General features: G+C 70.0%; 52 protein-coding genes, 3 pseudogenes and 1 riboswitch (2 of these 56 only partly in view). Of the genes and pseudogenes, 27 read left to right on the forward strand and 28 right to left on the reverse strand.

Annotation, left to right across the window (positions count from 1 at the left end; genetic code table 11):
* The 10 genes from glnT to ACIRRY_RS24305 form a co-directional block, all read left to right on the forward strand.
* Window positions 1-1,321, forward strand: the 3' portion of a protein-coding gene (gene glnT / locus ACIRRY_RS24260; protein WP_403976253.1) for a type III glutamate--ammonia ligase. 62 nt of this gene lie to the left of the window's left edge; the window shows 1,321 of its 1,383 coding nt (coding positions 63-1,383); the start codon falls outside the window, past its left edge; its stop codon occupies window positions 1,319-1,321.
* Window positions 1,322-1,354: 33 nt separating this feature from the next.
* Complete coding sequence (locus ACIRRY_RS24265) at window positions 1,355-2,230, forward strand: glutamine amidotransferase (RefSeq protein WP_403976256.1); 876 nt, start codon at window positions 1,355-1,357, stop codon at window positions 2,228-2,230.
* On the forward strand, window positions 2,218-2,910 hold the full coding sequence (locus ACIRRY_RS24270; RefSeq protein WP_403976259.1) for a glutamate synthase: 693 nt from the start codon (window positions 2,218-2,220) through the stop codon (window positions 2,908-2,910). Before ACIRRY_RS24265 ends, ACIRRY_RS24270 begins: the two co-directional genes overlap by 13 nt.
* Before the next feature lie 21 nt (window positions 2,911-2,931).
* Window positions 2,932-4,251 (forward strand): FMN-binding glutamate synthase family protein, encoded by a 1,320-nt coding sequence (locus tag ACIRRY_RS24275; protein WP_403976262.1) that lies wholly within the window; start codon window positions 2,932-2,934, stop codon window positions 4,249-4,251.
* Window positions 4,248-5,342 carry an FAD-dependent oxidoreductase gene (locus ACIRRY_RS24280; RefSeq protein ID WP_403976265.1) on the forward strand — a complete coding sequence of 365 codons (1,095 nt, stop codon included), beginning with the start codon at window positions 4,248-4,250 and terminating at the stop codon, window positions 5,340-5,342. Before ACIRRY_RS24275 ends, ACIRRY_RS24280 begins: the two co-directional genes overlap by 4 nt.
* Before the next feature lie 53 nt (window positions 5,343-5,395).
* Window positions 5,396-6,043 (forward strand): helix-turn-helix domain-containing protein, encoded by a 648-nt coding sequence (locus tag ACIRRY_RS24285; RefSeq protein ID WP_403976268.1) that lies wholly within the window; start codon window positions 5,396-5,398, stop codon window positions 6,041-6,043.
* Between the two features lie 91 nt (window positions 6,044-6,134).
* Window positions 6,135-6,527 (forward strand): hypothetical protein, encoded by a 393-nt coding sequence (locus ACIRRY_RS24290; RefSeq protein WP_403976271.1) that lies wholly within the window; start codon window positions 6,135-6,137, stop codon window positions 6,525-6,527.
* A complete protein-coding gene (locus ACIRRY_RS24295) occupies window positions 6,511-9,231 on the forward strand; it encodes an MGH1-like glycoside hydrolase domain-containing protein (protein ID WP_403976274.1) in 2,721 nt (906 codons plus the stop codon). The genes ACIRRY_RS24290 and ACIRRY_RS24295 overlap by 17 nt, the downstream gene beginning before the upstream one ends.
* Window positions 9,228-10,706 (forward strand): alpha-amylase, encoded by a 1,479-nt coding sequence (locus tag ACIRRY_RS24300; protein WP_403976277.1) that lies wholly within the window; start codon window positions 9,228-9,230, stop codon window positions 10,704-10,706. The genes ACIRRY_RS24295 and ACIRRY_RS24300 overlap by 4 nt, the downstream gene beginning before the upstream one ends.
* Window positions 10,707-10,903: 197 nt before the next feature.
* On the forward strand, window positions 10,904-11,821 hold the full coding sequence (locus tag ACIRRY_RS24305) for a hypothetical protein (protein ID WP_403976280.1): 918 nt from the start codon (window positions 10,904-10,906) through the stop codon (window positions 11,819-11,821).
* Window positions 11,822-11,880: 59 nt separating this feature from the next.
* Here the strand turns inward: ACIRRY_RS24305 and ACIRRY_RS24310 are convergent, their stop codons facing one another.
* Window positions 11,881-12,336, reverse strand: coding sequence for a MarR family winged helix-turn-helix transcriptional regulator (locus tag ACIRRY_RS24310; RefSeq protein WP_403976282.1), 456 nt, complete (start codon window positions 12,334-12,336; stop codon window positions 11,881-11,883).
* Between the two features lie 177 nt (window positions 12,337-12,513).
* On the opposite strand from ACIRRY_RS24310, the gene ACIRRY_RS24315 reads away from it, so the two are divergent.
* Window positions 12,514-13,971, forward strand: a complete 1,458-nt coding sequence (locus ACIRRY_RS24315) for an MFS transporter (protein WP_403976285.1) — start codon at window positions 12,514-12,516, stop codon at window positions 13,969-13,971.
* A 178-nt stretch (window positions 13,972-14,149) separates the two neighbouring features.
* A complete protein-coding gene (locus ACIRRY_RS24320; RefSeq protein WP_403976287.1) occupies window positions 14,150-14,971 on the forward strand; it encodes a class I SAM-dependent methyltransferase in 822 nt (273 codons plus the stop codon).
* Between the two features lie 5 nt (window positions 14,972-14,976).
* Here the strand turns inward: ACIRRY_RS24320 and ACIRRY_RS24325 are convergent.
* A pseudogene (locus ACIRRY_RS24325) lies at window positions 14,977-15,138 on the reverse strand (TetR/AcrR family transcriptional regulator); the annotation flags it as partial.
* Here ACIRRY_RS24325 and ACIRRY_RS24330 point away from each other — a divergent pair.
* A complete protein-coding gene (locus ACIRRY_RS24330) occupies window positions 15,128-16,129 on the forward strand; it encodes a cytochrome P450 (protein ID WP_403976289.1) in 1,002 nt (333 codons plus the stop codon). The pseudogene ACIRRY_RS24325 and the gene ACIRRY_RS24330 overlap by 11 nt on opposite strands.
* Here the strand turns inward: ACIRRY_RS24330 and ACIRRY_RS24335 are convergent.
* Together ACIRRY_RS24335 and ACIRRY_RS24340 are read right to left on the reverse strand one after the other, a co-directional pair.
* Window positions 16,126-16,785, reverse strand: coding sequence for a DUF402 domain-containing protein (locus ACIRRY_RS24335; RefSeq protein WP_403976292.1), 660 nt, complete (start codon window positions 16,783-16,785; stop codon window positions 16,126-16,128). The two genes, ACIRRY_RS24330 and ACIRRY_RS24335, sit on opposite strands and share 4 nt — an antisense overlap.
* Before the next feature lie 25 nt (window positions 16,786-16,810).
* The gene (locus ACIRRY_RS24340; RefSeq protein WP_403976295.1) at window positions 16,811-17,248 is read right to left on the reverse strand and encodes a helix-turn-helix domain-containing protein; all 438 of its coding nucleotides are present in this window, start codon (window positions 17,246-17,248) and stop codon (window positions 16,811-16,813) included.
* 58 nt (window positions 17,249-17,306) lie between these two features.
* On the opposite strand from ACIRRY_RS24340, the gene ACIRRY_RS24345 reads away from it, so the two are divergent.
* Window positions 17,307-17,471, forward strand: coding sequence for a non-oxidative hydroxyarylic acid decarboxylases subunit D (locus ACIRRY_RS24345; RefSeq protein WP_403976407.1), 165 nt, complete (start codon window positions 17,307-17,309; stop codon window positions 17,469-17,471).
* On the opposite strand, the gene ACIRRY_RS24350 is transcribed toward ACIRRY_RS24345, so the two are convergent.
* The 5 genes from ACIRRY_RS24350 to ACIRRY_RS24370 form a co-directional block, all read right to left on the reverse strand.
* The gene (locus ACIRRY_RS24350; protein ID WP_403976298.1) at window positions 17,426-18,016 is read right to left on the reverse strand and encodes a TetR/AcrR family transcriptional regulator; all 591 of its coding nucleotides are present in this window, start codon (window positions 18,014-18,016) and stop codon (window positions 17,426-17,428) included. The two genes, ACIRRY_RS24345 and ACIRRY_RS24350, sit on opposite strands and share 46 nt — an antisense overlap.
* Window positions 18,017-18,070: 54 nt before the next feature.
* Window positions 18,071-18,559 carry a hypothetical protein gene (locus tag ACIRRY_RS24355; RefSeq protein WP_403976300.1) on the reverse strand — a complete coding sequence of 163 codons (489 nt, stop codon included), beginning with the start codon at window positions 18,557-18,559 and terminating at the stop codon, window positions 18,071-18,073.
* On the reverse strand, window positions 18,549-19,964 hold the full coding sequence (locus ACIRRY_RS24360; protein ID WP_403976302.1) for an APC family permease: 1,416 nt from the start codon (window positions 19,962-19,964) through the stop codon (window positions 18,549-18,551). The genes ACIRRY_RS24355 and ACIRRY_RS24360 overlap by 11 nt, the downstream gene beginning before the upstream one ends.
* A complete protein-coding gene (locus ACIRRY_RS24365) occupies window positions 19,957-21,864 on the reverse strand; it encodes a primary-amine oxidase (RefSeq protein WP_403976303.1) in 1,908 nt (635 codons plus the stop codon). The genes ACIRRY_RS24360 and ACIRRY_RS24365 overlap by 8 nt, the downstream gene beginning before the upstream one ends.
* Window positions 21,865-21,977: 113 nt before the next feature.
* Entirely contained in the window at window positions 21,978-22,397 is a 420-nt protein-coding gene (locus tag ACIRRY_RS24370; RefSeq protein ID WP_403976304.1) for an ATP-binding protein, read from the reverse strand.
* Window positions 22,398-22,693: 296 nt separating this feature from the next.
* On the opposite strand from ACIRRY_RS24370, the gene ACIRRY_RS24375 reads away from it, so the two are divergent.
* From ACIRRY_RS24375 to ACIRRY_RS24390, 4 genes are all read left to right on the forward strand, one after another.
* Complete coding sequence (locus tag ACIRRY_RS24375) at window positions 22,694-23,791, forward strand: PP2C family protein-serine/threonine phosphatase (protein ID WP_403976305.1); 1,098 nt, start codon at window positions 22,694-22,696, stop codon at window positions 23,789-23,791.
* Window positions 23,792-23,861: 70 nt separating this feature from the next.
* Window positions 23,862-24,317: a MarR family winged helix-turn-helix transcriptional regulator gene (locus ACIRRY_RS24380; RefSeq protein ID WP_403976307.1), complete on the forward strand. Its 456-nt coding sequence runs from the start codon at window positions 23,862-23,864 to the stop codon at window positions 24,315-24,317.
* Between the two features lie 28 nt (window positions 24,318-24,345).
* Window positions 24,346-25,398, forward strand: coding sequence for an Atu2307/SP_0267 family LLM class monooxygenase (locus ACIRRY_RS24385; protein ID WP_403976309.1), 1,053 nt, complete (start codon window positions 24,346-24,348; stop codon window positions 25,396-25,398).
* Window positions 25,399-25,457: 59 nt separating this feature from the next.
* Window positions 25,458-26,420 carry a GNAT family N-acetyltransferase gene (locus ACIRRY_RS24390; protein ID WP_403976312.1) on the forward strand — a complete coding sequence of 321 codons (963 nt, stop codon included), beginning with the start codon at window positions 25,458-25,460 and terminating at the stop codon, window positions 26,418-26,420.
* 6 nt (window positions 26,421-26,426) lie between these two features.
* Here the strand turns inward: ACIRRY_RS24390 and ACIRRY_RS24395 are convergent, their stop codons facing one another.
* The 3 genes from ACIRRY_RS24395 to ACIRRY_RS24405 all read right to left on the reverse strand — a co-directional run bounded on the left by ACIRRY_RS24395 (window position 26,427) and on the right by ACIRRY_RS24405 (window position 29,391).
* Window positions 26,427-27,359 (reverse strand): chitinase, encoded by a 933-nt coding sequence (locus tag ACIRRY_RS24395; RefSeq protein ID WP_403976314.1) that lies wholly within the window; start codon window positions 27,357-27,359, stop codon window positions 26,427-26,429.
* A gap of 261 nt (window positions 27,360-27,620) precedes the next feature.
* On the reverse strand, window positions 27,621-28,790 hold the full coding sequence (locus ACIRRY_RS24400) for a permease (RefSeq protein WP_403976316.1): 1,170 nt from the start codon (window positions 28,788-28,790) through the stop codon (window positions 27,621-27,623).
* Between the two features lie 211 nt (window positions 28,791-29,001).
* On the reverse strand, window positions 29,002-29,391 hold the full coding sequence (locus ACIRRY_RS24405; RefSeq protein ID WP_403976318.1) for a DUF2218 domain-containing protein: 390 nt from the start codon (window positions 29,389-29,391) through the stop codon (window positions 29,002-29,004).
* Window positions 29,392-29,504: 113 nt separating this feature from the next.
* Here ACIRRY_RS24405 and ACIRRY_RS24410 point away from each other — a divergent pair, with 113 nt between their 5' ends.
* The 4 genes from ACIRRY_RS24410 to ACIRRY_RS24425 all read left to right on the forward strand — a co-directional run bounded on the left by ACIRRY_RS24410 (window position 29,505) and on the right by ACIRRY_RS24425 (window position 33,330).
* A complete protein-coding gene (locus ACIRRY_RS24410) occupies window positions 29,505-30,083 on the forward strand; it encodes a TetR/AcrR family transcriptional regulator (RefSeq protein WP_403976320.1) in 579 nt (192 codons plus the stop codon).
* 202 nt (window positions 30,084-30,285) lie between these two features.
* Window positions 30,286-31,353 (forward strand): ABC transporter substrate-binding protein, encoded by a 1,068-nt coding sequence (locus ACIRRY_RS24415; protein ID WP_403976322.1) that lies wholly within the window; start codon window positions 30,286-30,288, stop codon window positions 31,351-31,353.
* Between the two features lie 85 nt (window positions 31,354-31,438).
* Window positions 31,439-32,686 (forward strand): sensor histidine kinase, encoded by a 1,248-nt coding sequence (locus ACIRRY_RS24420; protein WP_403976324.1) that lies wholly within the window; start codon window positions 31,439-31,441, stop codon window positions 32,684-32,686.
* Window positions 32,683-33,330, forward strand: coding sequence for a response regulator (locus ACIRRY_RS24425; RefSeq protein ID WP_403976326.1), 648 nt, complete (start codon window positions 32,683-32,685; stop codon window positions 33,328-33,330). Before ACIRRY_RS24420 ends, ACIRRY_RS24425 begins: the two co-directional genes overlap by 4 nt.
* Here ACIRRY_RS24425 and ACIRRY_RS24430 read toward each other — a convergent pair.
* From ACIRRY_RS24430 to ACIRRY_RS24445, 4 genes are all read right to left on the reverse strand, one after another.
* Window positions 33,323-35,377 (reverse strand): beta-galactosidase, encoded by a 2,055-nt coding sequence (locus ACIRRY_RS24430; RefSeq protein WP_403976328.1) that lies wholly within the window; start codon window positions 35,375-35,377, stop codon window positions 33,323-33,325. The genes ACIRRY_RS24425 and ACIRRY_RS24430 overlap by 8 nt on opposite strands.
* A gap of 170 nt (window positions 35,378-35,547) precedes the next feature.
* On the reverse strand, window positions 35,548-36,888 hold the full coding sequence (locus ACIRRY_RS24435) for an ABC transporter substrate-binding protein (RefSeq protein WP_403976330.1): 1,341 nt from the start codon (window positions 36,886-36,888) through the stop codon (window positions 35,548-35,550).
* A gap of 46 nt (window positions 36,889-36,934) precedes the next feature.
* Window positions 36,935-37,885 carry a carbohydrate ABC transporter permease gene (locus tag ACIRRY_RS24440; protein WP_403976332.1) on the reverse strand — a complete coding sequence of 317 codons (951 nt, stop codon included), beginning with the start codon at window positions 37,883-37,885 and terminating at the stop codon, window positions 36,935-36,937.
* A 3-nt stretch (window positions 37,886-37,888) separates the two neighbouring features.
* Window positions 37,889-38,815, reverse strand: a complete 927-nt coding sequence (locus ACIRRY_RS24445) for a carbohydrate ABC transporter permease (RefSeq protein ID WP_403976334.1) — start codon at window positions 38,813-38,815, stop codon at window positions 37,889-37,891.
* A gap of 287 nt (window positions 38,816-39,102) precedes the next feature.
* Here ACIRRY_RS24445 and ACIRRY_RS24450 point away from each other — a divergent pair, with 287 nt between their 5' ends.
* A complete protein-coding gene (locus ACIRRY_RS24450; protein ID WP_403976336.1) occupies window positions 39,103-40,110 on the forward strand; it encodes a LacI family DNA-binding transcriptional regulator in 1,008 nt (335 codons plus the stop codon).
* Between the two features lie 32 nt (window positions 40,111-40,142).
* Here ACIRRY_RS24450 and gndA read toward each other — a convergent pair whose 3' ends face one another.
* The 3 genes from gndA to ACIRRY_RS24465 all read right to left on the reverse strand — a co-directional run bounded on the left by gndA (window position 40,143) and on the right by ACIRRY_RS24465 (window position 42,974).
* Window positions 40,143-41,612, reverse strand: a complete 1,470-nt coding sequence (gene gndA / locus ACIRRY_RS24455) for an NADP-dependent phosphogluconate dehydrogenase (protein ID WP_403976338.1) — start codon at window positions 41,610-41,612, stop codon at window positions 40,143-40,145.
* A gap of 144 nt (window positions 41,613-41,756) precedes the next feature.
* Window positions 41,757-42,134, reverse strand: a complete 378-nt coding sequence (locus ACIRRY_RS24460) for a hypothetical protein (RefSeq protein ID WP_403976340.1) — start codon at window positions 42,132-42,134, stop codon at window positions 41,757-41,759.
* A gap of 255 nt (window positions 42,135-42,389) precedes the next feature.
* Window positions 42,390-42,974 (reverse strand): GtrA family protein, encoded by a 585-nt coding sequence (locus ACIRRY_RS24465; RefSeq protein WP_403976342.1) that lies wholly within the window; start codon window positions 42,972-42,974, stop codon window positions 42,390-42,392.
* A gap of 167 nt (window positions 42,975-43,141) precedes the next feature.
* On the opposite strand from ACIRRY_RS24465, the gene ACIRRY_RS24470 reads away from it, so the two are divergent.
* Window positions 43,142-44,002, forward strand: a complete 861-nt coding sequence (locus ACIRRY_RS24470; protein ID WP_403976344.1) for an endonuclease/exonuclease/phosphatase family protein — start codon at window positions 43,142-43,144, stop codon at window positions 44,000-44,002.
* A gap of 1 nt (window position 44,003) precedes the next feature.
* On the opposite strand, the gene ACIRRY_RS24475 is transcribed toward ACIRRY_RS24470, so the two are convergent.
* Entirely contained in the window at window positions 44,004-44,462 is a 459-nt protein-coding gene (locus ACIRRY_RS24475) for a hypothetical protein (RefSeq protein ID WP_403976346.1), read from the reverse strand.
* 202 nt (window positions 44,463-44,664) lie between these two features.
* On the reverse strand, window positions 44,665-46,326 hold the full coding sequence (locus ACIRRY_RS24480) for an NlpC/P60 family protein (RefSeq protein ID WP_403976348.1): 1,662 nt from the start codon (window positions 46,324-46,326) through the stop codon (window positions 44,665-44,667).
* Window positions 46,327-46,334: 8 nt separating this feature from the next.
* A riboswitch (cyclic di-AMP (ydaO/yuaA leader) is annotated at window positions 46,335-46,507 on the reverse strand.
* Between the two features lie 346 nt (window positions 46,508-46,853).
* Between ACIRRY_RS24480 and ACIRRY_RS24485 the strand changes: the two genes are divergently transcribed.
* On the forward strand, window positions 46,854-48,953 hold the full coding sequence (locus tag ACIRRY_RS24485; RefSeq protein ID WP_403976409.1) for a DUF1996 domain-containing protein: 2,100 nt from the start codon (window positions 46,854-46,856) through the stop codon (window positions 48,951-48,953).
* Window positions 48,954-49,034: 81 nt separating this feature from the next.
* Here the strand turns inward: ACIRRY_RS24485 and ACIRRY_RS24490 are convergent, their stop codons facing one another.
* From ACIRRY_RS24490 to ACIRRY_RS24505, 4 genes are all read right to left on the reverse strand, one after another.
* Entirely contained in the window at window positions 49,035-50,489 is a 1,455-nt protein-coding gene (locus ACIRRY_RS24490) for a glyceraldehyde-3-phosphate dehydrogenase (RefSeq protein ID WP_403976350.1), read from the reverse strand.
* 171 nt (window positions 50,490-50,660) lie between these two features.
* Window positions 50,661-50,975 (reverse strand): SCO5918 family protein, encoded by a 315-nt coding sequence (locus ACIRRY_RS24495; RefSeq protein ID WP_403976352.1) that lies wholly within the window; start codon window positions 50,973-50,975, stop codon window positions 50,661-50,663.
* A 64-nt stretch (window positions 50,976-51,039) separates the two neighbouring features.
* On the reverse strand, window positions 51,040-52,608 hold the full coding sequence (locus ACIRRY_RS24500) for a DEAD/DEAH box helicase (protein WP_403976354.1): 1,569 nt from the start codon (window positions 52,606-52,608) through the stop codon (window positions 51,040-51,042).
* 180 nt (window positions 52,609-52,788) lie between these two features.
* Entirely contained in the window at window positions 52,789-52,992 is a 204-nt protein-coding gene (locus ACIRRY_RS24505) for a cold-shock protein (protein WP_019056860.1), read from the reverse strand.
* 323 nt (window positions 52,993-53,315) lie between these two features.
* On the opposite strand from ACIRRY_RS24505, the gene ACIRRY_RS24510 reads away from it, so the two are divergent.
* A complete protein-coding gene (locus tag ACIRRY_RS24510) occupies window positions 53,316-54,245 on the forward strand; it encodes an oxygenase MpaB family protein (protein ID WP_403976356.1) in 930 nt (309 codons plus the stop codon).
* Window positions 54,246-54,258: 13 nt separating this feature from the next.
* Here the strand turns inward: ACIRRY_RS24510 and ACIRRY_RS24515 are convergent, their stop codons facing one another.
* Window positions 54,259-54,627, reverse strand: a complete 369-nt coding sequence (locus ACIRRY_RS24515; RefSeq protein WP_403976358.1) for a class II aldolase/adducin family protein — start codon at window positions 54,625-54,627, stop codon at window positions 54,259-54,261.
* 176 nt (window positions 54,628-54,803) lie between these two features.
* Window positions 54,804-55,613, reverse strand: a pseudogene (locus tag ACIRRY_RS24520) (SDR family NAD(P)-dependent oxidoreductase); the annotation flags it as partial.
* A gap of 138 nt (window positions 55,614-55,751) precedes the next feature.
* Here ACIRRY_RS24520 and ACIRRY_RS24525 point away from each other — a divergent pair.
* Window positions 55,752-56,030 (forward strand): annotated as a pseudogene (locus ACIRRY_RS24525) (nuclear transport factor 2 family protein); the annotation flags it as partial.
* 167 nt (window positions 56,031-56,197) lie between these two features.
* Here the strand turns inward: ACIRRY_RS24525 and ACIRRY_RS24530 are convergent.
* Window positions 56,198-56,201 carry the 3' end of a glycoside hydrolase family 5 protein gene (locus ACIRRY_RS24530; protein WP_403976360.1) on the reverse strand. It continues 1,040 nt past the right edge of the window, so the window shows 4 of its 1,044 coding nt (coding positions 1,041-1,044); the start codon falls outside the window, past its right edge; the stop codon is at window positions 56,198-56,200.

A 56,201-nucleotide genomic window follows, 5' to 3' on the forward strand; every position in this document is an offset into this window, starting at 1 on the left:
CGACCCCGCTCCGGACCTCGCCGCGCAAGTCCGCGCGGACGGCGTCGAGTTCGTCCTGGCCGTCTTCGTCGACCTCGCGGGCAAGCCCTGCGCCAAACTCGTCCCCGTCGAGGCGGTCGAGGAACTCCAGTCCGACGGCGTCGGATTCGCGGGCTACGCCGCCGGCGCGCTCGGCCAGCAGCCCAGCGACCCGGACGTCATCGCGCTCCCCGACGCGGCTTCCTACACCCCGCTGTCCTTCGTGCGCCCCGGACTCGCCCTCGTGCACTGCGACCCGCACGTCGAGGGCAAACCCTGGCCGTTCGCGCCCCGCGTCATTCTGCGCGCCGTACTGGCCCGCGCCGCCGAACTCGGACTGTCCCTCGCGGTCGGCGCCGAGATCGAGTACTTCCTCGTGAACCGCGACGAACACGGCACACTCTCCGTCGCGGACAGCCGCGACACCGCCGCCCAACCCTGTTACGACGCCCGGGGGTTGACCCGGATGTACGACCACCTCACCGCCGTCTCCAAGGCGATGAACTCCCTCGGCTGGGGCAACTACGCCAACGACCACGAGGACGGCAACGGCCAGTTCGAGCAGAACTTCGCCTACGCCGACGCCCTCACCACCGCCGACCGGGTCATCACCATGCGGTACCTGGTGTCGGTGCTGGCCGAACAGCGGGGCATGACCGCCACGTTCATGCCGAAGCCGTTCACCGACCGCACCGGTTCCGGGATGCACATGCACCTGTCGCTGTGGCGGGGGAGCGAACCCGCCTTCCCCGACGCCTCCGACACCCGGGGCCTGGGCCTGTCCCCGCTCGCCTACTCCTTCGTCGGCGGCATCCTCGACCACGCCCGCGCCCTCCAGGCCGTCATCGCGCCCACCGTCAACTCGTACAAGCGCACCGGCGCGGTCTCGACCCGCTCGGGCGCCACCTGGTCACCCCGCAGGGCGGGTTACGGCGGCAACGACCGCACCCACTTCGTCCGCGTCCCCGACGGCGACCGCGTCGAACTGCGCGGCGGCGACGGCTCCGCCAACCCCTACCTCGCGGCGGCCGCGGCGCTGGCCGCCGGACTCGACGGCATCGAGCGCGCCCTCGACCCCGGCGAACCGGGAGACGCGGCGGCGACCGCGGCCCGCCCCGAACTGCCCCCGACCCTGCTGCACGCGGTGGAGGCACTGGCCGCCGACCCGGTGATCGGCGGCGCCCTCGACGCGGCCGGGCCCGGCGTCAGCGAGTACTTCGGCGGGGTCAAGCGCCAGGAGTTCTTCGACTGGCACGGCACGGTCGGCGCCTGGGAGTTGGACCGCTACCTCACCGCCTTCTGACCCGTCCCCCGCCCCTCACGAGAGGAGAGCCGCATGTGCGGAATCGTCGGGCTCCATCTGCGGGAGCCCGCCCTCGAACCCCGGCTCGGTGAACTGCTCACCGCCATGCTGGGCCAGGTCGTGGAACGCGGCCCGGACTCGGCGGGCGTCGCGGTCTACGGCGACCCGCGCCTGTCGCCACCCGGGCGCGCCGTCGTCTCCCTGCTGGGCGTCACCCCGCAGGAGGCGTCAACCGCGTTGCCGGACGCGGTGGTTGTCCCGGCCGACGCCACGACGGTGGTCCACGCGGACACGTCCGTCCCCGAGTTGCTGGCCGCCGTCGCGACCGCGCTGCCGCAGGCCACCGTCATCGGCTCGGGGGAGCGGTTCGCCGTCCTCAAGGGCACCGGAAATCCGGTCGCGTTGGCGGAGTCGTTCGGGCTCGCCGGAGTGACCGGCCACCAGGGCGTCGGCCACACCCGGATGGCGACGGAGTCGGCCATCACCCCCGAAGGCGCGCACCCCTTCTCCGTCGGCCCCGGTCAATGCCTGGTCCACAACGGATCGTTCGCCAACCACGCCACCATCCGGCGCGAACTCCGAGCCCAGGGAGTCGAGTTCGACAGCGAGAACGACTCCGAGGTCGGCGCCCGCTTCGTCGCCCACCACCTCGCCCGCGGCACCGACCTGGAGAAGGCGTTGCGGCTGCTGTGCGAGCGCTTCGACGGTTTTTACACGCTGCTGGTCTCCACGGCCGACTCCTTCGCGGTGGTCCGCGACGCCATCGCCTGCAAGCCCGCGCTGGTCGCCGAGACCGACGCCTGGGTGGCGATGGCCTCCGAGTACCGCGCCCTGGACGTCCTGCCGGGCATCGAGCACGCCCGTATCTTCGAACCCGAGCCGGAAGAGGTGTACGTATGGCGGCGCTGACCGAGGCGGCACTGGTGGACCTCGCGGATTCCACCGTGCGCGATCTCAACCGGGCGCTTCACGCTCCGCAACCGGCCGCTTCCTGGCGGGTGTTGAACCCCAGAGGCGCGCACAGCGTCGCCTGCGGTCTCAAGGACGAGGTGACCGTCGACATCGAGGGCCACGTCGGCTACTACTGCGCCGGCATGAACCAGCACGCCACGGTCACCGTGCACGGCAACGCCGGAGTCGGGGTCGCCGAGAACATGATGTCCGGCACGATCCGGGTGCGCGGCGACGCCTCCCAGTCCGCCGGGGCCACCGCACACGGCGGACTGCTGGTGATCGAAGGCAACGCGGCGGCCCGGTGCGGGATCTCGATGAAGGGCGTGGACCTCGTCGTCGGCGGGAACGTCGGCCACATGAGCGCGTTCATGGGACAGGCGGGACGGCTGGTGGTCTGCGGCGACGCGGGTGACGCCCTCGGCGACTCCCTCTACGAGGCCCGGATCTACGTCAAGGGCACGGTCAAGTCTCTCGGCGCGGACTGCGTGGAGAAGGAGATGCGGGACGAACACCGCGCGGAACTGGCCGAGTTGCTGAAGGCGGCGGACTTCGACGAGGACCCCGCCGACTTCCGCCGCTACGGCTCGGCCCGGCGGCTCTACCACTTCAAGGTCGACAACTCGACCGCGTACTGAGGGAGTTGGTCCCATATGGAGATGGATTTCGCATTCCGCGGCCTGCGCGAGTCGGCCACCTTCGACCGTGCCACCATCCACGCCATCCAACGAGCCGCCGCGACCGGCGTCTACGACATCCGCGGCTGGGGCGCCAAACGACCCCTCCCGCACTTCGACGACCTGCTCTTCCTCGGCGCCGGCATGTCCCGCTACCCCCTGGAGGGCTACCGCGAGCGCTGCGACACCGACGTCGTCCTCGGCACCCGCAACGCCAAGTACCCGCTGCACCTGGACATCCCGGTCACCATCGCCGGCATGAGCTTCGGCGCCCTGTCCGCGAACGCCAAGGAGGCACTCGGGCGCGGGGCGACCGCGGCCGGCACCTCCACCACCACCGGCGACGGCGGCATGACCCCGGAGGAACGCGGCCAGTCCAAGCACCTCGTCCACCAGTACCTGCCGTCCCGCTACGGCATGAACCCCGACGACCTCCGCAAGGCCGACGCCATCGAAGTGGTCCTCGGCCAGGGCGCCAAACCCGGCGGCGGAGGCATGCTGCTCGGCCAGAAGATCACCGACCGCGTGGCCGGGATGCGCACCCTGCCCGTCGGCGTGGACCAGCGCAGCGCCTGCCGTCACCCCGACTGGACCGGCCCCGACGACCTCACCATCAAGATCGGCGAACTCCGTGAGATCACCGACTGGGAGAAGCCGATCTACGTCAAGGTCGGCGCCACGCGCACCTATTACGATGTGAAGCTCGCCGTCCACGCGGGCGCCGACGTCGTGGTCGTCGACGGCATGCAGGGCGGTACCGCCGCCACGCAGGAGGTGTTCATCGAGCACGTCGGCATCCCCACGCTGGCCGCAATTCCCCAGGCCGTACAGGCACTTCGGGAACTCGGCGTCCACCGCGAGGTGCAACTCATCGTCTCCGGCGGCATCCGTACCGGCGCCGACGTCGCCAAGGCGATCGCGCTCGGCGCGGACGCGGTCGCCATCGGCACCGCCGCGCTGATCGCCCTCGGGGACAACCACCCGCGCCACGAAGCCGAGTACCGTCAACTCGGCTCGGCGGCAGGCTACTTCGACGACTTCCAGGACGGCCGCGACCCGGCCGGCATCTCCACCCAGGACGAGGAACTCGCCGCCCGCCTCGACCCGGTCGAAGGCGGACGCAGACTCGCCAACTACCTCCGCGTCCTCACCATGGAGGCCCAGACCCTGGCCCGCGCCTGCGGCAAGGCCCACCTCCACCACCTGGAACCCGAGGACCTGGTCGCCCTGACCGTCGAGTCCGCCGCCATGGCCCGCGTCCCCCTCGCCGGCACCGACTGGATCCCCGGAGCCGCCCGATGATCGCCGTGATCGGCGCGGGCCTGATGGGCGCGGCCACCGCCTGGCAACTCGCCCGGCAGGGCCACGAGGTCACCCTCGTCGAGGCGTACGACATCGGCCACAAGCACGGCAGCTCCCACGGCAGTTCACGCATCTACCGCCGCGCCTACGCCGACCCCCTCTACGTCCGCCTGACCGGCGAGGCCCGCGAACTCTGGCAGGAACTGGAACACGACACAGGCGCCCAACTGCTGCGCATCTCCGGGGGCTTGGACTTCGGCGCGAGCCGCCACCCGGAGAGCATCGCGGACATCCTGGCGGCAGCCGCCGTACCGCACGAACTGCTGACCGCCGCCGAAGCGACCGAGCGCTGGCCGCAGTTCGGCTTCGACGGCCCCGTGCTCCACCAACCGGACGCGGGCACGATCGACGCCGACGCGACGGTGGCCGCCGCCGTAAGACGGGCCGCCGAGCTGGGCGCCCGGGTCCTCACCGGCATCCGTGTCACCGGCGCGGACATCCGCGACGACGGCAGGGTGGAACTGCGCACGGACGGCCCAACTGTCGTCGCCGGCACCGTCGTTGTCGCGTCCGGCGCCTGGCTGCCCGGACTCGCCGATCCGCTGGGCATTCCCGTGCCCCTGCCGCCGCTGCGGGTCACCCAGCAGCAGGTCTTCCACTTCCGCCGCCGCGACCCCGAGGCGGCAGCCTGGCCGGTCCTCGTCCACCAGGACCGGCTGAACCTCTACGGCCTCCCCTCCGGCAGCGACGGCGGACCGTACCCGGCGTACAAGGTCGCCCAGCACGACGAGGGCACCCCCACCACCGCCGACACCCGCACCGGGATCGTCGACCCCGCCTCCCGCGACAAGGTCACCGCATGGGTGGAACGCACCGTGCCCGGCCTCGACCCCACACCCGTGGCCGATGCGAGCTGCCTCTACACCACCACCCCCGACGAGGACTTCGTCCTCGACCGCACCGGACCCTTCGTCGTCGTCTCCCCGTGCTCGGGCCACGGCGCCAAGTTCACGCCGCTCATCGGCGCGATGGCCGCCGACCTCGCCCTCGGCCGTGCCGAGCCCCACCCACGATTCGCGCTGGGCCGATGACCCCCGACCCTCAACTCCCGGTAGAGACAAGCCCATCGGACAGAATGACCGTCATGGGCACCGACCACGACCGGGCAGCCGCGCTGCCCGACCGGGAGATCACCCCCGAACAGGCCGACGGGCCCGTGGACCTGGAGACCGCGATCGCCCGCCAGGTACGCCACTACCGGACAGCGGCAGGACTGTCGGTGGCGGAGATGGCGGCCCGGGTCGGCATCTCGAAAGCCATGCTCTCCAAAATCGAGAACGCCCATACCTCGTGCAGTCTCACCACTCTCGGCCGCCTCGCCACCGGCCTGAACGTCCCGGTGACGGCCCTCTTCCGAGGCGTGGACACCGAACGCGAGGCCGTCTACGTCCCCGCGGGCCACGGCGCCCAGATCATCCGCCGCGGCAGCCGCGTCGGCCACCTCTACGAACTCCTCGGCGCCCTGCGCGGCCCCCACAAACGCATGGAAGCCGTCCTGGTCACCCTCACCGAGTCCAGCGAGGTCTTCCCCCTCTTCCAGCACCCCGGCACCGAACTCCTCTACATGCTCGAAGGCATCATGCTCTACGGCCATGGAGAGGCGGCCTACACCATGCGCCCCGGCGACGCCCTCCAACTCGACGGAGAGGGCGCGCACGGCCCCCAGGAACTGATCGAACTCCCCGTCCGCTTCCTGTCCGTCACGGCCTACGGGGACCACGGAGCGGAGTGAGCGGCTAGGCTGCGCGGCAGAATCGGGATCGTCAACGCGCCGGTGGCTGGGTAGCGCGTCTCTCCAATCGCTGGGCACGCTCACCCTGGCCGTGGGCGACGGACTGCACGCCCTTCCTACGGCCATGACCGTGGCCGGCGTGACCGTCGCCCCGTACCTGATCAGCCTCTACGCCCTCACCGAACGGCTCGCGCCCGCCGACCGGGCGACCGTCGCCCTGACGATCCTGTGCGCGGGAGGGCCGCTCGGCACCGCGACCGGGCAGGTGCTGGCCGGGTACCTCGCCGACCGCCACGGCAGCGCCGGAGCGTTCGTCGTGCCGCCGATCGCGGCAACGGCCGCCCTGCTGCTCGCCGTTGCGGTGTTCCTGGCGGGCCCCGGCGTGCTCCGCCCGGGTGTTCGTGTTGCCGTCGGGTCCGGGACACCCGAGTCTGGGGGAATGGGTCGGGCCAAGGGGAGGACACACGATGGCGACGAGCGCTGACACACCGGATGCCGAGCGGCGACGGCTGGCCGAGGCCGACGACTCCGGGGTGCCCTGGCGCCGTTGGGGTCCCTATCTGAGCGAGCGCCAGTGGGGCACCGTACGAGAGGACTACAGCCAGGGCGGCGACGCCTGGTCGTACTTCACCCACGACCAGGCACGCTCCCGCGCCTACCGCTGGGGCGAGGACGGCATCGCGGGCGTCAGCGACGACAAACAACGGCTGTGCTTCGCGCTCGCGCTGTGGAACGGCCGCGACCCGATCCTCAAGGAGCGGATGTTCGGCCTCACCAACTCCGAGGGAAACCACGGCGAGGACGTCAAGGAGTACTACTTCTATCTCGACAGCACACCCACGCACTCGTACATGAAGTACCTCTACAAATACCCGCAGTCGGAGTATCCGTACGAGGACCTCAAGGCCACCAACAAGTCACGGGGGCGCGGCGACTTCGAGTACGAACTCCTCGACACCGGCATCTTCGACGAGGACCGCTACTTCGACGTGTTCGTCGAGTACGCCAAGGCCGGCCCCGAGGACCTGCTGATCGAGATCACCGCGCACAACCGGGGCCCCGACGAAGCCCCGTTGCACCTGCTCCCGACCCTCTGGTTCCGGCACACCTGGTCCTGGGCGGGTGGCACCGCCGTCCCCTCCATCCAGCAGGAACCCGGCGGCGCGCTCCGCGCCGACCACGCGGAGCTGGGCCCACGCCGGCTGTACTGCGACGCGGACGCGCAGACCCTGTTCACCGAGAACGACACCAACAACGAGAAGATCTTCGGCAGTTCGAACGCCTCCCCGTACGTCAAGGACGGCATCGACCGCTACGTGGTCCAGGGCGAGACCGGAGCGGTCAACCCCGGGCGGACCGGCACCAAGGCCGCCGTCCACCACGTGCTCACCATCCCGGGCGGCCAGAGCGCGACGGTCCGCCTGCGCCTCACCGCCGCCGAACTGCCCGACTGGACCGGCGACTTCGACACGGTCATGACCCAACGCCGGGCCGAGGCGGACGAGTTCTACGACGGCATCACCTCCGCCGACACCTCGGCCGACGAACGGCGGCTGGTCCGGCAGGCGTTGGCCGGGATGCTGTGGAGCAAGCAGTACTACTACCTCGACGTCGAGCGCTGGCTGTCCGAGCACGGTGTCGACCCGCTCGCCTCCGACCCCCGGGTGCGGAACAGCAACTGGTACCACATGGTCAACGACGAGATCATGTCGATGCCGGACACCTGGGAGTACCCGTGGTTCGCGGCCTGGGACCTCGCCTTCCACACCGTCGCCCTGTCGATGGTCGATCTCACCTTCGCCAAGGGCCAGTTGGACCTCCTGCTGCGCCGCCTCTACCTCCACCCCAACGGCCAGATCCCGGCGTACGAATGGAACTTCGGGGACGTCAACCCGCCCGTGCACGCCTGGGCCACCCTGTTCCTGTACGAGTTGGAGAAGCACCGCACCGGCAAGGCCGACCGCGCCTTCCTGGAGAACGCCTTCCAGAAGCTGATGAAGAACTTCAGCTGGTGGCTCAACCGCAAGGACACCGACGGCAACAACGTCTTCCAGGGCGGCTTCCTCGGCCTCGACAACATCGGCGTCTTCGACCGCAGCGCCCCGCTTCCCACCGGCGGCCACCTCGACCAGGCGGACGGCACGGCCTGGATGGCGCTCTACTGCCAGAACCTCCTTGAGATCGCCCTGGAGTTGGCCGTCGACAACCCCGTCTACATCGAGCAGGCACAGTCCCTCTTCGAGCACTTCGCGTGGATCGCCGTCGCCATGAACCGCATCGGTGCCGACAACGCGAGCCTGTGGGACGAGGAGGACGGCTTCTTCTACGACGTGCTACGGCTGCCCGACGGCACGGCGACCCGGCTCAAGGTCCGCTCGCTCGTCGGCCTGATCCCCCTCGCGGCCATCAGCCTGGTCGGCGGCTGGGCGGACCAGCGCTTCCCCGAACTGGTCACGGGAGCACGGGAGTTCATCGAACGGCACCCGGCCGTCGAAGCCACCATCTCCTCCCACGAGGCACTCGGCCCGAACGCCGACGGCCGCTATCTGTTCGCCCTGTTCGGCGAGGACCGGCTGCGGCGCATCCTGTCCCGGATGCTCGACGAGGACGAGTTCCTCGGCCCGCACGGCATCCGCTCCCTCTCCCGGCACCACGCCGAGCACCCCTACACCTTCGAGGTGCACGGGGAGACGTACGGCGTCGGCTATCTGCCGGCCGAGTCCGACTCCGGGATGTTCGGCGGCAACTCCAACTGGCGTGGCCCGGTGTGGTTCCCGGTCAACCTGCTGCTGATCCGTGCGCTGCTCAACCTGCATGCCTTCCACGGCGACGACTTCACCGTCGAGTGCCCGACCGGCTCGGGCCGACAGCTCACCCTCTACGAGGTCGCCCGCGAGATCGCCGACCGGCTCACCGCCACCTTCCTCAGCGACGCCGACGGACACCGCCCGGTGCACGGCGCCCAGGCCAAGTTCGCCAAGGACCCGCACTGGAAGGACCTGATCCTCTTCTACGAGTACTTCCACGGCGACAACGGCGCCGGCCTCGGCGCCTCCCACCAGACCGGCTGGACCGGCCTGTCGGCCGTCACCGCCACCCTCTTCCACACCCTGGGCGACGGCGAGTGGTCGGCCCGGAGCCGCGAGAGCCTGCGCCCGACCGGCGACCGAGAGGAGCCGCTGTCATGACCGCCTGGCCCGAGCACCCGGTGATCTACGAGATCAACACCCTCATCTGGCTGGGGGAGTTGAGCAGCCGCTACGGCCGTGCCGTCACCCTCGGCGAGGTGCCCGCGCCCGCCTGGGACGAGGTCGCCCTCCCGGGCGTCGACGCCGTCTGGCTGATGGGCGTGTGGGAACGCAGCCCGGCCGGACTGGAGATCGCGCTGCGTGACCCCGCGCTCCAGGCCTCGTTCCGCGCGGCGCTGCCCGACCTCCGCCCCGAGGACGTGGCCGGATCGCCGTACTGCGTCCGGAACTACGTCGTGGACGCAACCCTCGGCGGCCCGGCGGGACTGGCGGAGGCCCGCGCCCAACTGGCCTCCCGTGGCGTCCGGTTGATCCTCGACTACGTCCCCAACCACGTGGCCCCCGACCACCCGTGGCTGACCGAACGCCCCGGCTGCCTGGTCCAGGGCACCCAGGACGACCTGGCCCGCGACCCCGCCTCCTTCCTGGAAGCCGGCGGCAAGGTCTTCGCCCGGGGCCGCGACCCCTACTTCGCGCCCTGGCCCGACGTCGTCCAACTCAACGCCTTCAGCGAGGAGTTGCGTACGGCGGCCGTCGACACCCTGGCCTCGATCGGCGACCAGGCGGACGGCGTGCGCTGCGACATGGCCATGCTGCTGATGACCGACGTGTTCACCAAGACCTGGGGCGGACGCGCGGGCACGGCTCCTGCCGAGGACTTCTGGCCGTACGTCGTCCCGCGGGTCCGCGAACGCCACCCCGACCTCCTCTTCGTCGCCGAGGCCTACTGGGACCTCGAATGGGCCCTCCAGCAGCAGGGGTTCGACCACTGCTACGACAAACGGCTCTACGACCGGCTGCTGCACGAGGGCGCGGACTCGGTGCGCGGCCATCTGCGGGCCGACCCCGGCTACCAGCGCGGCCTGGTCCGCTTCCTGGAGAACCACGACGAACCCCGGGCCGCCGCCACGCTCTCTCCCGAGCGGGAGCGGGCGGCGGCGGTCACCATCGCGACGCTGCCCGGCGCGACACTCTGGCACGAGGGCCAGTTCGAAGGGCGACGGGTGCGCCCGCCGGTGTTCCTCGCCCGCCGGCCGGAGGAGCCCGTCGACAAGGAACTCCACGCGTTCCAGCACCAGTTGCTCGCCGCGGTCGGCGCCTCCGGCATGCGCACGGGAGGGGAGTGGCAGCTGCTCGACTGCACCGGCTGGCCCGACAACCCCACCCACGAGAACCTGGTCGCCTGGTCCTGGACGACCGGTTCCAGCCGCCATCTCGTCGTCGTCAACCTCTCCGAGCAGCCGGCCCAGGGCCGGGTCCGCCTCCCGTGGAGCGACCTGCGCGGCGGTCACCGCCAACTCACCGAACTGATTTCCGAAGTGACCTACGACCGGGACGGCGACGAGCTCCTGGACCTCGGTCTCTACGTCGAGTTGGAGGGACTGCGCTGGCACCTCGTCGCGATCGCGTCCTGATCTTGACCTGTGGCCAACTGGTGAAGGATTGACGGGAGTTGTGAAAGGTGACAAGAATTCAGCTTGCTTCGCTGTGTCTTAGCTGAGCGAAGCACCTGCGAGCGGTCCGGTCGCGCACGCCTCGATCGTCTCCTTTCGTGCGCCCGCCGCTCGCGCTCTGCCACCTCCCACACCCTTCACCATCGTCGAGGCTCACTTTGTCACGTTCGCACCACCTCCGATCCCTGTCCGCCCTCGCAGCAAGCGCCTTCCTCGCCGCCGCCGCGCCCGTGCTCGCGGCCGGCCCGGCGAGCGCCGCCGACTCCGCGGCCTGCCAGTCCGCCACCGTGCAGTACCGCATCGTCGGTGCCGATGGAAACGTTCTCGGCGCCGACTGGACCTCGCAGGGCGGCTTCCACCAGTGGGACACCGTCCCCGGCACCGTCGAGGTCCGGCTGGCTCCCGACCAGAGCGTCGGGGACGGCTGCAAGTACCCCGTCTCCCTCGCCGAATACACCACCGAGGGTTCCAACTGGTACACCTCGGGCCACCAGACCATGGTCGACAAGGCCACGGTCTACCTCACCGCCAAGGACGTCGCGGGCTCGCAGGACACCTGGCAGCAGCTGAAGGTCAAGTCGCCCGACTGCTACGGCCAGATCGACCTGTACGGCGACGACGTCACCTACGACGGCGGCACGGGCGAGGGCCACGGCCCCCTTCCGTACGAGCCCGACAACATCACGACCCCGTACCACCTCATCGCGGCCTGGAACGGCGGCGACAAGGAGTGCACCCCGAGCACGCCGGACTCGCCCACCCCGACGCCGACCCAGCCGGCCTCGGCGCCGCCCGCGACGCCGTCGACCCCGGCCGACAGCACGCCTCCCGCCGAGGAGTCGACGCCGCCGGCCAGCCCCAAGCCGTCGACGACGCCTCCCACCTCCGCGCACGTCCCGCCGCTGAAGTCGTCGCCGTCGCCCTCTCCGAAGGCGACGCCCAACGGCGGCAATCAGCCGCTGGCGGAGACCGGTTCCAGCGCGCCGGTCGGCCTCATAGCGGGCGGTGCGGCCCTGGTGATCGCCCTCGGTGCCGGTGGGGTCTACGCGGCAGGCCGTGCCCGCCGCTCCTCCTGATACAGGCACACCCGTCGTGAACTGACCGCCCCGTCCCGTGAGTTGTCACGGGGCGGGGCTCACGGCCGTGGCCAGGGACGCCCACCGAGCCGCTCGATGTCGGTGTTGAAGCGTCGTAGAAAAGCCGCGAAGGTGTCGATGTCCTCGTCCGACCAGTCGTCCATGATCTGGTCCAGGGACCGGACGAGACCCTCGCGTTCCTCGTCGAGCAGGCGCGCGCCCTGGTCCGTGATGCGGAACTTGCGGGCCATGCCGCCCTGCGGATCGGGGATGCGCTCCACCAGTCCGGACCGCATGGCCGCCGCCGTCTGCCGGTTGAGCGTGGATGTGTCGAGACCGAAGGCGTCGCTCAACTCGCCGATGGACATGGGCCCTTGGACGCGGATCCGGCTCAGCAGGATGTAGGCGCTGCGCTCCAGCACGCCGTCCTTGCGGCGCCCGCCCTTCTGCGAGAGCAGTCCGTGCCGGCTGAGGAGCATCTGCTCGTACTCGATCTCGCGCGTACGCCTGTCCATCGGTCCGCTGCCTCCTGCTTCCTGCCGACGCCGCCGCCGGGTCCTGCGGTTCGGGACGGCCGGGCCCATCCTCGCACGACGATATGCATCATCCCCATCACATGGCTGATACATACGATGTGTACGATGCACATTCCTTCACATCCCGACTGAACAGACATGCCGAGGAGTCCCGTCATGGACGCCCCCCAGCCCACAGCCCGCGCAGGCGGCGTGGTCGCCACGCTGGCCTTCGCCGGCACCACCGCCGCGATCATGCAGACACTGGTCACCCCGCTCATCGCCGATCTGCCGGAGATGCTGCACACCTCGTCCTCGAACGCCGCGTGGGTGATCACGGCCACCCTGCTGGTGGCGGCCGTCTGCGTGCCGGTCGTCGGCCGCCTCGGCGACCTGCTGGGCAAGCGCCGCATGCTGCTCGCCTGCTCCGTCCCGCTGATCGTGGGCTCGGTGGTCTGCGCGCTCTCCTCGTCCGTCGTCCCGATGATCGTCGGACGCGGTCTGCAGGGCATGGGCATGGGCATGGTCCCGCTGGGCATCGCCCTGCTGCGGGACGTCGTACCGCAGGAGCGGCTCAGCCCCTCCATCGCACTGGTCAGCGCCTCCATGGGCATCGGCGGCGGCCTTGGTCTGCCGATCGCCGCAGGCATCGCCCAGTACGCCAACTGGCGTGCCCTGTTCTGGGGTTCGGCCGTACTCGCCGTCGTCGTCGCCGTGCTGATCTGGTTCCTGATCCCGGACGTACCCGCCGCCGCCAAGGGCCAGCGCTTCGACGTCCCCGGCGCCCTCGGCCTCGCCGTCGGCCTCGTCTGCCTGCTGCTCGGCATCTCCAAGGGCGCCGACTGGGGCTGGGGTTCGGCCACCGTGCTGGGCCTGTTCACCGTCGCGATCGTGGCGTTCCTGGGCTGGGGCGTGTGGGAGCTGCGCACCGGTGACCCGCTGATCGACCTGCGCACCACGGCCCGCCCCCGGGTCCTGATCACCAACATCGCCTCGGTCTTCGTCGGCGTCGGCATGTACTCGAGCATGCTGGTGGTGCCGCAGCTGCTCCAGTTCCCCGCGGCCACCGGTTACGGCCTGGGGCAGTCGATGCTCGCCACCGGCCTGTGGATGGCCCCCGGCGGCATCATGATGATGATCGTCTCCCCGCTCGGCGGAAAGCTCACCAACGCCCGCGGCCCGAAGTTCACCCTGATCAGCGGCGTCCTCGTCATCACCGCCGGCTACGCCCTGTCGATGGGCCTGATGAGCTCCGCATGGGGCCTCATGGTCGTCTGCATCGTCATCAACAGCGGCGTCGGCCTCGCCTACGGCGCGATGCCCGCCCTCATCATGAGCTCGGTCCCCCTCTCCGAGACCGCGGCCGCCAACGGCTTCAACACCCTCATGCGCTCCCTCGGCACCTCGATCGGCGCCGCGGTCATCGGCGTGGTCCTCGCCCAGATGACCACCACGGCGGGCGGCTTCACCTTCACCTCCGAGGGCGGCTTCCGCACGGGCCTCATCATCGGCGGCGGCGTGGCCCTGCTCGCGGCCCTGGTCGCGGCGGCGATCCCGGCCGTACGCCAGGCCGCGCCGAGCGAGGAACAGCCCGAGCGCACCGGCAAGTTGGAGGAGGCCGGGGTCGAGTCCTGACCGGAGCACGCTGAACGCACGGGGGACGTGCTGCCCGGCGCCGAAGGACCGGGGGACCGGTCTTCGACGCCGGGCACTGTGCTGTTCGGCGATCGACTCCCGAATGGGACCACGGCAGTTGTGGCGATGCGCTCCGCACGGCTGGCGGCGACGGCCCCACCGGGGGAACGTGGTCGGTGTGGAGAAGCGGCGGTACGACGTGTGGGCGGCCGGAGATGCCTACGAGCGGTACATGGGGCGATGGAGCCGCCGTGTCGCCGGAGAGTTCGTCGCCCGGCTCTCCTGCCCGCCCGGCGCGCGCTGGCTGGACGTGGGATGCGGCACCGGAGCGCTGACCGCGACGATCGCCGACCGGTGCCGTCCCCGCACGGTGGTGGGCCTGGAACGGTCCCTCGGCTTCGTCACCTCGGCCCGCGGCATCGTGCCCACGGCCACCTGCTTCGCGGTGGCCGACGCCGGGTCACTGCCGCTCCACGACGCCGTGTTCGACGTCGCCGTCAGCGGTCTGATGCTCAACTTCCTTGCGGCACCGGCTGATTCGGTGCGCGAGGCGGCCCGCGTGGTGCGACCGGGCGGGCTGGTCGCCGCGTACGTGTGGGACTACGCCGACGGCATGGCGTTCCTGCGGCACTTCTGGGACGCGGCGAAAGCGACGGACCCGTCGGCCGCCGAACTCGACGAGGGCCGCAGGTTCCCGGTGTGCCGTCCGGAGCCGCTGCGGGAGATGTGGACGGCGGCCGGGCTGCTCGACGTAGCGGTGAGCGCTGTCGAAGTGCCCACCGCCTTCGCCGACTTCACGGATCTGTGGGAACCGTTCCTCGCCGGACAAGGACCTGCTCCCGGCTACGTCGCCGCCCTCGCGGCACCTTCCCGGGACCGGCTGCGCGAAGCACTCCGCGCCTCCGTCCCGACACAGCCGGACGGATCGATCGCGCTCACCGCCCGCGCGTGGGCGGTACGCGGGCGCACACCGCTCCGGATCGGCGCGTTCTCGCCGTAGCCGACTCAGCTGCCCGGTCCGAGTCCTTCCAGGGCCTTGCCGAGTTGGGCCGGGGTCAGGGCGGGGGCCGGGAGCGCGGGCGCGGCGGGTGTGCCACGCAGGCCGTCGAGGAGGAGGGCGAGGGGGCGGAGCCAGGCGTCGGGACCGGCGGCCGTGGTGAGGGAGGGGCGGTACGGCCGCAACGGTCTCCAGACCGACCCCCCGGACCACACGCGACTACGGCGGCTGGTCGCGGGCCACTGCACGCCCGCGCGCATCGCCGCCCTCCGCCCGCGCATCGTGGAGATCGCCGGTGATCTGCTCGCCGAGCTGCCGGCGTGCGGGACGGTGGATCTGGTGAGCCGGTACGCCCTGCCGTTGCCCGTCACGGTGATCTGCGACCTGTTCGGGGTGCCCGCCGTCGACCGTACGGTGTTCCACGCCTGGTCGAACGAACTCGTCATGCCCGCCTCGCCCGAAGCGGGCGCCTCGGCCGCAGCCGCGCTGGGCGGTTACCTGGCCGAGTTGATCCACCGCAAGCGCGGCACTCCCGAGGCCGACCTGCTCAGCGACCTGGTCACCGCGGCCCGCGAACCCGCCACCGAGTCGCCGCTCGCCTCCGAGGAACTCCTCGGGATGGCCTTCCTGCTTCTCGTCGCCGGCCATGAGACGACCGTCAACCTGATCTCCGCGACCGTCCATGCCCTGCTCACCCACCCCGACCAGCTCGAACTACTGCGCTCCGAGCCGGACTTGGCCGGTGCCGCCGTGGAGGAGTCGCTGCGTTTCCACTCGCCCGTCCATGCCACCGCGTTCCGTTTCGCGGCGGAGTCCCTGGACCTCGCCGGTACGCGTATACCGGCCGGAGACGCGGTGCAGATATCCCTGGCCGCGGCCTCCCGGGATCCCCAGCACTTTCCCGAACCCGACCGCTTCGACCTGCGGCGTCGAGGCCCGGCACACCTCGCCTTCGGCCACGGCCTCCACCACTGCCTCGGCGCACCCCTGGCCCGCACCGAGGCCGCCATCGCCGTACGCCTCCTCGTGCACCACTGCCCCGACCTCGCACTCGCCACCGACCCCGCCTCACTGACCTGGCGAACGAGCACACTGCTGCGGGGTCTGAGCGAACTGCCGGTGAGTTTCGGGCCGTTGAGGGATGTGGGCAGCGTCGACTAGCCCAAGGTCACTACGTCGGCGGGCAGTTGGGGGTCCGGCCAGTGGGGTTCGGGGCGCCAGTTCCCCAGCCCCCGGTCGACGGAGAACGGCCCGACGGCCTCCCTGATCATCGCGACCGCCTCCTCGCGAGCCCTCTCCACCGCCCGGTGGTCGTCCTCGCTCACCACTCCCAACCGGCGGCCGTGGGCGTACTCGTCCTCGTCCTTCCACTCCATCCGCGACAGGTCGGGCGCGACCACCAGATCCAGCAGCAGGTCGAAGGTGTCGAAGCCGATGGGCGTACGGCGCATCGGCTGCTGGAAGTTGACGTACCAGTGCGTCAGTCGACCCTCGCCCGTGGCTTCGAAGAACGCGTTGACGCTGAACCACGTATCGGGCGGCACCCATTGGAGATGGGCCGTACTCCGCCAAGTCCACCGGCCGAGCAGCCAGTTGCCGTCGGCCAGGTTCGGCAGGGCGCGCAGGCGGGCGGTCTCGTCTCCCGTGCGCAGCCACTCGATCCAGGTCGTCGGGACCAACAACTCCGCGCCCGGCCGGCACCCCACGACCAGCGCCTCGGTCGTGCCCTCGACGACCCACAACGCATGCGCACCCCACACTTTCCGCCCGAACACATCGCGCCGTACGGCGGTTTCACCTGGCCGGAACTCCCGCATATGTACCTCCGCACGCTCGGGTGACTCATGTCTGCCCGCGTGCCACCGCCCGGAACTCCAGCGGCGTACGTCCGTCCCGCTTGCGGAAGAACTTCGCGAAGTCGGACGGCTCGCCGAATCCGAGGGTGCGGGAGACGTCCTCCGCCGTCGCGGCGGTGTGGACGAGGAGGCGCTTGGCCTCCAGAAGGATGCGGGCGTCGAGGTACCGCTTGGCGGTCGTGCCGGTCGCCGTGAGGGTCGCGCGGGTGAGAGCGCGCGGGCTGTAGCCGAGGGCGACGGCGTAGTCCCCGACATGGTGGCTGGTGCGGAAGTCCCGTTCCAGGGCGGCGCTGGAGCGACGGAACGTGTCGTCGGCCGGGGCGGACGACACCGGGTCCGGGCGGACGTGCGAGAGCCGCAGCAGCAGGACGGCGAGGAGCATGCTGAGGGTCTGGAGATCGGCGTCGAGGGGGAGTTTGGCCAAGCCGGTGTAATCGTGGGATTTGTGACGGAGCGTCAAGCCCGCTGCCCGGGTCCCCTACATACGGCGCACCACCGAACCCGACCGCCGCACCCGCCGCGAGGCGTACCCCGTCGAGTTCCGCATGAGACCGGCCGGCATCGAGACCGCCCTGGAGGTACCCGTAGTTCCCCCGCTGCTCTACGGCCGCAACGAGCCCAACAGGCCGTCGAGAACAGCCTCTTGACGTCGAGGTGTGGTGGCGTGGGGCAGCAGGACCGCGTTGATCTGGAAACCCATCAGGGCCGCGAGCAAGGTGTCGACGGTCGCGTCGTCCGGGGCGTCGGTGCCGATGTCGCCCTGCCCGCGGGCCTGTTGCAGATAGCCGGACATCTGCTCGCGCCAGGCCGCCATGGCGTTCTCGTGGACCCCGGCCATGCGGTCGTCGTGGACGGCGCGGTCCCAGAAGGCGATGACGACCCGGGCCTCCATGAGGCGTATGTCGTCGAGCGGCATGATCTCCAGGCAGAGCAGGCGCAGGGCCGCCAGGCCGGTCGCGTCGGCGATGGACTCGCGGGCGCGGACGTTGGTGCTCTCGAACGCGTGCTGGAAGGCGGCGAGCAGGATCTCGTCCTTGTTGCGGAAGTAGCCGGTCAGCGCACCGTTGGCGTATCCGGCCTCGGCGGCGAGGTCCCGCATGGTGACGGCGTCGAGCCCGCGTCTCGCGATCAGGGCCCATACGGCTTCGATGATCTCGCGGCGCCGCGCGTCATGATCGACGATTTTGGGCATGCCCCGACCTTAATCCAGCCGCTCCGAGGCCGCTCCGACGCCGGTCCGACCCGGTCAGGCCAGCATGGCTGCCATCCCCAGGGCCATCATCGCCCCGCCGATCCCGCCGATCCCGCCGATCCCGCCGATCCCGCCGATCCCGCCGATCGGAGCGGCGCACGGCACGGCAGGACGCAGCGCCCGATGCATGACGACTCCCGCCCGGGCCAGCAGCCACAGCACCACCGCCAGCGCGAACAGCCCGTAACCGTTGGTGTGTTGGTCGTGCTGCCCCTGCGGAAGGCGAGCCATGGCCGCGGTGACCACGGCCATCACGGCGAGGTCGACGGCGACCGACCCACGGGTGAGCAGACACATGCCCGCCGTCACTCCCGCGCCGACAAGCAGCGGGTACGGCCCCGGGCTCCCCACCACCATCACCAGCGTCACCGCGAGCACGACGGCGTGCGGACCCCAGCGTCGTACGGGCCCCGGCACATGCCCCGCGAGGCACAGGCCGGAGCCCGTCAGCGTGACGGCGGCCGGGATCAGGTCATGCGTCACGGCGGCGCCGGACGACGGCCGAGACCGCCCCGGCCGCGAAGAACAGCACGACGATCCCCTCGAAGAGCCGCGCGAGGGAGGCCGAACCACCGATCAGGGTGGTGAAGTTGGCCAGCACCATGTACGTGATCCAGCACAGCCCCAGGGCGCCGAGCGCCGGCGCGAGCCGGGTGTGCCACAGCCGGGTGTCCGCCCCGGTGCGGGCGAAGAAGGTGATGATCGCGACCCCGACGAGGATCATCAGCACCAGCACGCCGAGCGTGGCCAGCCCGCTCATCCAGGTGAACAGCTCCAGCACCGGATCCGACCCCGCGAGGACGAACGCCCCCACCACCACGGCCGCCGACACGCTCTGCACCAGCGAACCGGCGTGCGGCGAACCGTGCTTGGCGTGACTGCGGCCCAGGATCGCGGGGGCGTCGCCCTGGCGGCCGAGGGAGAACAGATAGCGGGAGATCGCGTTGTGGAAGGCGAGCAGCGCCGCGAACAGGCTGGTCAGCAGCAGGACTTCCATCGTGTCGGAGGCGGCCGAACCGACGTACTGCCCGGCCACGGCGAACACCAGCCCGCTCGTGTCCTTCGCCGCCGCGCCCTGCACCTCGTCCGTACCGACCGCCAGGACGACCGCCCAACTGGACAGTGCGTAGAAGCCGCCGATGGCGATCACCGCGAGGTAGGTCGCCCTGGGCACACTGCGTTTGGGGTCCCGCGCCTCCTCGCTGTAGATGGCGGTCGCCTCGAAGCCGACGAAGGACGCGACCGCGAACATCACCCCGATGCCCGTCGACCCCGTGCTGAAGGCACCCGGTGTGAAGGAGTCGAAGTCGATGCCGTGCGCGCCTCCTTGGGCGAGGATCGCCACCGTCATCACCGTGACGATGCCGACCTCCAGGACCAGCAGCACCGACAGCACCTTCGTGCCGACCTCGATGTTGCGGAAGCCCAGCACCGCGACCAGTCCCCACAGCACACCGGCCCACAGCCACCAAGGCAGTTCGGGGCCGCCGTACTTGACGACCAGCCCTTCCAGGGTCGCGCCGGAGAGGCCGTAGATCCCGGCCTGGATCGTGCTGTAGGTCAGCAGTGCCAGCCCGGCCGCGCCGGTGCCGGTGATGCGGCCGAGCCCGGCGGTGACGTACGAGTAGAAGGCGCCGGTGTCGACGACATGGCGGCTCATCGCGGCGTAGCCGACGCTGAACAGCAACAGGACGACGGCGACCAGGAGGTAGGCGGCGGGTACGCCGGGGCCGTTGCCGATGGCCAGCATCACCGGCAGGGCGCCGCCGATGGCGGTGAGCGGGGCCGCTGCCGCGACGACCATGAACACGATCCCGCCGACTCCGATGGAACCGCGGAGTTTCGACGGAGTGTCAACTGAGCTGCCGCTGATGGTCTGTTCAGACATGACAGCCTCCCGTGCCTGTTGTCCCGCAGTGGCCGGAGGTGCTCGGCGGCACGTCGAGGGTGGGGTTGCGGTCGAAGAAGCCGACCGGCTTGAGCGTGAAGCCCGTGGTGTCGACCGGCATGATCGGCCAGTCCTCGGGACGCGGGGCGTGGGTCAGTCCGAAGGTGTGCCAGACGACGAGGTCCTGCCCGTCGAGATCCCGGTCGGCGGCGGCGTACGCGGGCAGCCCCGCCCCGCCGGGATGCTGGTTGACGAAGTCGCCCGCCGGGTAGCGCTCGGCCGGGTCGTAGGCGGTGACCCAGAGGTGCTTCGTGGCGAAGGCGGCGCGGGCCGCGACCGAGGACTCGGGATCGGCGAGCAGGGCCGGCCTGCCCTCCGGGTGCAGGGCGTAGGCGACCGGTCGCCCCAGCCGGTTCAGGGACCCGGGGTTGGAGATGTGCCACACACGGTCCACGCCCGCGTCGGCCATCCGCTGCGCCTCGCTCTCCCGCGTCAGCGGGGTGCGCTTGAGGGCGAAGGCGTTGCCGCGCAGGTTGTCCGGCCCGATCGGTACCCGGACCGTCTCGATCTCCTCGACGCGGTTGACGGGACCGTCCACCGCCATGTCCAGCCGTGCGCTGAACAGGTGTTGGTGGTAGGGGGCGCCGAGGCCGGGGGCGAGTTCGGTGGCGTAGGGGTAGTCGCCGCCGGGGTGGGCGGAGGTGAAGACGACGCCGGTGGCCTTGGCCTCGAACTCGATGGTGCCGTCGAGGTACAGGTACCAGTAGAAGCCGTAGTCGTAGTTCCCGACCGTGGTGAAGAAGGAGAGCACCATGCGCCGTTGGCGCCGGGTCTCGACGGAGCCCGCCCAGAGGTCGGTGTGCTTCCAGAGGATGCCGTAGTCCTCCTCGTGCAGACAGACGGCGTTGGTGAGGGTCTGCGGTGTGCCGGTCTCGTCGGCGATCACCGCGTCGAGATAGGTGATGTCGCCGAGGCAGTCGCAGCCGAGCTGGAGCGCGTTGGCGTAGCGGCCGATGAGGTACTCGCCTGTGTCGAAGTAGTTCTGCCAGGACCGCACGGGGGAGGGGTCGGCGTACGGCACGACCATCTCGGCGATCGACGCGCGATGGATCACCGGGCGCCCTGCGAAGGCGAGTTGATGGAGGATCAGACCCTCGCGGGCGTCGAAGCCGATCCGCACGGACCAGTTCTCCCACGTCAGCGCATTGCCGTCGAGCGTGAAGCTGGGGCCCTGCGGCTGGGTGATCTCGATGGGCTTCAGGGTGGTGCGCGGCGGACCGGTGACGGCCGGGTCGTCGAAGTTCCCCGACTCCGCGGGCACCGGTACCGGTCCGAGGTCGACGACCTGGTCCACGGTCCGGTTCAGGACGTCCACATAGGCGACGAGTCCGTCGACGGGATGCGCCCACGCGTGGTCCTTCGCGTGCTCCTGCACGAAGGCCAGCCCGCGCAGGATGCGGCGGCCCCGCTCCTGCGGGTACTCGGCGTCGTACACACCCGCCGACAGCGGAGCGACACGCACCGAGTCGAGGTCCAGGCCGCGCGCGGCCAGGGCGTCCAGCCAGCGCGGGTCCTTGGCGAGGATCTCCTCGACGAGCGCGAACTCCTCATCCAGGACCGGGAGTTGTCCTTCCGTCGCGGCATCGATCGACCGGTGTGACACGACCGACGAGTCCGTCAGTGAGACCGTCGCGTCGCGGGAGGGGCCGCCGGCGGTGTCGAGCAGCAGGACCCGCAGCCGTCGATCCCCTTGGTCCGGGGCGGACTTGGGCGGGTCGAGCAGTCCGAGGTAGGCGAAGCGGGTGGCTTCCGTGACCAGCCCGGCCGTCGCGAGAAGCTCGCGGGAGGCGGTGATCTCGTCCGGGGTGAGCGGGTCGAGGGGATGAGGAGCGGCAGCCATACGGGCCTCCGGGGGATTTTTTCTCTACGTCCGTAGAGCAAAAAATCGCGCGGCCACGTTTCGCTCGGCAGTACGCCCGCGTTGCCTTGCTGTTAAGTCCCCGGGAACTCCGGTCAGATGGCCAGGATCGCGCGCACCCGCTTGCCGCCCCCGGTGAGCGGGGTGACGTCCAGGCGGTGGGCCAGACACCGGACCATGGCCAGACCGCGTCCGCTCTCGCCCTCGACCGTCAGCGGCCGCACGCGGGGCGGGGTCGGATTGTCGTCGTAGACCTCCACCGTGACGCGCTCGTCGGACAGTTGGAGGCGCAGCCGGCACTCGCCGCGACCGTGCTCGGTCGCGTTGGCGACGAGTTCGGACACGATGAGCGTCGCGTCGTCGATCTGCTCCGCGTCCACCCGCGCCATCCGAGGGCGGGAGCGCGCGAGGAACTCCGAGGTCAGCCTCCGTGCCTGGCCCGCCGACGCGGCCTCGTCCGGCAGCAGGTACTCCACGCGTACGGAACGCCTATGGGTACGCCGATGCGTACGCATGGCGGATCACTTCCCCTCCTAGGACAACCCGGTATCCCCGCGGCGGCGCCGCACCGGGGCCTCCGCACGTCGTGCGCGGCCGGTCCTACACAGTTCACTTGCCCGGAGTCCGTGATCGGCAATCAGGCGGCGCCAGTTGGTTGTCGCCGATCAGGAAATGTCCGTTCTCGGCCTCAATTGGGTAAAGGGCCGGGCGCACCGAGGGGATAGCCTGGCAACCTTGCGATGTCCAAAGGCGGGGGAGGGGCCCCTGCGGAAGGCGGCTCACAGAAGCCGTGACGCCCTTGGAGTGGACCATGGCCGCAGCGAAGCCGCAGCGCAGTCTTTCCGTGCTGACCTGGCTGCCCGCCGCGGTGATGGCGGTGGTCGCGGTCGGCGACCTCGTCACCGGACCCGGCCTCGGATTCCTGCCCCTGGCCTCCCTCGGCCCGGCCTTCGCCGGACTGGTCGGCGGCTGGCGCCGTACCGCCTGGTTCGGCGCGGCGGCGCTCGCGCTGTGCGTCGGACTCGGCCTCTATGACGGCCTGTTCCAGGAACGCAGAGGGTTCCTGGCCATGGTGTCGGTGGTGGGCGTGACCGGCGCGGGCATCGCCGCCGCCGTGATGCGCGGGCGCCGCGAGGCCGAACTCGCCAGCGTGCGGTCCATCGCGGAGGTCGCGCAACGCGTGCTGCTGCGGCCGGTGCCGCTGACCGCCGGCCCGTTGCAGGCGGCCGTCTCGTACACCTCGGCCGTCGCGGAGGCCCGGATCGGCGGTGACCTCTACGAGGTGGTCGCCTCCCCGCACGGCGTGCGGGTGATCGTCGGCGATGTGCAGGGCAAGGGACTCGCCGCGGTCGAGACGGCCGCCGTGGTCCTCGGCGCGTTCCGCGAGGCCGCGCACGACGAACCCGACCTGGTCGGACTCGGCGAGCGCCTGGAGCGCAGCGTCTCCCGCGTGCTGTCCGACGAGAAGTTCGTGACAGCCGTCCTCGCCGAGATCGGCACGGACCACGAGGTGCTCTTCCTCAACTACGGTCACCCGCCGCCGATGGTCGTACGCCGCAACGGCACCGCCGACTTCCCGGCACCGCCCGCCTACGCCCCGCCGCTCGGCCTGGGCGGCGCCCAGGGCAGCGAGAGCCCGAAACCCTTCCCCGTGCGCTTCGCACCGGGCGAGCAACTGCTGCTGTACACCGACGGCGTCACCGAGGCCCGCGACGGCCACGGCACCTTCTATCCGCTGGGCGAACGGGCGTACCTGCTGAAGGAGCCCGACGCGCAGAGCGCGCTTGACTCCCTGCGCGAGGACCTGGTCCGCCACACGGCAGGACCGCTCCACGACGACGCCGCGATGCTCCTGCTGCGCTACCACGGCCACGCGACCACGACCGGCGAGGCATCGACCGACAGCTGAGCTTCGGAGGCCCGTACCGATGCGCTGGTCGACCCACTTGCTTGTTTCGTCAATCAAGTAAACTGATGGCATGACCACGCCCGAACAGCCACTGCGACCCATGAGCGCGCCCGAGGAAGAGCTGGTGCGCGAGCTCGCCCGGGTGATGCTCGTGCTGCCCCGGGCCGTCGACGCCGACATGATGCGCGAGCAGCGCCTGCCGCTGTCCGAGTACACGACCCTCATGCATCTGTCCGAGGCCACGGACCGGCGGATGCGCATGAGCGAGCTGGCCTCCGTCTGCAACCTCTCGCTGAGCGGCATGACCCGCATCGTGACCCGCCTGGAGACGCAGGACCTGGTCGGACGGGAGCGCTGCGCCGAGGACGCCCGCGGCTGGAACGCCGTCCTCACCGACCAGGGCCTCGCCCGCCTCCAGGAGGCCTGGCCCGCCCACCTCGCCAGCGTCCGGCGCCACGTCCTCGACCACGTCGACGACGCCGACCTGACCCGGCTCCTCGGCGTGATCCGCCGGATAGCCACCTGACCCACCGAGCAGACCCAAGGAGTACGAGATGACCACCCCGACCACCCCCTTCGGCATCACGCTCGGCCTGGACACCTTCGGTGACGTCACGAACGACGCCGAGGGCGCGCCGCTGACCCACGGCCAGGCCATCCGCCGCCTCGTCGAGGAGGGCGTCCTCGCCGACCGGGTCGGCGTCGACCACTTCGGCATCGGCGAGCACCACACCGAGGCGATGCCGCTGTCGGCCGCCGACGTCGTCCTCGCGGCCATCGCCGCGCGCACCTCGACCATCCACCTCAGCTCGGCCGTCACCGTGATCAGCTCCGACGACCCCGTCCGCGTCTACCAGCGCTACGCCACCCTCGACGCCGTCTCCGCGGGCCGCGCCGAAGTGATTCTCGGCAGAGGGTCGAGCACCGAGTCCTTCCCGCTCTTCGGCTACGACCTGAACGACTACGAGGAACTGTTCGAGGAGAAGGTCGCCCTCTTCGCCGAACTGCTCAAGGAGAAGCCCGTCACCTGGTCCGGCAACACCCGCCCCGCCCTCGACGGCCTCTCCGTCTACCCACACAGCGAGACCGGCTCGATCCCCACCTGGATCGGCGTCGGCGGCAGTCCCCAGTCGGTCGTCCGCACCGCCCAGTACGGGTTCTCCCTGATGCTGGCGATCATCGGCGGGGACATCGCCCGCTTCGCCCCGTTCTCCGAGCTGTACCGGCGGGCGCTCGCCGAGTTCGGCCACCCCGCGCGGCCCATCGGCGTGCACGCGCCCGGCCATGTCGCCGCCACCGACGAACAGGCGGTGGAGGAGTTCGTGCCGGCCTTCCAGGAACTGATCCGCAGCGTCGCGAAGGACCGCGGCTTCCGCACCCCGACCCGCGAGAGCCTCATGCGGGACGTCGGCCCCGGCGGCGCCCTGCACGTCGGATCGCCCGAGACGGTGGCCCGCAAGATCGCCGCCACCCTCAAGACCCTCGACGCGACCCGCTTCAACCTGAAGTACGGCATCACCGGGATGCCCCACGACACCCTCATGACCAACATCGAGCTCTACGGCACGAAGGTGGCACCCCTGGTGCGCGAGCTGATGGCGGCCTGAACGCACGGGCACCCGGAAACTCTGTTGCGGGCCGCGGGCGGTCACCCGACAGTGGGTCCATGACCGCCCCCACCTCCGCGCCGCCCGGCCTGAGCGTCCGTCCGGCGACCCCGGACGACGCGTCGGCGGTGTGCGCTCTGCTCAACGAGATCGACGTCCTGGAGATCGGCCGCCCGGACACCGAACTGGCCGAGATCCAGGCGGACTTGAAGCACCCCGAGGTCGACCTGGAGCGTGACTCCTGGCTGCTCTTCGAGGGTGCCCGCCTGATCGGGTACGGCCTCCTGTGGGACGACTCCGGCGGTGAGCGGATCGACATCGACCACTACGTCGTGCCCGGCCGACTGCCGGGCGCCCTGCACCTGTTCGACCTGATGGAGACCCGGGCGGCGGAGCGCGCCGCCGCCAACGGAGCGCCCCGAGCGGTGGTGCACCTGCACCTCACCCTCGCGCCCACCATGGACGTGGACGCGCTGCGCGGACGGGGCTGGCGACCGGTCCGCCGCTACAACGTGATGACCCGTCAACTGTCAGCCGCGGCAGACCCGTTGCCACCCTCCCCGCCCGGTGTGACCCTGCGCCCCTGCCTGGAGGAGGCGGACCGCCGACGTGCCCACGCCCTGCTCCAGGAGTCCATGACCGAGCACTTCGACTTCCAGTACCGCACCTACGCCCAGTGGCTGGACGACATCGACGCCGAGCGTGTCGACTGGTCCCTGATCTGGCTCGCCCACGTCGACGGCCTCGGGGACGCCGGGCTGCTGCGCACCCACAACGACCGCGCCACCATGGCCTGGATCGGCAACATCGCCGTCCTGCGCCAGGCCCGCGGCCGGGGCCTGGGCAGCCACCTCCTGCGCCACGCCTTCGGCCACTACGCGGCGCTGGACCGCGACCGCGTCGGCCTGGGCGTGGACACCGACAACACCAGCAACGCGCTCGCACTGTACGAACGGCACGGCATGACCCTCGACTACGGCGTCGACACCTGGGAGTTGATCCTCTCCGTCACTTCCGGATGACCCCCGTCACCTCCGGGTGAACGACTTGAAGGTGTGGCTGAAGTACCAGGTGTCCTGGGCGATCCCGGAGCAGTTGTTGGCACCGCCGGTGCCCACGCAGCCGCCGTTGTCGCGCTGAAGTGCCCAGAACGAGAGGGTGTTGATGCCCCGGGCGACGGCCCACTTCTTCACGGTGACCGCGTTCTGAGTGGTGAAGGTCTCCGCCGGTCCGAAGTCGTCGATGCCGGGCATCTCGGTGACGCCGATCCTCTTCCACAGCTTCGCCGGGTTCGTCTTCGGGTAGAGCGCGGCGAGTTGGGCGTGCAGGCCGGTAGCGGCGGTCTCGGTGTCCTTGGCCATGTCGTGGGTGGCGTTGTCGTAGTAGTCGAACGTCATGATGTTCACGACGTCCACGCGCGCGCCGTTGTCGACCGCGTTCTGCAGCAGGGCCACGCCGTTGGGCGCCAGACCGGTGGTGGTGGTCGGCAGCGTGTAGGAGAACTCCACGCTGCGGCCGGTGCGTTGGGCCCAGCGCTGTACCTTCGCGATCGCCTTGTTGCGGCGGTCGATGCCGGCGGTGTTGTTGATGGAGTCGGCCTCGATGTCGAGGTCGATGCGGCTCACGCCGTAGGTGGTGACCAGGCTCTCGTAGACCTTGGCGATGGCGTCGACATCCGTGCAGCTGTCGGCCAGTTCGGTGTTGGTGGTGTCCGCGCTGTAGCCGCCGAAGGACGGGATGACGTTGCCGCCGCGCGCCTGGATCGTGGCGATGTCCTTGCCGAAGGTGGACTTGGCGATCGGCTGGGCGGGCAGGCCGTTCCAGTACGCGGTGCACGAACCGGCCGCCTCGGTCTGGAGGAAGGCCATCGTGAGGTACTTGTTGCCGGACGCCGCGGCGAGCGCGGCCGGGCTCTCCCCGGTCCACGCCTCGAAGTACGGCGCCGCAACATGGTCCGGCATGGGCCGCGCGCGATGGTCCGCGCTCGCGGCACCCCCACCGAGTGCGACAAGCCCCGTGGACAAGGCGGTTACGGCTGCGCAGGACATCGACGCGCGAAGAAGCCCAGGTCGTCTCATTGACACTCCCATGCTGAAAAGGAGAGAAGCCGCCCCTGACCGGGACGAACAGCGACCATATTTGGACTAGACCAATCATCTGTCAAGGTTCTTTACAGTGAACTGAACCGACCGGTGCGGGAATTCGGGGTGAGTCGTCCCGGGCTAGTGGTGGTGTTCGTGCTCGTGTTCCTGCTCGCCGTGATCCGGTGAACCGCCCATCATCCGCAGCATCGCCGGGCCGCCACTGCGCAGGAACCGTACGACCAGACTCGCGGCCAGCAGGAGGAAGGCGATGTTCAGCCAGGTCGTGTAGTTCCAGGTGATCCCGTCGTCGGGGATCGTGGCGTCGGCCTGGTCGGGGATCAACCCCAGCCCGCCGAAGGCGAATTCGACGATGTAGCCCGCGACGGCCATCGCGGCGAAGAAGGTCACCAGCAGGAAGCCGGCCATCCGGGCGCCGTAGTACTTCCGGTAGATGTTCAGGATCGGCAGGATCAGCAGGTCGGCGTAGATGAAGGCGATCACCCCGCCGAAACTGATGCCGCCTTTCCAGAGCACCACCGCCAGGGGCACGTTGCCGATCGAGCAGACGAAGGTCGCGACGGCCACCAGCGGTCCGACGAGTGGTCCGACCAGCTTCGCGGCGAGGGGATGGTCCGCGAGGAAGAACGTGTGCCAGAAGCTGTCCGGCACCCAGGCGGCGATCGCCCCCGCGATCAGCAGCCCGGCCACCAGATCGCGCAGGATCGCGGCCCACTCCATCACGAAGATGTGCGCGACCGACGTGAACCCATCCCGCGAGAACAGCCGGCGGACGAAGCTCCCTTCGCCCCCGATCGACATGTCCATCGCCGCGTGTCCCTCCATGGACCCGGCCAGCCCGCGTTCCGCCTGCTCCTCCGCCTGACCCAGCAGACGCTGACGCAGGAACAGCCGGAACAGCACGGCGAGGACGACGATCATGATCGGACCGCCGACGAACTCCGCGGCGGTGAACTGCCAGCCCATCAACAGGGCCAGGATCACGCCGAGTTCGACGACCAGGTTGGTGGAGGCGATCTCGAAGGCCATGGCCGCCGTGAAGTTCGCGCCCTTGCGGAACAGGGAACGGGCGAGCGCGACCGCCGCGTACGAGCAGGAGGACGAGGCGGCGCCGAGCCCGGCGGCCAGCGCGAGCGTACGCTGCCGGTCGTCACCGAGCAGCCGAACGACCGTCGACCGACGCACCACCGCCTGCACGACGGCGGAGAGCGTGAACCCGAGGATGAGTGCCCAGGTGACCTCCCAAGTCATCGACCCGGCAATGGACAACGCGTGCCCGATCGCTCCCATGAGCCCGCCCCTCTCCGGTGTACGCCTGGCAGGACTATACCCCTAGGGGGTATCGATTGAGTGCGATGGGGCGTGCCCGGTGCGGCCTGTCGGATGCTGCGCGTGCGGCTGCCGATCCGATACGGCTCTTGTGGCGATGCGGTCCGAGATGCAGGGCTACGACGATGACCGCCACACCGATCACGACGAACCTGGTCCGACCGCCGGGCCGTCAGCGCGGTGGAACCGTCGCGTCGCCGGGCGCGTCGCCGGGTGCCCCGGACTGCTGCCACTCCACCCGCAACGGATCGCGCCTGCTGAACCTGCCGATGTGCGTGCTGACGAGTTCCCGCAGCCGCTCCAGGTTCTCGCGGTCGTCGGCCTCGACGCGCACCCGCAGTGTGCCGGGAACGGCCTGCAAGGTGCACTGTCCCCAGGGCAGTCGCAGCGTCCCGTCGGTGTCCGTCCACTCGACCTGGATCTGGTCGGGCCGGAGATCCGGGAGCGTGTGGGTGCGCGGGCGACGGCTCAGGTGGCGGCCCTTGTTGGCGAAGTGCTTGCAGAGTTGCGTGAGGTAGCGGCCGGGGCGGTCGGTGGTGATGTGCGCTTCGGAGGTGAGCATGGGTTCGGTTCCTCGCTTCGGTCGGCCCCGGGGTGACGCTGAAAGCTTTATCGATACACTCTGTCGCTGTCAATGCGTGCTGTCTCGATGGCGGCGGGATGTACGCTGAGGTCGTGCCGAAGCTCTGGAACGAGACCATCGAGGAGCACCGTCGCGCCGTACGCGACACGGTGTTGGAGACCACGGCGGTGCTGGTCACCGAGCGGGGGCTGCGCTCGGTGACGATGTCGAAGATCGCCGAGGAGAGCGGGATCGGCCGGGCCACGCTGTACAAGTACTTCCCGGACGTCGAGTCGATCATGACGGCCTGGCACGAGCAGCAGATCGCCGGCCACCTCCGCGAACTCGCCCAACTCCGGGACGGCTCCGGCAGCGCGGGTGAGCGGCTCGGAGCGGTACTGGAGGCGTACGCCTTCATTCAGCAGCGACGGCACGGCCACGGACCCGAACTCGGCGCGCTGCTGCACCAAGGCGCACATGTCGTCGGCGCCGAGCAGCACCTCCACCGTTTCCTCCGCGAGCTCCTGGCGGAGGGCGCGCAGGCCGGCGACATCCGCGACGACGTCTCCCCGGACGAACTCGCGACCTACTGCCTCCACGCCCTCCCCGCGGCAGGCGTCCTGCCCTCCAAGGCGGCGGTACGGCGACTCGTCACGGTCACGGTCGCGGGGCTGCGCCCGGCGCGGGACTGACGGGAGCCGCACACTGCCGTTCAACCGATCGGTTGAACGGGACTTCAACCTCGCGCGCGTCCCTCGCTCCGTACGGACGACGCGAACGGCCCCTGGGCGGCTGAAGAATCGGCCTCACACCCCCTCAGAGAGGCCCCGCAGAGTGTCCAGTTTTCTCAGCAGACGACGTGTACTCGCCGGTGGAGCCGGTGCCGCCCTCGCCATGAGCGCACTCGGTGCCACGGCCGGTCCCGCCGGCGCTGCCCCGCTCCGGTCCGCCCGGGAGGAGACCAGAACGCTCGACGAGCTGTACCGGGCCGCTCTGGCGGACGGCGGCAAGCTCGTGATCTACGCCGGCGGTGACACGCCGACCCAGCAGGACGCCACCAAGGCGGCCTTCCGGAAGCGGTTCCCCGGGATCGACCTGACGTTGATCGTCGACTACAGCAAGTACCACGACGTGCGCGTGGACAACCAGTTCGCGACCGACACCCTGGTGCCCGACGTCGTACAGCTCCAGACCCTCCAGGACTTCACACGCTGGAAGGGACAGGGCCGTCTGCTGCCGTACCGGCCGGCCGGGTTCTCGAAGGTCTACGACAAGTTCAAGGACCCGCAGGGCACCTGGGTCGCCATCGGCGCGATCGGCTTCAGCTTCCTGTACGACGTCGCCGCGGTCGGTTCCGACGCTCCCAGGACCCCGCTCGACCTGATCGACCCCAAGTGGAAGGGGAGGATCGCCTCCTCCTACCCGCACGACGACGACGCGTCCCTCTACCTCTACACGCTGTACGCGCAGCGGTACGGCTGGGACTGGGTGGCCGCGCTCGCCGGGCAGGACGTGCGGTTCGCCCGGGGCAGCAACTCCCCGGGCGACGCGGTCTTCGGCGGGCAGAAGGCGATCGGTGTCGGCACGGCGGGCACGCTGACCTCGACGTCCCCCGTGAAGTGGGTCGTTCCCGACGGTCACCCCTTCATGGCCTGGGGCCAGCGCGCCGCGATCCTGAAGCAGGCGAAGAATCCGACGGCCGCCAAGCTCTATCTCAACTGGCAATTGTCCCAAGCCCAGCAGCAGGCGTCCTTCAACGGCTGGTCGGTACGGACCGACAGCACGCTCCCGGCGGGACTGAAGCCGATCTGGGAGTACCCGAACGCGAACATCGACGGCTTCCCCCGTTTCATGGCCGACCGTGCGGAGGTCGAACGCTGGAAGCAGACCTTCGCCCTCTACTTCGGCGAGGTCAAGGGTGATCCCTCGCCGGGCTGGCCCGGGCTGCACCCGGGCGCGTGACGGACCCCACTGCTCACACTGTTCATACAGGTGGTCGATAGACTCGGACGCCCTGTCCGGATCATGTGGCCCAAGGGGATCTGCCGTGTCCGCTCGCACTCCGTTGACCGCTCGCGGCAGTCGGCACACCTTGGAGCGCGTCTCCCATCTCGCGCTGTTCCTCGTCGTCGGGGCGGGCTTCGTCCGGCTCGCCCTGATCGACGTCCCGTTGTGCTGGTACATCGTGAGCCTCAGCGGAGCGTTGTCACTCGTGTACGCGGCCGGGCTGACGTGGTGGGACCGGCTCGGGCCGCTCGGCAGGCGCGCGTGGGTCCCCGTACTGCTCCTGCTGTGGACCGCGTTGACCTTCCTGACTCCGACCCCGCTGACAACTGCCTATGTGTGGTGCGCCGTTCCGCTCGCCTGTGTCGCCCTGCGGGTGCTCGGCCCGCGAGCCGCCGTGGTGACCGTGGCCGTGATCACCGTCGTGCTCGTCGGGTCGCTCGTCCGGTCCACGGGCCGGTTCGACCCCGAGGTCGCGCTGGTCCCCGTCGCGGCGGTGTGGGCGACCGTCGCCCTCTACCGGACCCAGCAGCGGGACGCGGTCGTCCGGCAGCGGCTCGTGGAGGACCTGCGGGACACCCGCGACACCCTCGCCGGGCAACAGCGCCGGGCCGGAGTGCTCGCGGAGCGCACCCGTATCGCCCGCGACCTGCACGACACCCTGGCCCAGGAACTCGCCGGCAGCGTCATGATGTTGCAGGTCGCCGAGCGCGACTGGGACGAGCGGCCGGACGTGGCACGCACCCGGGTCCGCGCCGTGGCCGACGGACTCGGCGCGAATCTGGCGGAGACCCGGAGGATGATCCGCGACCTCACTCCCGCCGCCGTCGCCGAGGCGGGCCTTGAGGACGCGCTGCGTCTGCTGTGCGCCCGGTCGCGGACGGAAGGCGCCGGAGTCCGGGTCCAGTTCCGCGCGGTGGGCGCGCATCAGCCCGTCCTCGACGACCACACGGCCACCACCCTCTTCCGCGTGGCCCAGACCACGCTGGCGAACGTGCGCGAACACGCCCGCGCGGGAAGCGTGTTGGTCACCTACCGGCGGCACCGGGACCGGGTGGAACTCGAAGTGAGCGACGACGGGCTGGGCTTCGACCCGACCGCGGCCCTCGCGGCCGGTGCCCGCGCGGACCGCGGCTTCGGACTGCCCGCCGCCCGGGCGCGGTTGCGCGAATGCGGCGGCGACCTCGACGTGAGCAGCGTGCCGGGCCGGGGGACCAGGGTCCGCGCCACGGTGGCCGCCCCGCCCCGCGGCCGACCGGTCGCACCGCTCACCGCGGCGAGCACCGCATGACCACCGGACCGCTCCGCCTCCTGGTCGCGGACGACCACACCGTCGTACGGGCCGGACTGCGCGCCCTGCTCGACGGCGAACCGGACCTCGACGTGATCGCCGAGGCCGGCAGCGGCGAGGAAGCCGTACGCCTGGCAGCCCAGTTGACGCCCGACGTCGCGCTGATGGATCTGCGGTTCGCCGGACCGGGGAACGGGATCGACGGCGTGGAGGCCGTACGCCGGCTCGCCGTGCGGGCGCCGGGCGTGGCGGTCGTCATGCTGACCAGCTATGCCGGACGAGCCGATGTCGTACGGGCGTTGGAGGCGGGCGCCCGTGGCTATGTGCTCAAGGCGGGGCAGCCGGAGGAGCTTTTCCAGGCGGTCCGTACGGCCGCGGCCGGGTCGGTCGGGCTCGCGGCGGAGATCGTCGGTGAACTCGTCGGCCAAGTGGTCAGCCCCGCGCAGGAGGTGACGCAGCGCGAGGTCGAGGTCGTCCGGCTGATGGCCGAGGGCGGCAGCAACCGGGCCATCGCCGAGGCGTTGTTCCTCAGCGAGGCCACGGTCAAGACCCATCTCGTGCGGATCTACCGCAAGTTCAAGGTCGACAACCGGGCGGCGGCCGTGTCGGAGGCCGTCCGCCGGGGGCTGCTCGAACTCAGCTGACGGGCTGCCGCACTACGGCGACCTCTCGGGGGGAGAGCACAGGGAAGCCGTCCGCGCCCGCGCCGCCGACCAGCAGTTCCCCGGACAGTCCGGTCAACGGCACTGTCTTGTCGGTGCGGTTGACCAGGAACAGGTAGCGGCTGTCGGTGTTCCGGCGCACGGTGAGTTCGACATCTCCCCTCGCGCCGTCCGGGAGTTCACTGCCGACACCGGCGGGCGCGAGCAACTCCGGGAGCAGCGAAAGGAGTCCGTCGCGGCCCAGTCGCGTGGAGACGTACGCGGCCGAACCCCCGCCCACCGTACGGCGGGTGACGGCAGGGCGCCCGGCGTACGTACCGCTGCGGTAGTGGGCCAGTACCTCCACCTCCAAGTCCGTCACCGCGATCCGGTCGGTCCACAGAGAGCCCGTGGTGGCGTCGGCGAGGTCCAGCTCGACCGTGTCGCCGTCGAGCAGCGGGCCGAACTCCTCGATGCGGATGCCCAACAGGTCGCGCAGGGCGCCCGGGTAGCCGCCGAGCCAGATGTGGTCGTTCTCGTCGACGACGCCGGAGAAGTACGTGGAGACGAGGTGGCCGCCCTGCTCGACGTAGCGCGTGAGTTCCTTGGACAGGGCCGCCGGGATCATGTGCAGCACCGGCGTGATCACCACGTCGTAGCGGTCGAGGGCGGTCTGCGCGGTGACGACGTCGGCCCGGACGCCCAGGTCGAGGAGGGCGGAGTACCAGTCGAGCGCCTCCTGCCGGTAGTCGAGCCGGTCGGTGGGGTGCGAGTCCTGCTCGCTGGCCCACCAGGACTCCCAGTCGAAGACGATGCCGACCCGGGCCGTCTCCCGGTCCGCGCCCGCGAGCGGCGCCAACGTCCGCAGGGTGCGGCCGAGTTCGGCCACCGCGCGGAACACCTCACTGTCGGCACCGGCGTGCGGCACCATCGCGGAGTGGTACTTCTCGGCACCGGCCGCCGACTGGCGCCACTGGAAGTAGCAGACGGCGTCGGCGCCGTGCGCGACGTGCAGCAGCGAGTCGCGGGCCAGGTCGCCGGGCCGCTTGGCCACGTTGACCGGCTGCCAGTTGACGGCGCTGGTGGAGTGCTCCATCAGGAACCACGGCTTGCCGGCGGAGATCCCGCTGACGAGGTTCGCGGAGAAGGACAGCTCGTCGCGGTCCTGCGAACCGGGCAGGACGTAGTGGTCGTTGGAGACGAAGTCGATCTCGGCGGCCCAGTCCGCGTAGTTCATGCCCTTGGTGTTGCCCATCACCATGAAGTTGGTGGTGACCGGCACACTGGGCGTGATCTCGCGCAACAGGTCGCGCTCCGCGCGCAGATGCTCCTTGAGCGCGTCCGAGGAGAAGCGCTTGAAGTCGAGCTGCTGGGTGGGATTCGGGAAGGACGCGGCCAGCCGGGGCGGCAGTATCTGCTCCCAGTCGCTGTACCGCTGGGACCAGAACGCCGTGCCCCAGGCCTGGTTGAGCGTGTCGACCGTGGAGTAGCGGGCGCGCAGCCAGTCGCGGAAGGCGCGGGCCGCGTCGTCGGAGTAGTCGTAGACGTTGTGGCAGCCGAGCTCGTTGGAGACGTGCCACGCCACCAGCGCTGGGTGGTCGGCGTACCGCTCGGCCAACTTCCGTACCAGGCGCAGCGCGTGCTCGCGGAAGACGGGCGAGGTGGGACGCCAGTGCTGGCGGCCGCCCGGCCACAGGGTCTCGCCGGCGGCGGTCACCGGGAGGATCTCCGGGTGCTCCGTGCTCAGCCACGGCGGCGGGGAAGCGGTCGCGGTGGCGAGGTCGACGCCTATGCCGCCCGCGTGCAGCAGGTCCATGATCTCGTCGAGCCAGCCGAAGTCCCATGTGTCCTGGGCCGGTTGGATGCGGGCCCAGGAGAAGATCCCCACGGAGACGATGTTGACGCCGGCCTCGCGCATCAGCCGGATGTCCTCGTCCCACACCTCGCGCGGCCACTGCTCCGGGTTGTAGTCGGCGCCGTAGGCGAGACGGGGGGTGGAGGCGTCACCGTCCGGCCCGTGCCGCAACTGGGACAGGAGGGTGGAGATCATGATGGTCCTTCCGGTTACTGCACAGGCGCTGCGAGATACGTGGTGGGATCCGGGCGGCCGCCGCCGAGCGAGTGCTGCTCGGCGGCGGCTCCCGAGGAGGTGCCGTTACTTCTTCGTGCCGGCTGTTTCTCCGTGCCGGTCACTGCTTCGTACCGGCTACTTCGAGCGGGTCACTTGTTGACCGTGAAGCCCTGCTCGTTGCCGTACTTGACGGAGGCGTCCTGCCAGCTCTTCAGACCCTGGGCCAGCGTGGTGCCCGAGATGTAGGCCTTGCCGACGGTGTCGTTGAAGATCGAGTTGGCGTACTGCTGGAAGGGCAGGTACGACCAGTCGGAAGCGACCTCGGCCGCGGACTCGGCGAAGATCTTGTTGGCCTGCTGGCCGCCGAAGTACGGGAACGCCTTGTTCTGGAACGCCGCGGACTGCTGCTCGGCCTTGGTCGCCGGGAAGGCGCCCTGGTCGACACGGGTCTGGACACCGGCGCCGGCGTTGGCGTACTCGACGAACGCGTAGGCGAGTTCCTTGTTCTTGCCGAGCGTCGGCAGGGCGAGGGACGAACCGCCGTTCTCCGCGCTGGCCTTGTCGCCCGCGGTCCACTGCGGCATCGGGGCCGCGCGCCAGTCACCGGAGGCACCGGCGACACCGCTGACGAAGTTGGCGGGCATCCAGGCACCGGTGGTCAGGGTGGCGATGGTGCCGTCACCGAGGCCCTTGTACCAGTCGTCGGTCCAGCCGTTGATCGGCGAGAGGAGCTTCTGGTCGATCAGCTTCTGCCAGGTCTCCGTGTACTTCTTGGCGCCCGCGTCCTCGAAGTTGACCGTCACCTTGGTGCCGTCGACCTTGTAGGGGCGCGAACCGGCCTGCCACAGCATGCTGGTGGTGAAGCCCGCGTCACCGGCGTCGTTGGCGATGTACGCCTTCGGGTCGGCCTTGTGCAGCTTGCGGGCCGCGACGACGTACTCGTCCCACGTGGTCGGGACGGCGATCTTGTACTTGTCGAAGACCTTCTTGTTGTAGAACATCGCCATCGGGCCCGAGTCCATCGGCAGGCCGTAGACCTTGTCGCCGTCGCTCACCGCGTTCCACGGACCGGCCGTGTACTTGGAGGCCAGCTTGTCGGCGCCGTACGGCGTCAGGTTGGTGAGGCCCTTGGTGAGGGAGTACTGGCTCAGCGCGAAGTACTCGACCTGGGCGACGTCCGGGACGCCCTTGCCGGCCGCGATCGCGTTCGACAGCGCGGTGTAGTGCTTGTCACCGGAGCGGTCGCTGACCAGGTTGATCTTGACCTTCGGGTACTTCTTCTCGAAGTCGGCGGCGACCGTCTTCAGCGTGGGCTCCCAGGCCCAGACGGTGACCGAGCCACCCTTCTTCAGGGCTGCCTGGATGTCCGAGGCGGAGACCGCCTTGGTGCTGGAGCTGTCGTCGTCGGAGCTGCCGCACGCCGTCGCCCCGAGGGAGAGGACGGAGAGGAGGGCGAAGCCGCGCAGCAGGCGGCTGGTGGTTCTGCGCATGGAGGTGCTTCCACTTCTTCGTGGGTGGGACTTCTTGAGGGTGGGGTTATTCCTTGACGCTTCCGGCGGCGAGTCCGGACTGCCAGTACTTCTGCAGCAGCAGGAACGCGGCGATCAGCGGCACGATGGTGAGCAGCGAACCCGTGATCACCAGGTTGAAGATGACGTCACCACCGATCGTCTGGGCCTGGGAGTTCCAGGCGTCCAGTCCCAGGGTCAGGGGGTACCAGTTCGGGTTCTTGATCATGATCAGCGGAAGGAAGTAGTTGTTCCAGGTCGCGACCGTGGTGAACAGCAGCACGGTCACGACACCGGGGGCGAGCAGCGGCAGGGACACCTGGAAGAAGGTGCGGATCTCGCCCGCCCCGTCGATCCGGGCTGCCTCCAGCAGTTCGACGGGGATGGCCTCGGTGGCGAACACCCACATCAGGTACAGGCCGAACGGCGAGACCAGGGAGGGGATGATCACCGCCCACGGGGTGTCCGTCAGGCCCATCTTGCTGAACATCAGGAAGGTCGGCACCGCGAGGGCCGTACCCGGCACGGCGACCGCGCCGATGACCACGGCGAAGATGCCGCGCTTGCCGGGGAAGTTGAACTTCGCCAGCGCGTAGCCGCCGAGGATCGACAGGAAGGTGGCACCGCCGGCGCCGAGCACGACGTACAGCAGGGTGTTCAGCAGCCAGCGGACGAAGATGCCGTCGTGGTAGGTGAACGTGTCGTGGATGTTCGACCAGAGGGCGAAGTGCTTGGCGAACCACAGGCCGTTGGAGTCGGCGAGTCCCGCCTGGGTCTTGGTCGCGTTGATGACCAGCCACAGCAGCGGCACCACCGTGTAGACCAGGATCAGACCGGTGAGCACGGTCAGCAGGACACTGCGCTTGGGGCGCCCGGGCGAGTGCTTCTTGCGGGGGGTGCGCAGACGGGGCGCGCCCTTGTGACCTCCGCCGGACGGCGTGGACGCGGAAGGGGAGGCGGTGGTGACGGGGGTGCTCATGGCTCAGGCTCCCTTGCGCATGCCGCGGAGCTGCACGACGTAGGCGATGATCATGGTGATCAGCCCCATGATGATGGCGACCGCCGCGGAGTAGTTGTGCTGCTGTCCGTTGAAGGACAGCGAGTACGTGTAGAAGTTCGGCGTGTAGTCCGTCGTGATCGCGTTGCGCGCCAGCGGTCGCAGGATGCTCGGCTCGTTGAAGAGCTGGAAGCTGCCGATGATCGAGAAGATCGTCGCGATGACCAGGGCGCCCCGGATCGCGGGGAGCTTGATGGCCGTGATGACGCGGAACTGCCCGGCACCGTCGATCTCCGCCGCCTCGTACAGCGAGGTCGGGATGACCCGCAGCGCGGAGTAGAAGATCAGCATGTTGTAGCCGACGAACTCCCAGGTCACGATGTTGCCGATCGACGCCAGTACCAGGTGCGCGGAGAGCGGGTCGGGCAGCGTGACGTCGAACGCGCTGTTGATGTCACCCACCAGACCGAACTGGGTGCCGTACATGAAGCCCCACATCAGGGTGGCGACCACGGCGGGCACGGCGTACGGCAGGAAGATCGAGATCCGGAAGAAGTCCCGGCCGAATAGCCGGCCGCTGTCCAGGGCGAGCGCCACGAACAGGGCGATGCCGAGCATGATCGGCACCTGGATCACCAGGAACAGCGAGACCCGCTCCAGGGAGGACCAGAACTGGTCGTCCTGGAAGGCCTGCTTGTAGTTGTCCAGGCCGACGAAGTGGTTTCCGCCGATGAGCTGGTCGCGGAAGAGGCTGAGATAGATCGAGTACGCGATCGGAGCCAGGAAGACGAAGGCGAAGACCACCGCGAAGGGTCCGATGAAACCCCACCCTGTCCAGGAACGTCGGTCCCGTTTCGCCGACTGCCTGTTGGGGGGCCGAGTCGCGGCCGCAGGGGGTTGAAGCGTCGTCATGTAGTTCCTCGCTCGTCCATCTCGGAACCGGCGTCACACGCCGTCGCGATGTTGCGTAAACAGCACGGTCCACAACGGCCCCGGCCTGTTATGTTTACGTAAACATCTGATGGCGGCATGTCTACACTGCCCCAATGTCGGTGGTCAAGGGTCGTTTGGTGAAACACGACCGAGGCGATCGGATCGATATGTGAGGGATACAGGTGGACACAGTGGACGGTGCCCCGGGCGGTACGGACAAGCCACGCAGACGCAAACGAACGTCCAGACGCGCTCCGAGCGCGTCCATGGCGGATGTCGCGCGCGTCGCCGGCGTGTCGTCGCAGACGGTCTCCCGGGTGTCGAACGGCTACGCGGGCGTCAACGAGGAGACCAGGCAGCAAGTCCTCGCCGCCATGAAGGAGTTGGGCTACCGGCCCAACAGCGCCGCCCGCGCGCTCAAACGCGGTGAGTTCCGCACCATCGGCGTGATCACCTTCAACCTCTCCACCACCGGCAACATGCGCACCCTGGAGGCGATCGCCACCTCCGCCGCGCACGAGGGCTACGCCGTGACGCTGCTGCCGGTCGCCGTGCCCACCCAGGACGAGGTGCGCGGAGCCTTCTCCCGGCTGGGCGAACTCGCCGTCGACGCCGTCATCGCCATCATGGAGGTCCACCTCCTGGACGCGGCGACCATCTCGCTGCCGCCCCATGTCCAGGTCGTCGTCGCCGACTCCGACGCGGGCGACCGCTACAGCGTGGTCGACACCGACCAGAACGGCGGGGCGCGGGCCGCCGTACGCCATCTCCTCGACCTCGGCCATCGCACGGTCTGGCACCTGGCCGGACCCCAGGAGTCCTTCGCGGCCCAGCGCCGCGCGGATGCCTGGAGCGCCGAACTCACCGACGCGGGACGGCCCGTGCCCCCCGTCGTACGCGGCGACTGGTCCGCGGAGTCCGGCTACCGCATAGGCCTGGAACTGGCCCAACAGGCCGAGTGTACGGCCGTGTTCGCGGCCAACGACCAGATGGCGCTGGGCCTGCTGCGGGCCCTGCACGAGCGCGGCCGGCGCATCCCCGAGGACGTCAGCGTGATCGGCTTCGACGACATCCCCGAGGCCGGCTCCTTCCTGCCGCCCCTGACCACCGTCCACCAGGACTTCGCCGAGGTCGGACGCCTGTGCGTGGAGGGTGTCCTACGGCGGATGCGGCAGCGCGGCGACGAGCACGGCACCACGCTCGTGCCCACGAAACTCGTCATACGCGACAGCACGGGCTCGCCCGCCGCACACGCGCCCGGCCCCCCTGCCTGAGCAGAGGGGCCGGGATGTCATGTCGGCACGGCTCAGGCCGTCGTCTCCGGGCGGCCGGGCCGCGACCAGTGCGTGTGGAAGGCGCCGGTGCGGTCCGTACGGCCGTAGGTGTGGGCGCCGAAGAAGTCGCGCTGGCCCTGGAGCAGGGCCGCCGGCAGCCGGTCGGCGCGCAGCGTGTCGTAGTGCGACAGCGCGGCGGAGAACGCCGGGACGGGAATGCCGCGGCGGGCCGCCGAGGCGACCACCTCGCGCCAGGGGACCTGCGCGTCGCCGATCTCCCGCGCGAACTCCTCCTCGCCGAGCAGGCTGACCAGACCCGGGTCGGCCGTGTACGCGGCCCGGATGCGGTCGAGGAAGGAGGCGCGGATGATGCAGCCGCCGCGCCAGATCCCGGCGACCGCGGCGAGGTCGATCGACCAGTCGAACTCGGTCGCCGCGTCCTGGATCATCTTCCAGCCCTGGTCGTAGGCGATGACCTTCGAGGCGTACAGCGCCTGCTCCACCTGGGCGGTGAACCGGTCGGCCTCGGTGCGGCTCAGCGGGGGAGTGGTGCCGCCGGGCAGTCCGCGGTAGGCGGCACGCAGGTCGCCCTGGCTTGAGGAGGCACGGGCGAAGGTGGCCTGCGCGATCGCGGTGACCGGCGAACCCAGCTCCAGCGCGGTCTGCACGGTCCAGCGGCCGGTGCCCTTCTGCCCGGCCGCGTCGGTGACGATGTCGACGAAGGCCTTGCCGGTCTCGGCGTCGGTGTGGGCGAGGACCTCGGCGGTGATCTCGATCAGGTAGGAGCCGAGCCGGCCTTCGTTCCAGCGGCGGAAGACGTCCGCGATCTCGGCGGGGGAGTAGCCGCCGACCTGGCGCAGCAGGTCGTACGCCTCGGCGATGAGCTGCATGTCGGCGTACTCGATGCCGTTGTGCACCATCTTGACGAAGTGCCCGGCGCCGTCGGTCCCGATGTGCGTGGAGCAGGGCTCCCCGTCGACCTTCGCGCTGACGGACTCGAACATCGGGCCCAGCACGGCGTACGACTCCGCCGAACCGCCGGGCATGATCGACGGCCCGTTCAGCGCGCCCTCCTCGCCGCCGGAGACCCCGGCGCCGACGAAGTGCAGGCCCTTCTTGCGCAGGGCGGCCTCGCGGCGGCGGGTGTCGGCGAAGTGCGCGTTGCCGCCGTCGATGATCATGTCGCCGGGCTCCATCAGCGCGGCGAACTCGTCGATCACGGCGTCGGTGGCCGGACCGGCCTGCACCATGATCATCAGGCGGCGGGGCCGTTCGAGCGCGGCCACGAACTCCTCCGCCGTCTCGGCCGGGACGAAGGCGCCCTCGTCGCCGTACTCCTTCATCAACTCGTGGGTGCGGTGCGGCGATCGGTTGTGGACGGCGACCGTGTAGCCGTTGCGGGCGAAGTTGCGGGCCAGATTGCGGCCCATCACACCCAGGCCGGTGACGCCGATCTGCGCGGTGGCGTCGGCGGTGGGGCTGTTCGGTGCGGATGCGTTCATGGGGTGCCTGTTCTCCGAGTCGGTGACGTGGCTGGTCGGCGCTGGGCGCCCATGTCCGCAGGTACGTGTGTGATCACGAAATGACTCGAAGTACGGGCGCCCGATTCGCAATTCGTTCCGGTGCCGCGTCGTGGGACCGCGGTCTCAGCAGCCCGTGCCGGTCGGGGTGACCTCCACGCGCGCGTGCTCGTCCATACCGCGTGCCGCGTCGTAGGCGGCGCGCGTGACCTGATACCAGACGTCGTCCCTGGCGGTGTCGCCACCGACGTCGTCGAGGCTCACGCACCACCGTTCCTTGCGGACGATCCTGGTGTACGTCTCGGTTCCACTGTGCACCTTCGCGCACTTCCGGTACTGCTTCGTGGTGTACCAGGTGCGGGTCTTCTTCTTGCTGCCCGATCCCGAACTGGACGTGTGCCGGACCTGCTTGGTGGCGGGCGCGCACTTCGTGACGGTGTGCGGCCGAGTGGCCTTCACCGTCTGCTTGGCGAGGTGACGGACGGAGTCGCGGAGTCCGGTCACGGTGTCGGGGGTCGGCTGAGCCTTCTGCGTGGTGCTCGTGCTGCTCTGACCGGAGCCGGAGGCGGATCGCGTGCCGGCGTTGTCCCCGCCCCCGCTCCCGCCGCCGCATGCGCTGAGCGCTCCGATCAGAACTGCTGCCAGTCCGCTTGTTATCAGTCGCTTTCCGAACATGCCCCCGCCGCCTCCGATGTCGAAACGGTCAGCGTAGCCGGTCATCGGCGGAGGCCGGCGGGAGTCGGGCACGTACGCCCGCCGCTACAAGGCGCCTGCGGGAGCAAGATCGCGGCGCCGGAGTTCCCACGCCCTGTGCGCCGCCGTGGACGTCCTCGCGGGGCGCGGGGCGTTCGTCCGCACCGGAACCGGCACCGGCGAGAACACCGTCCCGCTCGCGCTCTTCTGCTCCGGCACGGTCGCCCGGTCGCGTCCGGTGGCGAAGACGTACAGGCGCAGCAGCAGGAAGCGGGCGAGACCGGCGAGCCCCGAAGCACCGAGGTAGACGAACTGCTCGGTCAGCATCCCGGGCGACGACTGCACCAGGTGCAGAACGAGCATCGCGGCGCAGGTCACCACGTAGGCCGCCGCTGCCGAGCCCGCCGACTGCCAGTGCTGGCGCCATCCGGCGGACCGGCCCGACCCGAAGGTGAAGCGGGCGTGCAGTTCCGTGCACAGGAGGGTGGAGACGACGGTGATCAGCGCGTTCGCCAGCGCCCAGGGCACCTGCTCGGCCAGCAGGGCCACGGCGCCGCTGGAGAGGAGCCCGACACCGCCGCCCAGCGCCACGAACCGGGCGAAGGAGGCGAGCGGACCGGGGGCGGCCGGGGTCCGGGGCGCGTCGTCCATGGCGGTCTCCATCCGCTCCGTACGCTGCGCCCCTGTGATGCGGCCGCGTAAGTTTGCTTGACTTACTCAACTATAGCGTATTGCTTGAGTTACGCAAGTACATTTTCGGAGTGGGGGAGCCCGCGAAGCCCCTCCCACAGGCGGACTCCGTACAATGCGCGCTGATCATGGGTGACTTACTGGTGAGATGCGCGACGTTCAACGTGCTGCACGGTCGGGAGATCCAGCCGGACGGCCGCCCGAAGCCCGCTGCCCCCGGCGATCCCTCGGCGCCCCTCGCCGAGGCCGTCGCGTCCCTGGACGCCGATGTGGTGGCGCTCCAGGAGATCGACTGTCTCCAGGAGCGGTCGGGCGGTGTCGATCAGGCCGCGGTCGCCGCCGGTGCGATGGGCGCCCGCGACTGGCGCTACGCGACGGCGCTGCACTGCCGTTCCGTACCGGGCCGGGGCTGGGTCCTCGACCCGGCCGAACCCGGGATGCGCGTCTACGGCCCCGGTGCCGGGCGGCCCGAAGTCCCTTCGCACGGGCTGGCGTTGCTGTCCAGGCTCCCGGTCCACGAGTGGCGGGCGCTACGGCTCCCGGCGGCGCCCTTCGGCATGCCGTTGCGGGTCGCCGGGCGGGCCGCACCGGTGCTGGCCCGGGATCAGGCCCGGGCCGCCCTGGCCGCCGTACTGGAAGGTCCGCGGGGCCCGTTCACCGTCGTCGCCGTGCATCTCTCGTTCGTGCCGGGCTGGAACATCGGCCAACTCCGCACCGTGCGCCGCTGGATCGCCGATCTGCCCCAACCCCGGGTGCTGATGGGCGACTTCAACCTCTTCGGCGCCCTTCCCCGGCTCACCCTGAACGCCACCGCGCCGCGCGGCTGGCGGAGTTCGGCCCGAGGGGCGACTTTCCCGTCGCACCGGCCGCTCGTCCAGCTCGACCACATCATGACGTCGGGGCTCGGCGAGGGTGCCGTGGGGACGGTGGGCGCGCCGCGGACGGAGATCTCCGATCACCGGCCGCTGGTGGTGGAACTGTCGCTCTGACTCAGTTCCACAGGGGGTAGGTCACGGTGTGCTGGAACTTGTCCGGTCGCGCGCCGGTGTACGTCAGGGTGATCTCGCCGTACTGCCGCACCTGCGGATGCCGCTTCCAGGTCTGCGTGGAGTCGAGCCGGACGGTCACCGGGAACGAGTGGAACTTGCCCACCGCGCAATAGGGTTTGCAGTCGTTCACCACGTTGACGCCCGTGGCCGTCGCGGAGTTGGCGTTCCACTCCGTCCAACGCAGCGATGTGAGGCGGCTGTTGCCGTCGCCGCACGCGAGCATGAAGTCGGTGGGGCGCACCTCGGGATGCCACAGACAGTCGACCAGCACGGGGTCCTGGAGCTGCCGGTGGGCGGTCGTCGGCGCGGTGGCCGGGGCCGCCGACGAAGTCGCGACGGCCGGCCCGAGCAGGGCGGCGGCACAGAGCGTGACGACGCCCACCATGGTGTGTTTGTACATGTCCGCTCCCGGCCGCCTGTTCGTCCTCGTCGCCCCGCACCCGCACCGGCGGTGGCCCGCCTGCCGGGGCGCGGTCGTCGTGTCTCTCCCGACGCTACGACCGTGCCCCAGGATGCACCACTCGTACGGGTCGACGACGCGGTTGGCCGGGAGTGTCCCGAGGTGTGCGGTCGGGGCCGGGAAATGCCCGGCCCCGACCGGATCAGGCGGGCCGTACGGCGCCCCTGATGGCGGCGGCACCCGCGTAGAAGATCGACTCCTCGCGTATCGGCGTGCCCGGGCTCGGCGCGTGGATCATCAGGCCGTTGCCGGTGTAGAGGCCGACGTGGTCGATGCTGTCGTAGAAGAAGATCAGATCGCCGGCGCGGATGTCCGTGAGCGGGACGAGCGTGCCCGCACCGGACTGTTCCTGGGCGGTGCGGGGGAGGAGGACTCCCGCGGCCTTCCAGGCGGCCTGGGTGAGGCTGGAGCAGTCGTAGGCGTCCGGTCCCGCGGCGCCCCACAGGCACGGCTTGCCGATCTGCGTACGGGCGAAGGCGAGCGCGGTGGCGGTCTTGCTGGTGCCGGCGTCCGGTGCGGCCGTGGTGGTCATCGGGCTCATGGCCGGGGCCGTGGGGAGGATGATCTCCGGTGCCATGGCCGGAACGACGGGCGGCGCGAGCTGGGGGGCGACGGCCGGGGCCGCTGCGAAGGAGACCTCGGGGGCCGGTGCGGGCGGCTGCCACTCCTGTTGCGGCGGGCGCCAGTCCGGTTCCGGCGTGGTATACCAGGCGGTCTGGCCGGCGGGCTGCTGGGGCACCATCGGAATCTGTCCGGTGGACCAGGTCTGCTGCTCGGTGACGGCGGGGAACTGGCCCGTGGACCAGGCCGGTTGCTCGGTCACCGCGGGGAACTGCCCGGTCGGCCAAGCCGGTTGCTCGGCCGCCACCGGGAACTGACCGGTGGACCAGGCTGGTTGCTCGGCCGCCACCGGGAACTGACCGGTGGACCAAGCCGGTTGCTCGGCCACCACGGGTATCTGCCCGGTCGACCACATCTGCTGCTCGGTCGCCATGGGGACCTGTCCGGTGGACCAGGTGGCCTCCGGGGTGGGCCAGGCCGTCTCCGGGGGCGGCCAAGTGGCGCCCGCCGGGGCGGAGTCGGTGCGCGGTGCGGCGATGTAGGGGAGCAGGTCCAGACTCGCGGTGAGCGGGTCGAAGACCGGCGCCGGGGCGGCCACGGGGGCGAACTGCTGTGGCGCCACGACGGGCGTGGGCGGCACCTCGATGGCCGGCACGGGCGGCAGGTCGAGAACGGTCGCCTGAGGCATCTGAGGCATCTGGACCTGAGCCAGCTGCGGCTGCTGCGGTGCCTGCGGTACGGCGGGAGGCAGCGCGGCGATCGGCCCTGCCGTCAACTCCGCCACAGGGGACGTGAGTTGCGGCGCGGCGAGCTCCGGTGCGGCTGTGGTCCCCGCGGTCAGTTCGGCCACGGCGCGGCCGGGCTGCGCTTCGAGTGCGCGGCCGGCGCCCTCGGCCTCGGGGCGTCGCTCGGACCGCTCGGGCCGGGACGCCGCCGGGCGGGCGGGAGTCCTGCCGGGCGGCAGGATCGCCGGTACGGTCGGGCCCACCTGAGCGCGGGCGCGGTCGAACAACTGCCGGGTGACGGCATCGATCGCGGGGTCGGAGGGACGCGGCGCACTGGGGCGGGACTCGACGCGCTTGCGCGGTTTCCCGGACATCGCACGCGTGGCGTTGTAGTTCCCGGTGGCCGTCTCGGCCCTGTCGTAAAGGGAGTTGATCCGCCGCTGGACTTCGTCACGGCTGGGTCGGTCTTCCACGGTGGGGCCACTGCCTCCGGTGCGCGTACCTCGTTCTGCCGGCATGGCAGACGTGCTCCTTCCGTATCGCGCCTACCGAGTTAGCTGTCGGGTTCGGGCGGCGATCACGGAAGGTTTGCCCTACGGCCCTTGTCCGGAAGGACAGTTGGGCCGATTCACCCCAAGTCGGTTGGGTCCCCGGCTCCGGTTGCCGCAAGCGACACACCGGACTCGGCGCAAGCCGCGCGGCCCGGCGCTGATCGCCGGAGTAGGTCGTACGGCCTGAGCGCCAACTTAGCCAACGTGTGTGCCTCGTGTGAAGGTTGAAGCGCGATATGTCCGATACGTTTTTGTGACCTTTACCTCCCTCAGGCACTTCACCTGGTGCGTCGAGGGTTCATGGGCCCGCCGGGTCGGATGATCCATATGAGGTCGCTATGAATTTTCGGGACGGTTGAACACATCGCGGTCCGGTTCCGTATTAGGTCGGGGGATTTCCATGCCGGGACGATCCGGGCCGACCGATACGTGTAGGAGCAACTTCCTTGGCACGCAACACGCGCAGACGCCCCACGGGCGCACGACGCGCGACGATGGCAGCAGTCGCCCTGATGCTGGGCGGCGGAGGACTGGTGGCGGCGAACGTCTACGCGTCGGCGTCCGAAGGCGGTTGGGGCGATGACTCGGTCCAGCAGGGCACTCCGGACGCGGCGTCGGACGGCGCGACGATCGACTGCCCGGACGTGGGCACCCAGTTGACGACGGTCCCCGACGAGGCCAAGACCGAGGTCGACAACCAACTCGCGCTTCTGGACCAGCAGATAACCGAGGCCTACCAGAAACTGAAGGACTCGACGGAGTCCATACGCCAGGACGCCTCCTTCGCCGACAACGCGATCATGAATCCGTTGAAGGAGAAGCGGGCCGCGACCCTCGGGCGGATCGGCGACGCCATCGCACGGGTCGGCGACCGCCCGGAGGGACTCGACGCGCTCGCCGGCTGCACGCTGATCGCCCCCACGAACGGTGACCAGAACGGCAGCGGCGACGACCAGGGCAGTGACGACCAGGGCGGCCAGGACCAAGGCGGCCAGGATCAGCAGGGCGACGGCCAGGGCCAGCAGCAGGGGAACCAGCAGTCCACCAACGGGCCCGTCGCCTCGGACTACGCGGACATCACCTCCGTACAGCCCAACGTGAACGCTCCGCAGGAACAGGCCAATGCCTCCCGCGGCACGTTCGTCACCGCCTGCGGGGTGAACGAGAACGGCCTGTTCAACTCCGACAACGTGATCGTCGCCCCCGGCGTCACCAACGGCGCCCACCACTTCCACGACTACATCGGCAACCAGTCCAACAACGCCTTCGCCAGCGACCAGGACTTGGCGAACGCCGACACGAGCTGTGAGAACCCGGGCGACAAGTCCACCTACTACTGGCCCGTGTTGCGCCTGCAGAACGGCAAGCAGGAGCAGGACGCCGACAAGCCCGGCGGTGGCACCGAGGGCAACTCCGGTCAGATCGTGACCGCGAAGGCGGCCACGCTGACCTTCGTCGGCAACCCGCAGAGCAAGGTCGTCGCGATGCCGCGCCTGCTACGCATCATCACCGGCGACGCCAAGGCCTTCGTGAACGGCCCCGCCAACGCCAACGCCTCCTGGAGCTGCACCGGGTTCGAGGATCGCCAGCTCAAGGACAAGTACCCGCTGTGCCCGGCGGGCAGTGACGTGGTGCGCACCTTCAAGTTCCAGAGCTGCTGGGACGGCCGCAACATCGACAGCGCCAACCACCGCACCCACGTGGCCTTCGAGGCCGCCGACGGCACCTGCCCGGCAGGCTTCGAGGCCATCCCGCAACTGGTGCAGCGGATCGTCTACGACGTCGACGCGCCGAGCCTCCAGGACGGCGGGAAGACGACCCCGCTGTTCGCGGTGGACTCCTTCCCCGAGCAGCAGCACAAGCCCGTCACGGACCACGGCGACTTCATCAACGTCTTCGACGAGGGCCTGATGAAGGACATGGTCAACTGCATCAACAACGGCGAGAAGTGCGGCGCCGGCACGGACAACGACCCGGGTTCGGGTGACGGTTCGGGCAACGGCGGCGGTTCGGGTGGCGGTTCTGGCGGCGGCCAGGGTGCGGGTGGCGGCTCGGGTGAGCCGACGGCGTCCCCGACGGCGACCGACACCGCTACGGCGGCGCCCACCGACACCGCGTCCGACGAGCCCGGCGGGAACGCCGGCAACGGCGGCGACGAGGGGAATGGCGGCAACGGAGGGAACGGCGGCAACGGGGGCAACTCCGGTGACCAGCCCTCCGCGGATCCCGCGACGAGCGCGCCGGACACCGGGGCCGACGACCCCGAGCCCACCGACACCCAGACCACCGACCCCGGTGATCTGACGACCGCCGTGTCGGTCCCCAAGGCCGACACGAAGACCGAAGGGTCCAAGTCGTCGGAGACGCAGGGGAGTTCGAACGACAACGCGGGCGGCCAGGTCGGCACCCCCGCGGCGACGCCGCCCGACTCGTCCTCGGGCGGGGAGAGTTACGCGGCCGTAGGCCCGAACCAGCCGCAGGCTCAGGGCGGACTGGCGGAGACCGGCGCGAATCTGTGGCCCGCCGTGGCCGGCGCGCTGCTGCTCGTCGCCGGGTTCGTGGTGCTGTACCGAGGCAAGCGCAGTACTCGCTGACACGCCGCACGTCGGTGACAACGACGGCCCGGCCGCCCGCAGTTGGGGGCGGCCGGGCCGTCGTGCGTTCGACGCGCCGGGTCAGACCGCCGGTGCGGGATACGTCGGGTACTCGACCCCGGAGACGTGCTGGACGACCCGGACGACCTGGCAGGAGTAGCCGAACTCGTTGTCGTACCAGAGGTAGAGGATCGCGTTGTCGCCGTCGACCTTGGTGGCGCCCGCGTCGATGATCGAGGCGTGCCGTGAGCCCATGAAGTCGCTCGACACGGCGTCGGGAGCGGTGGTGAAGTCGATCTGCCGTTTCAGCGGGGACGTCAGCGAGACCTCGCGGAGGTGGTCGAGGACCTCGGCGCGGGTGGTCTCGCGGCCGAGCCGCAGGCTGAGGATGGCGATCGACACGTCCGGCACCGGGACGCGGATCGAGCTGCCGGTGATCGGCGCCTTGAGGTCGGGCAGGGCCTTGGCGACGGCGGAGGCGGCACCGGTCTCGGTGATCACCATGTTCAGCGGCGCGGAACGGCCGCGGCGGTCGGCCTTGTGGTAATTGTCCAGCAGGTTCTGGTCGTTGGTGAACGAGTGGACGGTCTCCACATGGCCGCGCAGCACACCGTACTCGTCGGCCATCGCCTTCAGCGGCGGCACGATCGCGTTGGTGGTGCAGGACGCGCAGGACAGGATCTGCTCGTCCGGCTTGATGGTGTCGTGGTTGACGCCGTGCACGATGTTGGGGACGTCGCCCTTGCCGGGCGCGGTCAGTACGACCTTGTCGATCCCGGGCCGCAGATGCTGCGAAAGGCCTTCCCGGTCACGCCACTTGCCCGTGTTGTCGATGAGGATGGCGTCCTTGATGCCGTACGCCGTGTAGTCGACCTCGGAGGGGTCGCCCGCGTGGATCACCTTGATCTCGTTGCCGTTGGCGACGATCGTGTTGCTCGTCTCGTCGACGGTGATCGTGCCCTGGAAGGGGCCGTGGATCGAGTCGCGGCGCAGCAGCGAGGCGCGCTTCACGAGATCCTCGACGGCCCGCCCGCCGCCCTTGCGCACGACGACGGCGCGCAGCCGCAGACCGTTGCCCGAGCCGGCCTTCTCGATGAGCAGGCGGGCGACCAGGCGGCCGATGCGGCCGAAGCCGTAGAGGACGACGTCGCGTCCCTCGCGGCATTCGATCTTGTTCGCGCCCGTGGCGCCGGCGACCGCCTCGGCGGTGAACTCCTCGACGGACAGGCCGCGTTCGTCGCTCCGGTGGGTCGCGGCGAGCATGCCGATGTCGATCTGGGAGGGGCCCAGGTCGAGCGTGGTGAGCGTCCGCAGGTAGGGGAGGGTCTCGGTGACGGAGAGTTCCTCGCCGTCGATCTGGCGGGCGAACCGGTGGGTCTTGAGGATGCTGACCACCGACTTGTTGACCAGTGAGCGGCTGTGCAGCAGGACCGTGACGTCCCGCTCGCGGTGCAGCTTCCCGATCATCGGGATCATCGACTCCGCGATCTCCTCGCGGGTCTTCCAGTTGGTGAACGAGTCCTCGTTGACAGGCACAGGTTTCTCTTTCGAGCTAGACGGCGCTCATATGCTAACCCGCTGTTCATCTGCTCGTTCAGCAGGGGTGCCGCCCGGCCCGCGGCCCGCCTGCGGGAACGCCGGGAGGGCCCTGCCGACGCGCGTCGGCAGGGCCCTCCCGGGCTGTACTGGTGTCGCTCCTACAGGTCCTTACACGTCCTGGACCGCGCCGCTGCCCAGCAGCGCCGACGCGTTCTCGAACGGCGTGAGCTCGTGCACGGGCGCCGCCTCGGGCAGGCCGTGGCAGGTGAAGCCGAGCCGGGTCATGGCCCGGACGACCTCGCCGCTGTTGAAGTCACGGGGGTCCTGCCGGGTGATGACCTGCCCCACCTGCTTGACGGGGTAGCGGCGCCGCCCGATGGTCACGGACTCACCCGTGATCAGCTCGGGCTTGATGCCCTTCATCGTCTCCAGGACTCCCATCTTGGTGAGGTCGAAGGGATACCGGGCGATGACACAGCGCATGTTGCCTCACAGAGAGAAGGAGGATCGGGGGCCGAACGGGCGCCCGAAGGCGCCGAGTTGGTCCTCAGGCCGCAGGACCGAAGGACGACCGTCGCTGCCCCCGGCTGCTGCTACCGCTGCCACTGCCGCCGCGTCGCGCCGCACCACCGGCGGACGACCGGCCGCCCTCGCCGGCCGGACGGCCACGACGGCCCCGGGACGACGAGGAGGACGGGCTGCGTCGGGTGCGCTCACGCTCCACGACCGGGGCCTGGATGACGACCGGGACGCCGGACGGGGCCTGGGCGCCCGTGATCCGGGTCAGCTCCTCCTCGCCCGACCGCACCGAGGTGACCTCGGCGGTGACACCGGCCGCGGTCATCAGCCGGGTGAAGTCACGGCGCTGGTCGGGGGTGACCAGGGTCACGACACTGCCGGACTCGCCCGCACGGGCCGTACGGCCGCCGCGGTGCAGATAGTCCTTGGGGTCGGTGGGCGGGTCGACGTTGACGACCAGGTCGAGGTTGTCGACGTGGATGCCGCGCGCCGCGACGTTGGTCGCCACCAGCGCCGTCACATGCCCGTCCTTGAACTGGGCGAGCGTGCGGGTGCGCTGCGGCTGGGACTTGCCGCCGTGCAGACCGGCCGCGCGGACGCCGCTGTTGAGCAGGTGCTTCACCAGCCGGTCCACCGCGTGCTTGGTGTCCAGGAACATGATGACCCGGCCGTCGCGCGCCGCGATCTCGGTGGTCGCCCGCTGCTTGTCCGTGCCGTGCACGTGCAGGACGTGGTGCTCCATCGTCGTGACCGCGCCCGCGGAGGGGTCGACGGAGTGGACGACGGGGTCGGTCAGGTAGCGGCGGACCAGCAGGTCCACGTTGCGGTCCAGGGTGGCCGAGAACAGCATCCGCTGGCCGCCCGTCTGCACCTGGTCGAGCAGCGCGGTGACCTGGGGCATGAACCCCATGTCGGCCATCTGGTCGGCCTCGTCGAGGACGGTGATGGACACGCTGTCCAGCCGGCAGTCGCCGCGCTCGATGAGGTCCTTGAGCCGTCCAGGCGTCGCGACCACGACCTCCGCACCGCCACGCAGCGCCCCGGCCTGGCGGCCGATCGACATACCGCCGACGACGGTGGTCATCCGCACGCTGACGGCACGGGCGTAGGGGGTGAGCGCGTCGGTGACCTGCTGGGCCAGCTCGCGGGTGGGGACGAGGACGAGGGCGAGCGGCTGACGCGGCTCGGCGCGACGGCCCGCCGTACGGGCCAGCATCGCGAGGCCGAAGGCGAGGGTCTTGCCGGAGCCGGTGCGGCCGCGGCCGAGCACGTCACGGCCGGCGAGGGAGTTGGGGAGCGTCGTCGCCTGGATCGGGAACGGGACGGTGACGCCCTCGTGGCCGAGCGCGGCCAACAGCTTTGCCGGCATGTCGAGTTCGGCGAACGACTCCACGGCGGGAAGGCCGGGGGTCACCGTCTTCGGCAGCGCGAACTCGCCCTGCAGCGCGGCCGGTCGGCCACCGCCGCCCTTGGAGCGGCGCGGAGCGCTGGAGCGGTTGCCGGACGGGGCCGCCGAGCGGTAGCCGCCGCTCTTCGCGGATTCCGGATTTCCATTACGCTTTCGCGAGAAACGGTCATTCGTACGTGCGCGGTTCAAAATGTGGAACCTTCCTTGATATGGCACGTATCAAGGAATTCCCGCGGTGAATGAACGGCGCAGAGAATCGCAAGAACGAGCCGGTGGCTTCGGCGGAATATCGCCGGAAGCATGGAAAATGCAGCGAGCTGGGGCCCGCACCCCAAGGTGCGGGCCCCAGCTGCGAAGTAAACGTCGTCGTTACGCAGGAACGATGTTCTCGGCCGTCGGGCCCTTCTGGCCCTGCGCGATGTCGAAGGTCACCTTCTGACCCTCCTGCAGCTCGCGGAAGCCCTGGGCGGCGATGTTCGAGTAGTGGGCGAAGACGTCAGCGCCGCCACCGTCCTGCTCGATGAAGCCGAAACCCTTTTCCGCGTTGAACCACTTCACGGTGCCACTGGCCATTTTGTTCTCCTTCGGGGCGGTCAGCGGAGCCCGCAGTGTGCGGACTCCGTGTCGCCGTGATGATCACCCCGCCGGAAAGAAACCGGACACACAAAAAAATGCTCCACCGCCCCCTGGGGGTCGGTGTGGGCATCTGAAGGGTTTGGCAACCACAACTGCAACTGAGATCAATAGTAGCACGGCGCGATCGGCCGTGTGCGGACGTTAATTTCATTTCTCATGTCGCCGACGTAGATATTGGGTTTCGCGTCGGCGGGCGCGAGACGGATGCCTCGCCCCGCTCCGGGTAAGAAGGAGTACACCCCGGCAGTCAGGAGCGGCCCGTGACCACACCCGCCGATGCGTCGACGCCCGAGCCGCTCGGGCCGTCGTCATTGGTCTGGCGGTACTTCAGCGACTGGCGGGGCATGCTGATCAGCCTGTGGGCCGGGTCGATGCAGAACATGCATCCCGCCCTCGGCGCCGGAGTCGAGGAACACTCCCACTTCTTCGAGGAACGCTGGGAACGGCTGCTGCGCTCGCTCTACCCGATCGCCGGAGTGATCTACGACGGCCCGGACGCGGCCCGTACCGCCCACACTGTGCGCGACTACCACGTCGACATCAAGGGCACCGACCGCCAGGGCCGGCGCTACCACGCCCTGGCCCCGGACACCTTCTTCTGGGCGCATGCGACCTTCGTCATGGTCCCGGTGCTGATGTGCGAGTACTTCGGGAAACCGCTGACGGCGGAGGAGAAGGAGCGGTTCTATGCCGAGTGCCTTCAGTGGTACCGGCTGTACGGGGTGAGCGACCGGCCCGCTCCCGCCAACTGGGCAGGATTCACCGCGTACTTCGAGCGGATGTGCGCCGACGTCCTGGAGGAAAACCGGGCGGCACGCGCCGTCCTGGACATCCGCCGCATAGGCAGGCCGCCTCAGCTGAGGTGGCTGCCCGAGGTGATCTGGCGGGTGATCCGGGGTCCGCTGACCCGGCCCTTCGTCTGGCTCACGGTCGGGATGTATCCGCCCGTGGTGCGCGCCAAGTTGGGCTACCGCTGGTCGCGCCGGAGCGCGGTCGGGCTGTGGCTGGTAGGACATGCCGTCGCACTCGGCTGGCACCTGGTGCCGTTCGAAAGGCGCTACCACCCGCGGGCCCGGGCCGGCTGGCGGCGGGAGCGCGGTCTCGTCGTAGGACCGGTCGAGACACCGCGGCGGAACCTGCCTCCGGAGGAGCGTCGGGGTGACGGAAAGCACTACGTGCCGGATCTGTAGTCCCCGCGGGGGCTCAGCCCAGGACGTCGGGTTCCTCCTCCACCACCAGGTCGGCCAGGAGATTGAAGTTGTGCCGCGCCATGTTGGCGTTGCCGAACTGCCGGTGCGCCAGGGTGACTTCCTCCTCGGTCATGATGCGCGGCTTGCCGGCGGCGTCGGCGAGGAGTTGCATCTGGCACGCGCGGTCCATGGTGATGAACCACCAGGCGGCCTTTTCGACGGACCGTCCGACCGTGAGCAGGCCGTGGTGACGGAGGATGGCGGCCCGTCGGTCGCCGAGCCGGGCGGCGATCAGCTCGCCTTCGGTGCGTTCCAGCACCAGGCCGCGTTCCACGACCGCCTGCGGGAATCGGTGGACGACCGGCGTTTTCCCGGCCTTCACTCGGTGCTGGATGACTATCTCTCGATCGACTACAGCGAGCGCTTCGACTTCGGGATCGAACAGATCCTGCAATCCGCCCCGACCACCAAACCGCGGCCGCACGCCGGGAATTGACGGTGCGTCGGGGCGCCGTAGCACTCGCCGCACTCGGATCGAGGGCGGACCGCCGCGTCCTTGGATCCGTACGCGACGGCGGACACCTCGTCCCACTCCCGCCACTCGTCGAGCCGCGCCCGGTACTCCTTGGTGATCAGCTCCAGCGGGCCCTGGCCGAAGAAGATCCGCAGCGGCGGTTGTTCCGCGTCGACCACGGTGAGGATCGCCGCCCGTGTCGCGGTCGGGTCGCCGCGCTTGGCCGAGATCCCCGTCATGGCCGCGCGGAAGTCGTCGTAGGCCGGAAGGCGTTCGGCCTGTACCGCGGAGGGCCCCGCCCAGCCGGTGTCGTACCCGGTCGGCTCGACCAGGGTGACGTGGATGCCGAAGCCCTTCACCTCGGCGGCGAGGCTCGCGCTGAAGCCTTCCAGGGCGAACTTGGACGCGTGGTGGAGGCCGAGTCCCGGCACTGAGGTGACGCCACCGATCGACGACACCTGGATGATGTGGCCGGACCCGCGGGCGCGCAGGTGGGGGAGTACCGCCTCGGTGACCCACAGTGCGCCGAACAGGTTGACGTCGATCTGCTCGCGGGCCTGTCGCTCGGTCGCTTCCTCGGTCATCCCGAACAGGCCGTAGCCCGCGTTGTTGATGACGACGTCAAGGCCACCGAACCTCTCAACCGCCTTTTGTACGGCCGCGAATGAGGACGCGCGGTCGGCGACGTCGAGCCGGAGCGGCAGGACCGCGTCGCCGTATTTCCCGACCAGGTCGTCGAAGGTGGCCGCGGATTAGCTGGTCGCGGCGACCCGGTCGCCACGTTCGAGCGCGGCTTCCGCCCACTCCCGGCCGAATCCCTTCGAGGCACCTGTGATGAACCACGTCTTCGCCATGTCAACTCGCGATGAACCCCTTGTGCGGTGACCAAGGGGTGCGCACGGTCTTGGTCGGCGACCAAGATGATACGGGATGGGAAAGGACCGTTCACGGCCATGAATGCGACTGTGCGTTATCGGGATTTCTTCCACGGTATGTACACGTGGCTATCCGGTCTGTGTGATGCCGGGAATCACGGCACCCTCGACGACATTCACCGATTCTGGGCGGACGACGCGCGCATCGTCACCGGCGGTCAGGTCAGGGCGTCCGGGATCGAGGAGTTGCGGAAGCACTTCGGGATCTATCCCGAGCAATACGCGGAGGTGGAGATCCGGGAGTCGTTCTACACGTATCTGGAGTCGGGGGAGGACGTCGTCATCGAGTACGACATCCTGATCCGCGGACGACACCATGACGGTGGAGTGGACGGAAGGCAGGAACTCCGGGTGATAGCCGTCTTCTCCCTCACCGACGGCAGGATCTCGGAAATGCGTCAGGTCACAGGCGTGAGGGCGGGAGACGCCCGACCCGAAGTCCATGCCCGACGTGCCCTGATCCGTGCCCCGTTGGACGGTGGGCACGGATCAGGGCATCGGGTTCAG

It is taken from the genome of Streptomyces sp. NPDC101776 (genome assembly GCF_044766845.1).
Taxonomy (GTDB): Bacteria; Actinomycetota; Actinomycetes; order Streptomycetales; family Streptomycetaceae; genus Streptomyces.

Bases quoted from the DNA above. Each gene is read 5' to 3' on its own strand.
- ACIRRY_RS24265 (WP_403976256.1), top strand. From the start codon at position 1,355: ATGTGCGGAATCGTCGGGCTCCATCTGCGGGAGCCCGCCCTCGAACCC.
- ACIRRY_RS24270 (WP_403976259.1), top strand. From the start codon at position 2,218: ATGGCGGCGCTGACCGAGGCGGCACTGGTGGACCTCGCGGATTCCACC.
- ACIRRY_RS24275 (WP_403976262.1), top strand. From the start codon at position 2,932: ATGGATTTCGCATTCCGCGGCCTGCGCGAGTCGGCCACCTTCGACCGT.
- ACIRRY_RS24280 (WP_403976265.1), top strand. From the start codon at position 4,248: ATGATCGCCGTGATCGGCGCGGGCCTGATGGGCGCGGCCACCGCCTGG.
- ACIRRY_RS24285 (WP_403976268.1), top strand. From the start codon at position 5,396: ATGGGCACCGACCACGACCGGGCAGCCGCGCTGCCCGACCGGGAGATC.
- ACIRRY_RS24295 (WP_403976274.1), top strand. From the start codon at position 6,511: ATGGCGACGAGCGCTGACACACCGGATGCCGAGCGGCGACGGCTGGCC.
- ACIRRY_RS24300 (WP_403976277.1), top strand. From the start codon at position 9,228: ATGACCGCCTGGCCCGAGCACCCGGTGATCTACGAGATCAACACCCTC.
- ACIRRY_RS24310 (WP_403976282.1), bottom strand. From the start codon at position 12,336: ATGGACAGGCGTACGCGCGAGATCGAGTACGAGCAGATGCTCCTCAGC.
- ACIRRY_RS24315 (WP_403976285.1), top strand. From the start codon at position 12,514: ATGGACGCCCCCCAGCCCACAGCCCGCGCAGGCGGCGTGGTCGCCACG.
- ACIRRY_RS24335 (WP_403976292.1), bottom strand. From the start codon at position 16,785: ATGCGGGAGTTCCGGCCAGGTGAAACCGCCGTACGGCGCGATGTGTTC.
- ACIRRY_RS24350 (WP_403976298.1), bottom strand. From the start codon at position 18,016: ATGCCCAAAATCGTCGATCATGACGCGCGGCGCCGCGAGATCATCGAA.
- ACIRRY_RS24360 (WP_403976302.1), bottom strand. From the start codon at position 19,964: ATGTCTGAACAGACCATCAGCGGCAGCTCAGTTGACACTCCGTCGAAA.
- ACIRRY_RS24365 (WP_403976303.1), bottom strand. From the start codon at position 21,864: ATGGCTGCCGCTCCTCATCCCCTCGACCCGCTCACCCCGGACGAGATC.
- ACIRRY_RS24370 (WP_403976304.1), bottom strand. From the start codon at position 22,397: ATGCGTACGCATCGGCGTACCCATAGGCGTTCCGTACGCGTGGAGTAC.
- ACIRRY_RS24375 (WP_403976305.1), top strand. From the start codon at position 22,694: ATGGCCGCAGCGAAGCCGCAGCGCAGTCTTTCCGTGCTGACCTGGCTG.
- ACIRRY_RS24380 (WP_403976307.1), top strand. From the start codon at position 23,862: ATGACCACGCCCGAACAGCCACTGCGACCCATGAGCGCGCCCGAGGAA.
- ACIRRY_RS24385 (WP_403976309.1), top strand. From the start codon at position 24,346: ATGACCACCCCGACCACCCCCTTCGGCATCACGCTCGGCCTGGACACC.
- ACIRRY_RS24390 (WP_403976312.1), top strand. From the start codon at position 25,458: ATGACCGCCCCCACCTCCGCGCCGCCCGGCCTGAGCGTCCGTCCGGCG.
- ACIRRY_RS24395 (WP_403976314.1), bottom strand. From the start codon at position 27,359: ATGCCGGACCATGTTGCGGCGCCGTACTTCGAGGCGTGGACCGGGGAG.
- ACIRRY_RS24400 (WP_403976316.1), bottom strand. From the start codon at position 28,790: ATGGGAGCGATCGGGCACGCGTTGTCCATTGCCGGGTCGATGACTTGG.
- ACIRRY_RS24405 (WP_403976318.1), bottom strand. From the start codon at position 29,391: ATGCTCACCTCCGAAGCGCACATCACCACCGACCGCCCCGGCCGCTAC.
- ACIRRY_RS24415 (WP_403976322.1), top strand. From the start codon at position 30,286: ATGAGCGCACTCGGTGCCACGGCCGGTCCCGCCGGCGCTGCCCCGCTC.
- ACIRRY_RS24425 (WP_403976326.1), top strand. From the start codon at position 32,683: ATGACCACCGGACCGCTCCGCCTCCTGGTCGCGGACGACCACACCGTC.
- ACIRRY_RS24430 (WP_403976328.1), bottom strand. From the start codon at position 35,377: ATGATCTCCACCCTCCTGTCCCAGTTGCGGCACGGGCCGGACGGTGAC.
- ACIRRY_RS24435 (WP_403976330.1), bottom strand. From the start codon at position 36,888: ATGCGCAGAACCACCAGCCGCCTGCTGCGCGGCTTCGCCCTCCTCTCC.
- ACIRRY_RS24440 (WP_403976332.1), bottom strand. From the start codon at position 37,885: ATGAGCACCCCCGTCACCACCGCCTCCCCTTCCGCGTCCACGCCGTCC.
- ACIRRY_RS24445 (WP_403976334.1), bottom strand. From the start codon at position 38,815: ATGACGACGCTTCAACCCCCTGCGGCCGCGACTCGGCCCCCCAACAGG.
- ACIRRY_RS24450 (WP_403976336.1), top strand. From the start codon at position 39,103: ATGGCGGATGTCGCGCGCGTCGCCGGCGTGTCGTCGCAGACGGTCTCC.
- gndA (WP_403976338.1), bottom strand. From the start codon at position 41,612: ATGAACGCATCCGCACCGAACAGCCCCACCGCCGACGCCACCGCGCAG.
- ACIRRY_RS24465 (WP_403976342.1), bottom strand. From the start codon at position 42,974: ATGGACGACGCGCCCCGGACCCCGGCCGCCCCCGGTCCGCTCGCCTCC.
- ACIRRY_RS24470 (WP_403976344.1), top strand. From the start codon at position 43,142: ATGGGTGACTTACTGGTGAGATGCGCGACGTTCAACGTGCTGCACGGT.
- ACIRRY_RS24475 (WP_403976346.1), bottom strand. From the start codon at position 44,462: ATGTACAAACACACCATGGTGGGCGTCGTCACGCTCTGTGCCGCCGCC.
- ACIRRY_RS24480 (WP_403976348.1), bottom strand. From the start codon at position 46,326: ATGCCGGCAGAACGAGGTACGCGCACCGGAGGCAGTGGCCCCACCGTG.
- ACIRRY_RS24485 (WP_403976409.1), top strand. From the start codon at position 46,854: ATGGCAGCAGTCGCCCTGATGCTGGGCGGCGGAGGACTGGTGGCGGCG.
- ACIRRY_RS24495 (WP_403976352.1), bottom strand. From the start codon at position 50,975: ATGCGCTGTGTCATCGCCCGGTATCCCTTCGACCTCACCAAGATGGGA.
- ACIRRY_RS24505 (WP_019056860.1), bottom strand. From the start codon at position 52,992: ATGGCCAGTGGCACCGTGAAGTGGTTCAACGCGGAAAAGGGTTTCGGC.